Genomic DNA, 54,720 nt, shown 5'->3' with positions numbered 1-54,720 from the left:
AGGCCGGTGAGTCTGCCGCCCGCCGTCGTGGCCGCGTGCCGCGCCCGGGCGGCGAGGTAGGCGGCGATCTCCTTGCGCAGCCGCGCGAGCGGTTCGGCGCCGTCCGGGGCGGCCTGGTCTGTCCTGTTCATGGCCGACTACCTCCGGCGATCCGCGCGCGTGGCCGCTCGCTTGGCGGCCCGCTCCGACGACGTGGACGACTTCGGGGACGCCTGCCCGGCGGGGGACGCCTTCTTCGCGGTCGCCTTCTTGGCGGCGGACTTCTTCGCCGCGGTCTTCTTGGCGGGCGGGGGCGCTTTCCTGCCGGGTGGGGGAGCCGGGCGCGGCGCGTGCCGCTCGCGGGACGCGTCCTCGTCCCGCGCCTCCTCGTAGCCCTCGGCGTCCTCGTACTCCTCGGGATACTCCTCCGCCACCTCGCCCTCCCGGGACTCCCCGTGCCCCGCGCGGCGCCCGGTCCGTCCGGCGGCCGGCGCGCCGCCGGCCGCTTCACGGGCCTTCTCGCCGGCGCCCCCGGCCTTCTCGCCGAGCCCCCGGGTCTTCTCGTCGAGGCCGAGCGTGCGGTCGCTGATGGCGTCGGCGAGCGAGCCCAGTTTCCGGTTCACCACGGCGGTCAGCGCCTGGCGGGCCGCGTCGGTGGTGTCGGCGCGCAACTGCTTCCGCAACTCCGCCACCTGCGGCACCCCGCCCAGCCTGCGCGCCCCGTCCGCGAGCAGCCGGCGCGGCTGGAGACGCAGGCGCCGCCCGGCCAGGAAGGTCGCCAGGGACAGGGCGAGCCGCCCCTTCTTCGTACGGCCCAGCACATAGCCGCCGGCGACCGCGGCGGCCAGGGCGGCCTTGGTTCTCTCATCCATCAGTACGCCACCTTCGATTGCTCGTCCGGATCGGCCGGCGTTCGCGCGGCCGGTCGAGAAGCCCTGCCTCTTCTCGGCGTTCTTCGCCCTGTTTCCTTCGTCCCGTTCCGGCGTTTTCTCTGCCTTCTCTGCCTTCTCCGCCGCCGGTCGGTGTCATGTCGCCGCCGTGTCCCCGGGCCCGGCGGCCACCCGCTCGGGCGGGACGAAGCTGTAGCAGGGCAGCGGCCCCGCCACCCGCAGGTCCACCCGGTCACGGCGGCGTACGGCGAACTCCCGCACCGCGTCGCGGAACCGGTCGACGGTGGCCCTGTCGACCAGGAACGACGTGGTGAGCACGGATCCGGAGACCCGGGGCCCGGGCGTCACCGCCCGGGCCAACGGCGTGAGTTCGAGCACCGCGTGCCGGGCCGCCTCCGCCGCCCGGCGGGCCATCGCCGTCAGCACCGCCTCGCCCAGCCGCGCACGCGCCTCGTACCCGGGGCACCGCCGCGCCTCCTCGCGCAGCCGGCGGATGGCCGGGTCCTCCCGTACGAGGCTCGCCAACGCCTGCGCCGGAGCGTGCGCGGCCACCGCCACCTCGATCCGGCCGGACAGCCGCTCCAGCGTCGCCAGGTGACGTGCCTCCGCTGCGGCCAGTCCCCGCCGGACCGTGGCCTCGTCCGGGAGGACCGTCCCGAACCGCATGGGCAGCACCGGACCGCCCTCACCGAGAGCCAGCAGCAGACCCTGATGGGCCGCCAGGTGCCGCGGGCGTGGCCGCCGCGGGCGCGCCGGGGCGTCGCTGACGACGGCGCCCACGCGCCCCTCGGCCAGGACGCGTAACCTCGCGGGCACCCTGCCCACGCCGTCGACGCCGTCCGGAACCCGCTGACCCGCGCGTACGAAGGCGTGGACCCGCACCCGCGGCGCGCGCCGTGCCCGTCGCGCCGTCACCGACCGGCCCCGGCGGGCCGTTCGCGCGCGCGGCGACGGGTCGTTGCGGACGCGGAAGTGCCCCGGGCCCGACGGTGTTCTGCCATACGACAAGTCTCGTCAGGATCGGGGCCGCCGCATCTTCAGCCGCCCGCGCGAAGGACCGCCGACGGCGTCCCGGCCCATACGCCGGGGGCGTCGGGCCGGCTCCTCGGCCCTCCCGTCAGTCCTCCCGGGCCACGCGCACGCCGCGCGGCGCGGGGTCCGCCGCGTCCGGCACCACCATGCCCGCGGCCACCCCCGTGCGCAGATAATCGATCACATCGGCATTGAGCCGTTCGCCGGGGAGCGCCGCCGGGATCCCGGGCGGGTACGGCGTCGCGCACCCGGTCGGCGATCCGGTACCCCGTGGTCTTCAGGGCCGTGACGTCGATGACGATCTGGAGGAGATCCAGGCCGGCCGCGAGCCCGGGGCCACGGAAGTCCTCCGGCCCGTGCACGGTCATGCCCTCGATGGAGTCGATCCGCTCGCGTACCGCGGCTCAGCCGCCGAATCCCCCGCTGCCGAATCCGCCGCCCGAGTGGTCATCGCCGCGCGGCCGGGCCCGGGGCGGGCTGAAGCGGGTCCCTCGCTTGGCGTGTCGGCCCCGGCCGTGCCGGGCAGGCGTGTCGGTGTGCTCGCCCTCTGGGGCCCGGTCCGCGGGCTCCTGGCCGGACTTCTTGTGCCAGTTCCACCACTTCAATCTGTTCATATGGGTGCAGTACCCGGGAAATGCGCACCTATTGCCCTATTTGTTATGTTTCTGAGGTCTGTTTGTGATCCGCCGAGGAGGCATTCATGGCGTCCTTGCTCGCTTCCCCGTCCCTCACGGGCCTCTCCGCCGTCGTCACGGGCGGCTCCCGCGGTCTGGGGCTCCTGCTGGCCGAGGAACTGGCCGCGCGGCACTGCGACGTCACGATCGTGGCCCGGGACGCGGCGGAGCTCGGCCGGGCGGACACCCTGCTGCGGCGCCCCGGCGGGGTCCGCGTCCGTACCGCCGTGTGCGACGTACGGGACCGGGACGCCGTCCGCGAGATGCTGCGCGACACCGCCGGCGCCTTCGGCGGGATCGACCTCGTCATCGCCAACGCGGGGATCATCCAGGTCGCGCCCGTCGACGACCTCGGCGCGGAGGCCTTCGAGAGCGCGTTGGACAGCATCTTCAAGGGCGCCCTGTACACCTCGCTGGAGGCGCTGCCCTATCTGCGCCGCAGTCCCGCGGGCGGCAGGCTGGCCCTGATCGGATCGGTCGGTGGTCTGCTGGCGGCGCCGCATCTGCTGCCGTACTCCTGCGCCAAGGCCGCGGTCGGCGCGCTGGCGGAGGGGCTGCACGCGGAGGCGGCCCGGGGCGGGGTGAGCGTCACCGCCGTCCACCCCGGGCTGATGCGGACGGGCTCCCATCTGCACGCGCGGTTCGGCGGCGATCAGGAACGCGAATTCGCCTGGTTCTCCGCCCTGGCCGGCATGCCCGTGGTCTCCATGAACGCGCGCCGCGCGGCGGACCGCATTGTCACGGCCGTCCAGCGCCGGCGGACGCGGATCGTCCTCACCCCGGTCGCGCGCGCCGCGGCCGTGGTCCATGGTGTCGCCCCGGGGCTGACCACCCGGATGACCACGCTGGCCACCCGGGCGCTGCCGAACCCGACGGACGGCAGGCGGCGGCTGACGGAAGGAGCGGACCTGGGGCCGCCCGCGCACCCCGTCGCCCGGAGGCTGCGCGCGTGGGGCAGCGCGCTCAACGACAAGGTGGCCGGCGCCTACAACCAGCGGGCGGCATGAGCCCGTCGCCGTCGCGCGCCGAGACGGATGGTCGCGGACGGGCGTGTACGGAGACGGACGTACGGACGCGCGCCCACGACCGCGACCGCGACGGCGGACGCGGCGCGGAGGCAGGCGGGCCGGGAACGGATCCGTGACGGAGGCGGACGGAGATGACGGCGGTGACCCGACAGCGACAGGACCGCGACACCGACACCGACACGGGCAAGGACACGGGCAAGGGCAAGGGCGGCGGCGTCGGCACCGGCCCGGGACAGGCGTACGACGCCGCGCCCTACCTTCCGGACCGTGGCGGGCTGGCCGCGCTCCGGCGTGCCGCGGCCGACTGCCACGGCTGCCCCCTGTACGAGAACGCCACCCGCACCGTCTTCGGCTCGGGCCCCGCCTCGGCGCGGGTCGTCCTGGTCGGGGAGCAGCCCGGGGACCAGGAGGACCGCCAGGGCGAGCCGTTCGTCGGGCCCGCCGGACACATGCTGCGCAAGGCGCTGGAGGAGGCCGGCCTCGACGTCGCGGAGGCGTACCTGACCAACGTGGTCAAACACTTCAAGTTCACCTCCGCCGGGCCCGGCAAGCGCCGTATCCACAAGGCGCCGAGCCTGCGCGAGATGACCGCCTGCCGCCCGTGGCTGACCGCAGAACTGCGCGTGGTCGGCCCGGAGGTGGTCGTGGCCCTCGGCGCGACGGCGGGCAAGGCGCTGTTCGGACCGTCCTTCCGGGTGACGAAGGACAGGGGCGCGCTGATCCCGCTGCCTCCACCGGGTCCCGGCGGTCGCGGCAGCGGAGCCGGGGGCTCGCCCGCCGGAGGCCCCACGGCCGACGGCTCCCCCGCCGGGCGCGAGGACACCGTGTACGGTCTGGCCACCATCCACCCGTCCGCGGTGCTCCGCGCCGACGACCGGGCGGCCGTGTACGCGGGGCTCGTCGGCGACCTGCGCGTGGCGGCGGGCGCCCTGCGGACGGGACCGGGATCGCGCCGTAGCCGGTGACGAGCGACGGAACGAGCCGGAGATGCCCGAACTGCCCGACGTCGAAGCCTTCCGCGCGACCCTGGAGTCCTGCGCGGGCGGCCGGAGGATCCGGCGGGTCCAGGTGTACGACAGCGGCGTCCTGCACGGGATCGGCGCGGGCCGGCTGCGCGAGCGGCTGGAGGGCCGCCGGTTCACCCAGGCCGAACGGCACGGGAAGTGGCTGCTGGCCCGCACCGACGGACCCACCCTGCTGCTGCACTTCGGCATGACCGGGACGCTGGTGTGCTGCCGGCCCGACGACGAGCGGCACGGTCATGACCGCGTCGTGTTCACCGTCGGCCCCGACCGCCAGCTCCGCTACCGCGACCAGCGCAAGCTCAAGGGCCTGTGGCTGGCCGACGAGACGGACGTCGAACGCCTCCTGGCACGCCAGGGCCCCGACGCCGGGGAGATCACGCGGGACGGGTTCGACGCGTACCTGACCGGCCGTCGGGGCGGACTCAAGGCGGCCCTCACCGACCAGTCCCGCCTCGCCGGGCTCGGCAACCTGCTCGCCGACGAGATCCTGTGGCGCGCCGGCCTCGCCCCCGGCCGCCGGGCGGCCACCCTCACCGACGCCGAGCGCAAACGCCTCTACGCCGACATGCGGCGCACCGTGCGCGCGGCGGTACGGGCGGGCCGCGTACCGCCGCGCGCGAGCTGGCTCACCGGCCACCGAGACGGCGCCGACGCGTGCTGCCCGCGCTGCGGTACGCCCCTGCGCCGGGGCCGGATCGCGGGCCGGGGCACCGTGTGGTGCCCCCACTGCCAGCCCGGGTGACGCGACCGACGGCCCGGGTGACGTGCGGAAGGGCGGTCGACGGCGGACGTCAGCCGGCCGGCTGCCCGCGCGCCAGCACTCTGCGCAGCCCCCGCGCGCCCAGGACGGTGCCCGCGAGCGCCGCCGCCACGACGCAGGGGTGACGCGCGAGTGCCGCCTGCGGGCTGTGCCCGGCCGAGCGCGCGTCGAACGCTCCGTGCGCACCGAAATCGTGGCCGTCCGGGCCGTCCAGCGGGTGCCAGAGGTTGTCGGGCCGGTCGGCGGCCACCTTCTCGTCCGTCTGCTGCGAGTCGAAACCGGTACGGGCGAGATAGCGGTCCAGCAGCGCCGGGGCCACCTTGTCGGCCAGGATGGTCGCCACCGTGGAGGCGCCGACGTAGTACTGCTTGCGACGCGGATGGTCCGCCGCGTGGACGACGGCGCGGGCCGCGACCTCCGGCTGGTAGATCGGCGGCACCGGCTGCGGATGGCGGGGCAGCCGGGAGAGCACCCAGGAGAACTGGGGCGTGTTGACCGCCGGCATCTGGACGACAGTGATCCGCACCCGGCTGTGACGGTGCATCAATTCCGTACGGATGCTGGAGGTGAAGCCGTTGACGGCGTGTTTGGCGCCGCAGTACGCCGACTGCAACGGGATCGACCGGACGCCGAGCGCCGATCCGACCTGCACGATCACACCCGTGTCGCGGGGGAGCATCCGCTCCAGCGCGACCCGTGTGCCGTGCACGAAGCCGAGGTAGCACACCTCGGTGACCCGCCGGTACTCCTGGGGAGTGATGTCGGTGAAGGGGGCGAACACCGACGTGAAGGCGGCGTTGACCCAGACGTCGACGGGCCCGAACGCGGCCTCGGCCGCGTCCGCGGCCTCCGCCACCTGAGCGTGGTCGGCCACGTCGGTGGGCAGCGGCAGCGCGCGGCCGCCCAGCTCCACCACCTCGGCCGCCGCGGCGTCGAGCCCGGCCCGGCCCCGGGCGACCAGGGCCACGTCGGCGCCCCGCCGGGCGAACATCCGGGCCGTCGCGCGGCCGATGCCGGCGCTCGCGCCGGTGATGACGACGGTCTGGGCCATACGGCCTCCTCGCTCGTTGCTCGTGCGGCTTGCGCTTTCGGAAGTTCCGGCGCCGGACCGCTCACTCCTCGCGGTGCCGGTGGCCCGGAAGCATCTCCTGCACCTTGGCCTTCAGGCCCTGCCGGATCATCCCGGCCCGGTCGCTGTCACCCTTGACGATCGCCGAGGCGGCGGCCTCGATCTGGTCGAGGGTCGCGTGCGGCGGGATCGGCGGCACGGCCGGGTCCGTGCGGAAGTCGATCACGTAGGGCCGGTCCGCGCCCAGCGCCTTGTGCCAGGCGGACTCGACCTCGCCGGGCTTCTCCACCCGGACCCCGTCCAGCCCGATGGACCGGGCGAAGTCCGCGTACGGCACGTCCGGGATCGCCTGGGACGGCAGGAACTGCGGGGCGCCCGACATGGCGCGCATCTCCCAGGTCACCTGGTTGAGGTCCTGGTTGTTGAGGACGGCGACGATCAGCCGCGGGTCCTCCCAGTCGCGCCAGTACTTGGCGGCGGTGATCAGCTCCGCCATGCCGTTCATCTGCATGGCCCCGTCGCCGACCAGAGCCAGCGCGGGCCGGTCCGGATGCGCGAACTTGGCCCCGATCGCGTACGGCACCCCCGGTCCCATCGTGGCGAGCGTGCCCGACAGGGAGCCGCGCATGGTGCCGCGGATCCGCAGGTGCCGGGCGTACCAGTTGGCCGCGGAGCCCGAGTCGGCCGTCAGGATCACATCGTCGGGCAGCAGCGCGTCGAGCGCGTGCACGACGTACTCCGGGTTGATCGGTTCCGCCTCCACGGCGGCTCGCGCCCGCATCACCTCCCACCAGCGGTCCGTGTCCTTCTCGATCTTCTTGCGCCAGGAGCCGTGCCGCTTCTTCTTGAGCTTCGGCAGCAGACTCCTGAGCGTTTCCCGAGCGTCCCCGACCAGATTGACCTCGAAGGGGTAGCGCATACCGATCATGAAGGGATCGATGTCGATCTGGACCGCACGTGCCTGGTCGAACTCCGGCAGGAACTGGGTGTACGGGAAGCTCGACCCCACCACGAGGAGCGTGTCGCAGTCGCGCATCAGCTCGTACGAGGGCCGCGTGCCGAGCAGACCGATCGCGCCGGTCACGTACGGCAGTGTGTCGGGCAGCGCGTCCTTGCCCAGCAGCGCCTTGGCCACCCCGGCGCCGGTGAGGTCGGCGAGCCGCCGTACCTCCTCCTGCGCCCCGCGCGCGCCCTGCCCGATCAGGACGGCGACCTTCTCGCCCGCGTTCAGGACCTCGGCCGCGCGGTCGAGGTCGGCCTCCGCCGGGACCGGCGCGGACGACGCGACGCCCAGGCTGGACGGCACCATTTTGAAGGCGTGCGTCGGCGGCGAGTAGTCCAGCTCCTGCACGTCGGCGGGGATGATGACGGCGGTCACCGTCCGCTTCGCGTACGCCGTGCGCAGGGCCCGGTCGATGACGTTCGGCAGTTGCTCGGGGACGGTCACCATCTCGCAGAAGTCGGCGGCCACGTCCTTGTACAGGCTCAGCAGGTCGACCTCCTGCTGGTAGGAGCCGCCCATGGCGCTGCGGTTGGTCTGCCCCACGATCGCCACCACGGGCACGTGGTCGAGCTTGGCGTCGTACAACCCGTTGAGCAGATGGATGGCGCCCGGTCCCGAGGTCGCCGCGCACACTCCGGCCCGGCCGGAGAACTTCGCGTACCCGACCGCCTGGAACGCTGCCATCTCCTCGTGCCGGGCCTGCACGAACCGCGGCTTGTTCTCGGCCCGGCCCCAGGCGGCGAGCAGTCCGTTGATGCCGTCGCCCGCGTAGGCGAAGACATGGTCGACCTCCCACTCGCGCAACCGCTGAAGGATGTAGTCGGACACCTTGGTCGTCATGAATGCTCCTCTCGTGCTCTGTGGGACGGACGGACGAATGGGCGCCTGTTCCACGGCCGGCTCCCGGCCCGGTGAGGGCCCGGCGCCCGGGGACTCGGCCACCGCGCAGGGTGTGGGCCGAGCCGTGCGGGCCGGACTACGCCCGCCGGACGGTGCCCCGCGCACGGCGGCCCGCGCCGCGCGCCAGGGCGTACGCTCCGGCCGCGGCGGCTCCGAGGACGGCAGCCGCGGTGCCGGCCGTCAGCAGCCCGGCGTCGCGGCGGGAGGCCACCGGCCGGGCGACGGCCTTCTCCGGCCGGTCGGCCGGCAGCGGCCCGTCCAGCCCGAGGGACAGCGCCTCCGCCAGGTGCAGGGCCCGCCGGCCGGTGCGGCCCTGGTCGATCTGCGTTCGGCAGCTGAACCCGTCCGCGAGGACCAGCGCCCCGGGCGCGGTGTCCCGCACGGCGGGCAGGACCCCCTGTTCGCCGATCGCCAGGGACAGTTCGTGGTGGCCGCGTTCGAAGCCGAAGTTCCCGGCGAGACCGCAGCACCCGGCGTCCAGGACCTCGGCCTCGATCCCGGCCCGCCGCATCAGCTCCCGGTCGGCGTCGTACGCCAGGAATGAGTTGTTGCCGACCATCCCGCCCAGCGAGCAGTGGCTGTGGGTGGACGGCTTGGGACCGAACCGCAGGCCGTGGGGCGCGAGCCGCCGGTTCAGCTCGTCGAGGACGATGCCCGGCTCGACCACGCAGGTCCGGCGCTCGGTGTCGAGCGACACCAGGCCGTGGCAGTACTTGGTGAAGTCGATGACGACGGCGGTGTTGGCGCACTGCCCGCCCAGGCTCGTACCGCCCCCACGGGGCAGGACCGGGGCCCGGAACCGGGCGCACACCTCCACCGCCGTCGCCGCGGCGTCGACGGTGTACGGCACGACCACGCCGATCGGCACCTGCCGGTAGTTCGATCCGTCGGTGGAGTACGCGCCCCGGCTGCCGGCGTCGAACCGGACCTCACCGGCAACGTGGTCGCGCAGGGCCGCCTCCAGCGCCCTGACGTCCAGCGCGGAACCGGACCCGTGCGTCTCCGTGGCCACCGTGCCTCCCTCGTACGCCGCCGAGTCTGCCCGCCTCACTCACGCGTTCCCGGACAAGACGGCGGCTAACGTGCTGAAACGGCAGGTTGCGCCGAATGCCCTCGAGGGGTGGTGCCGGGCGCCACGGGGAGTTTTCGCCGCCCGGCGGCGGCCGGCACGGCGGGCGGGCCCGGGAACGGATGCGGCGGGGCCACGGGCCGCCGTCCGGACGCGGGGCCCGCCTGGACCGCGCCGGAGCGCCGCCCCGGTCAGCGGGGGACTTCCCGCCCCGAGTCCGGGGCGGGACGCCGGGCCACGTGCTCGTCGTCGCCGTCGGTCGCCGTCTCCCGTACCGGTACCGCCGCGGTCGTCCCGGTGGCGTCGGCCGCGATGTTCAGATCGCGGTCCCGGGTCTCCGGCGACAGCCGGACGGCGATCAGGCTGATGGCCGTGATCAGTGACATGTAGACGGCCACCGGCACCCACGAGCCGGCGAACGCGGAGACCAGCGCCGTACAGATCAGTGGCGCGACACCGCCGCCGACGACCGAGGAGAACTCGCGCCCCAGGGTGACGCCCGCGTACCGGTAGCGGTTGCCGAACAGCTCCGGGAAGTAGCTCATCTGCACCCCGACCGCGCCCTGGCACGCCAGGACGAACCCGATGACGATCGCCACTGTGATCGCCGCCTTGGATCCGGTGTTCAGCGCGATGAAGGTGGGGGTGGGCAGCAGCACCAGGGCGGTGAGGATCAGGGAGTACACGGGCCGCCGCCCGAACCGGTCGGAGAGGGTGCCGAAACCGATCGCCGCGAAGCCGCCGCAGATCGCGCCGAGGAGCAGCACCTCCGGAACGAAGTCCTTGGCGACGCCGACGGTGGAGACCAGGTAGGAGGCCATGAACACCTGGTACGTGTACGACTGCGCGCTGATCCCGACGTTCATGAAGAGCACCAGCAGCATGGGCCTGCGGCCGTGGGTCAGCACCTCCTTGACCGGGGAGGCGGGGCGCTCGCGCTGCTCCTTGAGCTCCTGGAAGACCGGGCTCTCGGTGAGCTTGCGGCGGATGACCATGGCGACGACCGTCACCAGGAGGCTGCTGGCGAAGATCAGCCGCCAGCCCCAGCTCATCAGGGCGTCGTCGGGCAGCCGCTGGGCCAGGATCCAGGCCACCGCGCCCAGTGCCGTACCGAGTGCCGCGCCCGCCATGACCAGCGACGAGAGCCGCCCGCGCCGACCCGTGGCGGCCGTCTCGGTGAGCAGGGTGGCACCGCCCGACTGCTCGGCGCCGGCACCGAAACCCTGGCCCATGCGGCAGATCAGCAGCAGGATCGGTGCCAACACGCCCACCTGGCCGTAGGTGGGCAGCAGTCCGATTGCGAGCGTGGATCCGCCCATCAGGAGCAGGGTGGTGACGAGGATCCATTTGCGGCCGAGACGGTCCCCGTAGCGGGAGAAGAAGAGCCCGCCGAGCGGCCGGGCCGCGAAGCCGACCGCGTAGGTGCTGAAGCTGGCGAGCATGCCGACGGTCGCCGACACGTTGGGGAAGAACAGCTCGCTGAAGATCAGGGCCGAGGCGGTGCCGTAGATGACGAAGTCGTACTGTTCGAGCGCCGTGCCGACGAGGCCGGCCCAGGCGGCCCGGCGTACGGCCCGTGGGTCCGCGGGCGGGGCGCCGGGCGCGGTGGTGCGGTGTTTTTCCATGATCCATGCCTCCTTGGACGGACCGGGGGGAGAAGTCCGGGGAAGGGAGAAGCCCCGGGAAAAAGGGAGAAGAGCGGAGGAAGGGAGAAGAGCGGGGAAGCGGGAGAGTGGGGAAGCGGGCGTGAGAGGCGCCGGTGGGGCGTGGGTGCCGTACGGCGGTGCCGGTACGGGATACGGGACATGGGACCGCGCGGTGCCGGTAGGAGGGCATCGCCGGATGTGGGCCTGCCCGCGGTGTGGCGCGGTCGGCCGGGGCCGCGGCCCGACGGGGGTGCGACGCCGGGAGGCGGACGGGAGGCGGGCCCGCTGAGTGGGGACCGGTCCGGACGGACCGGGACGGGCCGTACGGAGGGGCACGCGGGCCGTACGGGCGGGGAGAGACGTGGTCGTGGCCGCGAGGGAGGGGACGAGGAGTCGGGAGGGTTACTGGACCGTGGAGTCAGTCACCGGGCCGGACGACGACCTTGAGGTGCGACGGGTCCTGCTGGGGCGCGCGCAGCGCGTCGGCCGCCCGGTCCAGAGGAAAACGCCCGGTGAGAATACCCGCCAGATCGACGCGGCCGTCGGCGGCCATCGCGAGGGCGGTCGGGAAGGCATGGGCGTAACGGAACGCCGTCACCAGATCGATCTCCCACCGCTGGAGATGGGCCAGGGGCAGTCCGTCGACCGACATCCCGGCCTGGCCGACGACGGTTGCCCGGCCGGCGGGGCGGAGGGTGCGCAGGCCCTGCCACAGCGCGACCGGATGGGCCGAACACTCCACCAGCCGGTCCACACCGTCGAGTCCCAGGTCTTCGCGCCCGGCCGTGTTGAGCACGACGTCGGCGCCGAAGGCGCGGGCCCGGTCCAGCCGGGCGTCGTTGACGTCGGTGACGATCACCTCGGCGGCGCCCGCGGCGCGTGCCACCTGGAGGACCAGGAGGCCGATGGGCCCCGCGCCGGTGATCAGCACCCGGTCGCCGAGGCCGATCTCGGCGCGGCGTACCGCCCACACGGCGACGGCCAGCGGCTCGATCAGCGCGCCCAGCTCGAGGGGCACGGCGTCCGGCAGTGGGTGCACGGCCCGTGCGGGGACGACGACGGACTCGGCGAAGGCCCCGTGTGTCGGGGGCGAGCCGAGGCAGACACCGTTCGGGCAGAGGTTGTAGCGCCCGGAGCGGCAGGTCGGACAGGCGCCGCAGCCCACGGCGGGTTCCACCGCGACCCGGGTACCGGTCACCAGGGCGACGCCGGAACCGGTGGCGGCGACCGTCCCGGCGGCCTCGTGGCCGAGCACGGTCGGCCGGCGCAGTGTGTTCGCGCCGTTGCGGCCGTCGGCGAAGTAGTGCATGTCCGAGCCGCACACACCGACGGCGTCGACCGTGACCAGCACGTCGCCGGGGCCGAGCGGGGGCAGGGGGATGTGTTCTGTACGGAGGTCACCCGGGCCGTGCAGGACGGCGGCGCGGGTCGTGTCGGGGAGGAGCACGTTCTCACGTCCTTGTGAGGGAGTCTCTGAGGGAAAGAGCGAGGTCGGCGGGCGGGGTCAGTCGGGGGGACGGGGAGCGCCGTCCGTGGCGAGGAGGGCGTCGGCCGCCGCGCCGGCCGGGCCGTGCCGGACGATGACATCGGCCAACTCGGCGACCCGGGCGGCGAATTCCGGATGTTCGGTCAGCCCGTCGCCCAGCAGCCCGCTCTCCAGGACCGCGCGGACGGCCGCGGCGCCGCGCACACCGGTGCCGGGAGCGGCGCCGGCGACGATCGCGCGGAGCCGCTCGCGGGCGGGATCGGCCATCGCGGCGGCGTGCGGTCCCGGCTCGAAACCGGGCGGCGGGGTCACGCAGCACAGGTAGGCGGCCACGGTCAGCGCCAGGTGGTGCGGCATCCGGCCCGCCCGCAGATGGAGCAGGGCGGGGTCGGGGACCCGCTGGCGCAGTTTCACCGAGCCGTCGGACCCGACCTGCCGCGTCCGGTGCCCGAGCGCGGTATTGGCCCAGCGGTCGAACAACTGCCCGGCGTAGTGGTCCGGGTCGACATCCGGGGGCACGGTGAGGCTGGGCAGGTACTCGTCGTACAGCACACGGCGCGCCGCCTCGGCGACGAACGGCCGCCCGACGGAGTCCGGGACCGTCTCCCGCCCGTCCAGCGCGCCCAGGTACGCGATGAGCGAGTGCGTGCCGTTGAGCAGCCGGAGCTTGAGCAGTTCGTACGGTTCGACGTCCGCCGTGAACAGCGCTCCGCCGTGCTCCCAGGCCGGCCGTCCCGCGGCGAACCGGTCCTCCATCACCCACATGCTGAACGGTTCGGCCGGCACCGGCACGGCGTCGTACAGGCCCAGGCGCGCGGCGACCGCGTCGCGGTAGGTGTCGGTGGTGGCCGGGACGATCCGGTCGACCATGGAGCCGGGGAACGTCACCGCGCTCTCCAGCCACGGCACCAGCTCCTCGCGTTCCGCGGCGGGCAGCGCCTCGGTGAACTCCCGCACGAGCCGGCCGGTCAGCTCGCCGTTGCCGACGAGATTGTCGCAGCTCAGGACCGTCACCGGCCGGGCGTGCCGGCGCAGGCGGCGCTGCAGACCGCGCACGATCCGCCCGATCGTGGTCCGCGCGGGCGCGTCCCCGCGCAGGTCCGCCCGGACGTCCGGGGAGTCGAGGTCGAGACCGTGGGTGCGCGGCGAGAACGTGTAGCCGTGTTCCGTGACGGTCAGGGTGATGACGGCCGTGGCGGGCGCCGCCAGCGCGTCGAGCACGTCCTCCGGCTGCTCCGCCGCCACCAGCGCGCCGGTGTGCACGGCGGGGACCGTGATCCGGGTGCGCTCGGGGGAGATCTCCAGGACCGAGTAGCGCAGGTCCTGCTCCCGCATCGCCCGGGCCACGTCCGGCGTCCGGCCGGCCACCCCGAGGATGCCCCACGGGCCGTCGGTGTGCGCCAGCGCGGCGGCCGTGTGCACGGCCTGGTGGGCGCGGTGGAAGTTGCCGAGTCCGAGGTGCACGATCCCGGTGCCGGACGGGGCGGCCGGCCGCGACCGGGCCCGCGCGGCGGCCGTCTCCCGGCCCAGGCGCGGCAGGGTTGTCGTTGTCGTCGTGGTCACGGGCGCGGTCACCAGTCCGTCATCGAGCCGTCGCGGCGCCGGGCGACGGGCAGGTAGGCGGGTTCGTAGGGGAACCGGGCGGCCAGCTTCTCGTCGACCTCGATCCCGATTCCGGGCCGGTCGCCCGGGTGCAGATGGCCGTCGGCGTAGCTCCACGCGTGCCGGAACACCTCGTGGACGAGCGGCTCGTACCCCATGTACTCCTGGATGGCGAAGTTCGGTGTCGACAGGCCGACGTGCAGCGACGCGCCCAGCGCGACGGGGGAGACGTCCGAGGGACCGTGCGGGCCGAGCCGTACCTGCCAGATCTCCGCGAGGGCGGCGATCCGGCGCAGATGGCTGATCCCGCCCGCGTGGGTCACACAGGTCCGCACGAAGTCGATGAGCTGCTCGGTGATCAGGCTCTGGCACTCCCAGACGGTGTTGAACACCTCGCCGATCGCCAGCGGGACGGTCGTGTGCCGGCGGACGTGCCGCAGCACCTCCTGGTTCTCGGCGGGAGTGACGTCCTCCAGCCAGAACAGGTTCACCTCTTCGAGCGCGCGGCCCAGGCCGGCCGCCTGCCCGGGGGTGAGACGGTGGTGGGCGTCGTGCAGCAGCCTGACCTCCGGCCCCACGTGTTCCCGTACCTCGGCCAGCACCTTGGGCGCGTGCCGCAGGTAGGACTCCGTGTCCCAGACCTCCTCCGCGGGAGCCGCGCCCCGGCCGGCCGGCTCGTACCCCACGCCGTCCCTGGTCACCCCGTACACCGTGTCGAGGCCCGGGACGCCGCTCTGCGCGCGTATCGCGAGGAAGCCCTCCGCGCGGCGCGCGTCGACCGAGTCGAGCAGTTGGGGGACGTCCCAGCCGGTGGCATGGGTGTACGTGAGGATCCGGTCCCGGACGGCCCCGCCCAGCAGTTGGTAGACCGGCTGACCGGTGGCCTTGCCCTTGATGTCCCACAGCGCGATGTCCACCGCGCCGATCGCCGTCATGGTCACGGGACCGCGCCGCCAGTAGGCCCCGCGGTAGAGGTACTGCCAGGTGTCCTCGATCCGCGCCGGGTCGCGGCCGATCAGGAGCGGGGCGAGATGGTCGCGGAGGTAGGAGGCGACGGCGAGTTCGCGGCCGTTGAGCGTGGCGTCGCCCCAGCCGACCAGGCCCTGCGCGGTGGTTATCTTGAGGGCGACGAAGTTGCGTCCGGGGCTGGTCACCAGCACCTCGGCGGCGACGATGGTGTCGGCGCCCGTTCCCGTGTCAACGCCCTTGTCGCCGCAGGTACTTGTAGCCGTTCCTGTGCCCGCGTTCGCTGCCGCTGCCGTTCCGGCCGTGGTCATCGGGCCACCGCCACGACGTTGTGGAGCTGTTCGCCCGCGGCGAGCCGGCCGATGTTGGCGGCGATGTCCCGCACGCGGTGTTCGAAGGTCTGGCGGGTGACGCCCGAGGTGTGCGGAGTCATCAGTACGTTGTCCAGCGTCTCGAAGGGATGGGTGGCGGGGGCGGCGGTGTGCCCGCCCGCCGGGTAGCGGTACCAGACGTCGATCGCGGCGGCGCCGAGCGTACGGTCGCGGAGCGCGCGGTAGAGCGCGCTCTCGTCCACCACCGGGCCGCGGCCGACATGGATCAGCACGTCGGACGGGCCGAGGCGGGCCAGCTCGGCCGCGCCGATCAGGCCCGTGGTGCCGGGGGTGAGCGGGGCGGAGACGACGACCACGTCCGAGGTCTCCAGCAGCTGCTCGAGTCCGTCCATGGTTTCCGAGCGGGCCAGTCCATGGGCCGCCGCGTCCACCTCCCCGCGTCGGGTCACCGCCATGCCCCGGGCGCCGAACGCCCGGAAGCGCTGCCAGCAGCGGGCCCCGATATGGCCGAAGCCGACGAAGCCGACGGTGGCCGTGGCCAGCGTGTCCACCCACGGGGCGCCCGGATCGTAGGAGGGGGAGTCCCACCGCCCCTCGCGCAGCGCGGCGTGCTGCCTCGGGAAGCCGCGGCGGAGCATGATCGCGGCCGCCACGGCGTACTCGGCGATGGAGTCCTCGTGGTGGAAGGTGTTGGCGACCTGGACACCGGGCGCGAGGGCGTCGATGTCGATGCCGTCCGTACCGGCGCCGGAGGCGTGCGCGAGCCTCAGCCGGGGCGCGGCGGCGGCCATGGCGGGCGTGCAGCGGCCCGAGACGAGGACGTCCGCGTCCGCGAGGGCGGCCTCGACGGCGGCGGGGTCGCCGGGGTCGGGCCAGCGGACGCGGCTGCCCTCGGGCAGGGCCCGCTCGAACTCGGTGCGCAGGAAGGCGAAGTTCGGCTCGACGACGACCACGGTGGGGCCGCCGGGCGGCTCCGGTGCGGTGGCGACGGCGGGCGTGGCCGTGGCTGCGGGTCCGGGGGCGGACTCGGGTGCGTCCGGGAGTGCGGAAGCCGTCGGACGGCTTCCCTCGGGCGCGGGGGCGTCGGCGCTCACGCCAGGTCCTCCTTCGGTGTGGTGCGGGGGGTGGCGGGTCCGGCCGGTCCGGTGGACGCGCGCACGATGAGCTGGGTCGGCAGTCGCAGTGTGCGGGGCGTCTGCCGCTCGCCGGCCATCACCTGGCCCAGCATCTCCAGGCTGACCGCGCCCGCCCGGGCCATGGGCACGGAGATGCTCGTCAGGGACGGCTGGGACACCTCGGCGAACGGGATGTCGTCGACGCCGATCACACTGAGGTCCTCCGGGACGCTCAGGCCGAGGGCCCGCGCGCCGGAGATCACACCGAACGCCACCAGGTCGTTGTGTGTGATCACCGCCGACGCGCGCGAGGCCATCACGCTCGCCGCCGCGGCCGTGCCGCCGTCCGCCGTCTCCGCCTGCCAGCCCAGCAACTCCAGTTCCAGACCAGCCCGTTCGGCCTCGGCGCGGATCAGCTCCACCCGGTGCGCGTTGGACCAGGAACGCTGCATGCCCTGGACGTAGGCGATCCGCCGGTGCCCGAGCGCGGCCAGGTACTCGGCGGCCTGGCGCAGCCCGTGGGCGGCGTCGGCGATCACACAGTCCGCGCCGGAGGTCTCCCGGTTGACGAGCACCGCCGGGGTACGGCCGCACAGGTCCAGGACCTGGTCCGCCTCCAGTCGCGGGGAGCAGACGATCAGCCCGTCGGCCCGCTCCCGCAGATGGGCGATGACTTCGCGCTCGCGGTCCGGACTGAGATCGGTGTCGGCGAGGACGACCGTCCGCCGGCGGTGCCAGCCCTCGCCCTGCGCGGCCTTCACGAAGGCCCCGAACACGGGGTTGGCGATGTCCGGCACGATCACGGCGACGGTGGCCGTACCGCTGTCGTCCGAGCCGGCCGCGGGAGCCTCGGCCGGCTGGGTCGGACCACGGACCACGGGAGGCTCGTATCCCAGCTCTTGCGCGGCGGTCAGCACCTTGCGCAAGGTCTGCGGTCCGAGCCGGCCCGGGTCGCTGAAGGCGCGGGAGGCGGTGGAGAGTGCGACGTTGGCGCTCTTGGCCACGTCGGTCAGGGTGGGGGCCATGGCAGCTCCGTCACGGACGGAGGAGCGAGGGGCGGGTGAACGACATATTTCATGGTCGTCACCGTTGCGCAAACTTGTCAACGCTTGCCGAATTATTGGCAAGGCCCTCGGCTTGCCGTGAGGTGCCTCACATCGAGGGTGGGGCGTGCGGCTCCGGGTACGCGCCCCAAGATCACCGCCGCGAAATCGGTGTGGAACGGTGTGAACCGGTATAAAAGACCGGGACAAGGCCCCTGAAGAAAGGAGACGGCATGTCGTCGAAGCGTCGCCGTAAGAAGAAGGCGCGCCGCAAGAACGGCGCGAACCACGGGAGCCGTCCTCAGTCCTGAGCGGGGCGGACCACCGGCCGGCGGGCTTCCTCCCGCCTCGCCTCGCGTGCCGCGTCGCAGCGCGCGCGTACGGAGCGGGCGGGAAGCCCGCCGGCCGTCTCTCACCTCGCTTTCCGGCCTTCCGTCAGAAGTCCTCCGGCCTCGCCGAGTCACCCCTCGGCCCGGCCGGAAATTTTTTAGCGATCCGACCAATCCAGCCGCCCACCCGCCCCGAATGGCCCGTGTAGGACACGCCGCGCGGCGGCCCGCCACAGGCACCACACGCACGAACGCACCACGCGCACGAAACGCGTCACGGACGGACGTGGCAACTCGTGCCGAGGAGATCGAACACGGCGGGCCCCGCGCACGTAATGGACGAACAGCGGGCCGGAACAGGCGCGATGACGGATGAAGGACGGACTGCGATGACCGCACACACCACAAGCCGGCGCACGGGGCGGAAACGCGGCGGTGTCGCACTGCTCGTCAGTGGCGCGCTGGCCGCCGGGGGGCTCGCGGCGGCCGGCGTGGCCGTGCTGACGCCGGGCACGGCGAACGCCTCCAGCCACCGTGAGGCACCTCTGATCTCGGGTGAACCGCAGTACGACAACACGGATGTGTACGCGTTCGTCAGCCCCGATCACCCGGACACGACCACGGTGGTGGCCAACTGGCTGCCGTTCCAGGAACCGGCGGGCGGGCCGAACTTCTACACCTTCGCCACGGACGCGCGCTACGACATCCACATCGACAGCGACGGCGACGCCCAGGACGACCTGCTGTACCGGTTCACCTTCAAGGACCACCGCAAGAACGAGGACACCTTCCTCTACAACACGGGCCCGGTGGAGAGCCTGGACGACGCGGACCTCAACTTCACCCAGACCTACGACATCGAACTGCTGCGGCTGAAGCACGGAAAGGTCGCCTCGAAGCACAAGGTCGCCGAGGGCCTGCCGGTCGCCCCGTCGAACGTGGGCAAGGCGTCGATGCCCGACTACAAGAAGCTGCGCGACCAGGCCGTCAAGGAACTCCCGGGCGGGATGAAGAGCTTCGCGGGCCAGGCCGACGATCCGTTCTTCCTCGACCTGCGCGTCTTCGACCTGCTGTACGGCGGGGATCTTTCCGAGGTCGGCAACGACACACTGAACGGCTACAACGTCAACACCATCGCCCTCCAGGTGCCCAACTCCTACATCCGGGAGTCGGAGGAACAGCCGGTCGTCGGCATCTACTCGACCACTTCGCGCAAGAACGCGTACGGAGAGTTCACCCAGGTCTCGCGACTCGGCATGCCGCTGGTCAACGAGGTCGTCAACCCGGTCAAGGACAAGGACAAGTTCAACGCCTCCTCGCCGGAGAACGACGGGGACTTCCTGAAGAACGTCACCGAACCCGAACTGCCGAAGCTCGTCGAGGCGATCTTCGACATCAAGGCACCGGCGGAACCCCGTGAGGACCTGGTCGAGGTGTTCCTCACCGGCGTCAAGGACCTCAACCAGCCCCCGAAGGTCACACCGTCGGAGATGCTGCGCCTGAACACCTCCATCAAGCCGGTCGCCGAGCCCAAGCGGCTGGGCGTGCTCGACGGTGACAACGCGGGCTTCCCCAACGGGCGCCGGCTGACCGACGACGTGCTGGACATCGCCCTCCAGGTGGTCGAGGGCGAACTGGTAGGCGCGGAGAACGACCTGAGCGACTCGGTCGACGCCAACGACAAGGACTTCGAGAAGGCCTTCCCGTATGTGGCGCTGCCCACCGCGGGTTCCGACACCCGCGCGGAGGCCGCCTCAGCGAAGAGCGGCGCGACGGGTCTGACCGGCGGGATCTCCTCGCTCACCGCGTCTTGGGGCAGCAACACGGTGATGTTCGCCTCCGCCGCGACGGGGGCCGCCGCCGCGGTGCTGGTGATCGGTCTCGGCCTGATCTGGATGCGCTCGCGCCGCCGCTCCGCGCGCGGTACCTGGCTGGGCTGACACAACGTCAGGTACGGGCGGCCGTGTGCCCACCGGGCGTACGGCCGTCCGGCCGCCCCGAGATCATCCAGAGGACCGAGGAAGGCGAGAGACATGCCCGTAGGGAAGCCGCGGTTCGCGCGGTGGCGCGAGCGCGAGGGGGAGCGCGAGTGCCGGCGGGAGCAGGACCATGAGCAGAACCACGGGCAGGACCCGCACCGGGGCCCGGAGCAGGACCGGAGCCCGGAGCAGGGCCAGGACCGGGCGCGGCAGCAGGCGCCCGACCAGGACCAGGAGCGGCACCAGGGGCAGCGCCAGGGCCGCGGGGCGCGCCGGGGGTGGCGGATCGCCGCGGTCATGGCGGTCGCAACCGGTCTCACCGCCACGTCGGTGGCCCTCGGAACCAGCGGTGACACCGGCCCCTCCCCCGCGGGCGCCCCCGTCCTCGCGGCGGCGGTGCCCGTCGAGAGACTGGCGGCCGGGGACCTCACCCAGGGCATCGAGGGCCTGCAGAAACACCTCAGGGCACGGCCCGAGGACGCCACCGGATGGGCGACGCTGGGCGCCGCGTACGTCGAGCAGGCGCGGACCAGCGGCGACCCGATGCGCTACCCCCAGGCGGAGCGGGCCTTCGCGCGCTCGCTCGCGCTGCGCCCCGCCGCCGACAACGACGCGGCGCTCGCCGGCCGGGCGGCGCTGGCCGCCGCCCGGCACGACTTCCGCACCGCGTTGACCGAGGCCGACCGGGCGCTGCGGGTGAACCCGTACAGCGAGACGGCACTGTCCAGCCGCGTCGACGCGCTGGTCGAACTGGGCCGCTACGACGACGCGTGGAGCGCGGTCCGCCTCGCCGACCGGCGCCGCCCCGGCATTCCGGTCTTCACGCGCTTCGCGTACGTACTGGAGTTGCGCGGCGATGTGACGAAGGCGCGCCAGGTCCTGCTGCGGGCGCTGGACTCGGCCGCGACTCCGGCCGACACCGCGTACGTCGCCACCGCGCTCGGCCAACTCGCCTGGAGCCAGGGCCAGTACCCGCGCGCCCTGGAGCACTACGCCACCGCGCTGCGCGCCGACCCCCGCTACGTACCGGCGCTGGAGGGACGGGGACGCACCTACGCGGCCCGGGGAGAGACGAAGCGCGCACTGGACGATCTCGAGGAGGTCGTACGGCGCTACCCCCTGCCGGGCCAGCTCGCCGCGCTCGGAGAGCTGCGAGAGGCGGCCGGCCGGCCGGAGCGGGCGGCGGAACAGTACGCGCTCGTCGGCGCCTGGACGAAGCTGGCGGACGCGAGCGGTGTCGCCACCGACCTGGAGTCCGCGCTCATCGAGGCCGACCACGGCGATACCGGAGACGCCCTGACGGCGGCGCGCGCGGAGTTCGCGCGCCGCGAGAGCGTCCACACGGCGGACGCGCTCGCCTGGGCGCTGCACGCGAACGGCAAGGACGAGGAAGCGCTGACGTACGCGAAGAAGGCGACGGCCGCCTCACCGGGCTACCGGAACGCCTCGTTCCTCTTTCATCGCGGCATGATCGAGCGCGCCCTGGGCGACGACGACGCGGCGCGCCGCGATCTGCGTGCCGCGCTGGAGCTGAACCCCGGCTTCTCCCCGACGGGGGCGCGCGAGGCCAGGTCCGCGCTGGTGGAGCTGGAGGAGAAGCAGTGAACCACCGCCGTACCGCGGCCGTCCTCGCCACATTGGTGGCGGGCGCGGCCTCGGCCCTGATCATGGCCCCGGCGGCGCAGGCGCACCCGCTGGGGAACTTCACCGTCAACCAGTACGACGGTCTGGTCGTCGCGCCGGGAACGTTGCGCGTGGACCATGTCGAGGACCTGGCGGAGATCCCGGCCGCGCAGGAACGCCGCCGTATCGACACCGACGGCGACGACCGGCTCTCCGAGGCCGAACTGTCGGCGTGGGCCCGGGCCCGCTGTGACACGGCGGCGGCCGGGGCCGGGCTGACCGTCGGGGGTGACGGGGCGGCAGGGACCGCGGGGACCGCCGAAGCGGTCTCGGCGGAGCGCGCCTCGGCGCGGGAACGGCCGGGGCAAGCGGGACTTCGGACGCTACGGGTGACCTGCGCGCTGACGGCTCCGCTCCCGGACGAGGGGGACGTACGCGTCGAGTTCCGCCCGGCGGACGCCACGACCGGTACGGGGTGGCGGGAGATCACGGCGCGCGGCGACCGGATGACGCTGGAGGGTGCGGACGTACCGCGGGACTCGCTGTCCCGGCGGCTGACCGCGTACCCCGAGGACCTGCTCTCCTCGCCGGCCGACGACCGCTCGGCGGCCTTCTCGGCGGAACCCGGCGGCCCCGCGCTGGCCGGGTCGTCCGGCACCTCGGACACCTCGGCCTCCGCCGGTGACGGCTCCGGCTCGCCGGTGGCGGGCGTCCTGCCGCGGGGAGCGGACCGCTGGGCGCAGGCGCTGACGGCACTGGTGGCCCGGCACGAACTGTCCCTCGGGTTCGCGCTGCTCGCCCTGGGCGCCTCCCTGGTGCTCGGCGCGGGGCACGCGCTGGCCCCGGGCCACGGCAAGACCATGATGGCGGCCGCCGCCACGGCCGGTGGCCGCAGCTCGCTGCGGGACGTTCTGGCGCTCGGGGCCTCGGTGACCCTGACGCACACCCTGGGGGTCTTCGCCCTGGGCGGCCTGATCGCGGCGGGCTCGGCGGCGGCACCGACCGTGGTGTCCTGGCTGGGCATCGCGAGTGGCGCGCTGGTGGCGGCGGCCGGTGTGCTGCTGGTGCGCAAGGCATGGCGCGGACGCCACCACGCGCACGGTCACGGTCACACTCACGGCCACGCGCACGACCACGGGCACACACACGAGCACGGCCATGGCCACTCGCACACCCACACGCACGCGAACACGGAGGAGCGCGTGCCGGTGTCGGCCGCCGTGTCCGGGCCGGGGTCCTCGGGACCGGGGGCATCGGGTGGCCTCGCCGACGCCAAGGCCCACGACCACCCGCACCCGCATCCACCCACGCACCCGCACGACCACGCGCACCCGCACACGCACAGCCACACCCCGCCCGCACCGGGCCTGCGCGGCGTCATCCTGATGGGCCTCGCCGGCGGCCTGGTGCCGAGTCCGTCGGCCGTCGTCGTCCTGGTCGGAGCGGCGGCCCTGGGCCAGGCGTGGTTCGGCTTCCTGCTGGTCCTGGCCTACGGCGCGGGTCTGGCCCTCACCCTGACGGCGGCCGGGTTCGCGGTGGTACGCCTGCGGGAGACGACCACGCGCCGCCTCGCCCGCCGCCCCGGCGGCCGCCTCGCCGGCCTCGTCCACCGAGCCGCCCCCCTGGCCTCGGCCACGGTGGTCCTCGTCCTCGGCTGCGGCCTGCTCCTGCGGGGCGTGGCGACGGCGCTGGGCTGAAAACACGCGAGGGCCCACCGCAGGGTGCGGTGGGCCCAGTACGCGAGTGGTCGGGGAGACGAGCGTGTTTTCGTTACGCTGTCTGTTGATGCGGAAAGATGCCGACGGGATGCTCTCCCTGGGCGAATTGGGAAACTCCGGGGCGCACTGTTTCTGTTGCAGGATTCAAGTCAATGTGCTGCACACAAGGAATGCATGCGAAAAGTGCACAAATAAGGACTGTCGGCAGGTTCTGGAACAAGGTGCGAATCTCACTCAACTAGAGAAGCTTCCATGATCATTCTGCTGGAGTGAGTTAAGCACGAAACTTCCGTGCGAGCAAAACGACGAGTCCTGATAAGGGACTCCCTTGTGGGGCGGCTCGCCTTTTAATCGACGGCGTGGTCGATGTCAACCCTGAGGAGTGGGCGCCTCACGAGCCTGCGGCGGGAGTGTATTCCCGACCGGCCCGCGCCAGCTCCGCGACAGCCTCTGCCTCCTCGACCGGCAACTGGGCGCGCCGGGCGAGCCGAATGGCCGTCTCCAGGTGATCAACCGAAGAACGAGCGGATCCTATCAGGTGCTCTGCCGCCCCGAGATACAGCAGTGACTGCACCTCTTCCATGACGGCGCCGATGCCTCGGGCGAGGTCCAACGCCCCCAGGTGCTGCCTCACCGCATCCTCGGCGCGACCCGCCCGACGAAGCGCCTTTCCCGCTTCGTTGAGGCAGATCACCTGATTCCGCACGTCACCCAGCTCCCGCGAGGATTCAAGTGCGACGCGGAACAGGTGTAATGCTTCGTCCAGCTGTTCCGGGATGTCCATTGCGCTACCGAGCGTGATTTGCATGGTGGCCAGGTCGGATTTGTTTATATTGGCCGGATCAATATCCAGCGCCTGGTGCAGAAGGTTCTGCGCGGCCGCTGTCTCTCCGATTCGAACATGGAGATCCCCGAGATTGTTCAATGCGCGCCTCTGGAAGATCCGGTCGCCTATGGCCCGGAATTCCCGCAAGGCTTCGCCGAGGAGGATCCGTGCGATTCCGTACCTGCCCATGTACAGAGTGAAGATTCCCAGATTGTTCATGCAGCGGGCGGTCTGTCGCCGGTCACCCGCCTGCTCACGCAAGCCCAGCACCTTGCGTTGCACCGAGAGCGCCGCGTCAAGGTGGCCCCGGTGCCAGGCCAGGGTGCCCGACTGGTGCAGGGCCTCCAACTCGGCGGCCGTGTCACCGGTCTCGGCGGCCACGGTCACCGCGCTCCCGAGCGCCGCCGTGGCCTGTTCGTAGCGACCGGAGTGGGCGTGGACCGTGCCCAGGTCGATACGGGCCCGGACTTCGGCGGCCGGCTCGCCCGCCTCCATCCAGTAGTGGACGGCGTGCCGGTGGATGTGCTCAGCCTCGTTCCAGAAGCCGTTGGCTTCGAGGAAACCGGCCATGACGTGCCCGAGGAGCGCCGCCTGACGGGGCAGGCCGTGCGTGCGGGCGTAATGAGCTGCGTTGATCAGCCCGAGGTGCTCGGCCATCAGCCAGTCCTTGGCCTCGGAGGCATCCTGCCATCGTGGCAAGTGGTCGGGGCGGGCCGGCTCGATGCCGATGTCGAGCCGGGGCCGCTCGGGGTGGATCAGGCGGTCCGCCGCGTCCACGGCGGCGATGTAGAAGTCGATCAGCCGTCGTACGGCGCTGTCGCGTTCCTCGGGCGACTCCTCGGCGGACACCAGATCGAGGGCGTACGCGCGCAGGAGATCGTGATAGCGGTACCGCTCCGGCGCTGGGGCCTCAAGCAGATGCGTGTCGGTGAGGGCATCGATCAACCGTTCCATGCGCGGCAGGGAAAGGCCCATGACGGCGGCTGAACTGTGGGGCCCGAAATCTGGCATCAGGTGAAGGCTCAGCAGCCGGAACGCGGAGCGCTCCGCCACGGTGAGCGTGGCATACGAGACCTGGAAGACGACCGACAACTCCCGCTCGGTGTCGTGTAGTTCCTCGATACGAGCGTGTTCTCGGGACAGGCGTTTGATCAGATACGCCAGACTCCAGCCGGGCCGCGAGTTCAGACGGCTTGCCGCTATTTCCACGGCGAGCGGCAGAGACGCGCAGAGACGAACGATTGTCGAGACCTCTTCCGGGTCGCCGACACGGTTGTCGGAGATCAATCCCCGGAACAGTGCGGCGGCATCCTCTGCCGGAAGCACGTCCAGGGTGAGCGGACGGTTACCCGGCAGGCCGGAGAGGTGCCGGCGGCTGGTGATGAGCACCAGGGAACGCGACGCTCCCGGCAGCAAGGGACGTACCTGTGCGGCATTGGTCGCATCGTCGAGTACGACCACCATCCGCCGTTGGCTCATCGTGGTCTGCCACAACACGGTGAGCTCGGCCAGGGAGTCCGGGGGGCTCTTGGGCAGCGCTCCGAGGATGCGCAGCAGTTGCGTCAGCGCCTCGAACGGCGTCATCGACGTCTGGGCCGGGGCATGGCCCCTCAGGTTGACGTGTACCAGGCCGTCAGGGAATTGGTGGGCCAGGTGCTCCGCAGTGGTCCAGGCCAACAGCGATTTGCCGACCCCCGCCATACCGGAGATGGACTGCACTGAGACAGTGGGATCGGAATCCCGGGCAGTGGACAGACGGCTCAGCAACGTGTGCGTTTCGCGCTGTCGCCCGATCAGTGGCGCGTGCTGGGGGAGGGTGTGCGGTGCTGGGGTGCCCGGCGAGTGCCGTCGTCGGCGGGCTGTGCTGATCAGCGCACTGACCGGGGCATGCGAGAGGATCATTTCGTGGGTGCGCGCCAGTTCGGGGCCTGGGTCCGAGCCGAGTTCCTCGCGAAGGCGGCGGCGAAGATCCGCGTAGAGGCGTAGTGCGTCGGCGTGCAGGCCGCGGCCATGACTGGCGATCATGAGCTGGCCGACGAGTACCTCGTCGGTGGGGCGGCGTCTCACCAGGTCCGACAACTCTTCGATGACTTCGGCGTAGTTGCCCCGGCGCAGTTCGACGGCTGTTCTCGCCACGACCGCGTCGGCTCGCTTCTCGTACAGAGTGTTGCGTACGGTCTCCGCCCACAGGCCGCCCAGACCGGCCAGGGGCTCCCCACGCCACAGCGACTCGGCCCGGTGGAAGAGGTCCAGTGCCTGTTCGTCGTTCGTGTGCTCCGGTCGCTGGGCCAGCGATCCGGCCTGAGTCACCAGGCGCTGATAGCGGTACCAGTCCACGGCCTCGGGCACCGATTCCAATGTGTAGCTCCGTGACCGGCGGCTGATGAAGGGAGTGTTCCCGTGGCCGGCCTGTATCTCCGCCATGTGCCGACGTAATCGGGCGGTGTTGGCGTAGATGCTGCTCAGCGGGTTCCCTGGTGGCTCGTCGTCCCACACGCGGCGGATGAGGGTCTCCACCCCGACCGGCCGTCCGACATCGTAGGCAAGTGCCGCGAGGAGGTGCGCTTCTTTGGTGGCACCGAGTGCCAGGACGCGGTGATCGTGTCCGATTTCGATCGGTCCGAGAATTCTGCACTCCACCAGCGCTTCTCCCCTCGCCGCGGCGCTTGGGTGGAAGTTCTCTCCAATGAGCATGACATATCGTCAAGTTTAGGCAATAGGTGGGCTGGGTCGAATGACGCAAAGCTTCTTCTCGCCGCGTCGACGTATGAGTGAGCCGGGATCAGGGGTATGTCACAGGGGCACACGTGAGCACAAACCATGACACATGTCCGGCAGACCGATTTCGGGGGTTCGGATGGCTGGGATGGCGGTCGCCCGTCTGACCGAAGCGCTGCTCAGTGGTGCTGTCGATCCTCAGGCCGCCATCGCGGCCGTGGGCTCGACGCTCGAACCGGACGACGCCGTGGGGCGAGCGTTGACGAGGATGGAAGCCGCCCCGGGTGACGTCCGGCGCGCAACGGAGTTGGCGGTCGCCCTGCTGGACGCAGCCGACAACCGGCCGGAACTGGCCGCTCTGCTCCGTGGCTGGACCGTCGGCCTCGCGCCGTCGGCCGACGACGCGGGCTCTCGCGGCGCCGGTTCCACGGGCCGGGGCGGTGTGGGGGAGCACTCCAACACCATCGAGGGCGATGCCCGTCTCGCGGGACACAGCGTGCAGGCCCGGGACATCGCCGGTGGAGTTCATTTCCACGGCCCGGTGCCGGCCCGGGCGCTCCCTGTTCCTCGACAGCTTCCCCCGGTTCCGGCACCTTTCGTCGACCGTGTCGCGGACGCTGCCGCGCTGGACGGTATGCGGCCCTCCGGAGTGATCGTCGTCAGCGGCCCGGCCGGCGTCGGCAAGACCGTCTTCGTCTCACACTGGTTGCACCGGATCCGCGAGGAATTTCCCGACGGACAGCTTTACGCGGACCTCAGGGGCCATTCCCAGGACACCCCCGCCGACGCGCAGGAGGTGCTGGGCCAGTTCCTGCGAGCCCACGGCTTCACCGATCTGCCTCCCGATCCCACCGAACAGGCGGCGTTGTGGCGGTCTCTCACCGTGGATCTGCGGATCGTGGTGGTGCTGGACAACGCTGTCAGCGCCGCTCAGGTGCGACCGCTGCTGCCCGCCGCCCCGGGCAGCCTGGCCGTCGTCGTCAGCCGTCGGCGGTTGAGCGGCCTCCTGGCAGAGGGGGCGGCGTTCCACGAACTCGGCCTGCTGGAGCCCGTTGCCGCGAGGGAACTGCTGACGAGCCGTATTGGTGAGCGCCGCGCCGGGCGAGAGAGCGAGGCAGTGCGTGAAATCGTCTCGCTTTGTGCCGGACTGCCGCTGGCACTGTCGGTGGCGGGCGCCCGGATGGCCGCCCGCCCGCGGCGGAGCATCAGTTCCCTGGCGGATGCCCTCACCAGGGAGGACGGACGCCTAGACGTCCTGCGTGCAGAGGGCCACGGGGCCGTACGGGCGGCTCTCGACGCGTCCTGCGCCGCGCTTTCCCCGCCCGCCGCGCGTGGCTACCGCCGATTGGGGGCGATGCCGTTCACCGTGTTCGGCACAGAGATCGTCGAAGCCGTCTGCAACCTGACTGCGGCGCGGGCGGAAAACGTCGTCGAGGAACTGATCGAGGTGAGCCTCATCGAGGAGTTCGGCTCGGGCCTCTTCCGCTTCCACGACCTGGTCCGCCTGCACGCGGCTCAGTACGCGGCCGCCGAGGACCCGCCCGACGCCTTGCGCGACGGTGTCGGACGAGCGATCGGTTGGTATCTGGCGACCGCCACGTCCGCTGAAGCCCTTCTGGCCCCCAGCCACCGAGATCTGCCCCGCACCTATCCTCCGGGGACACCGCCGGCACGCACTTTCGACGGGCCGGGCACCGCGCTGTCATGGCTCGCCCGTGAACAGCTCCAACTGGTCACGGCGTTGCGCACCGCCGACCGGAACGGATGGGATGCCATCGTCTGGCAACTCGCCGATGCTCTGTGGCCACTGTGGCACCGGCTGCGCCCGTACGACGTGTGGATCGAGGCTCATGAGCGGGGGCTGGCGGCGGCCCGGCGCGACGGTTCTCCCAGAGGCGTGGGCCGCATGCTCACCAGTGGAGGCGGTGCCCTGCTGAACGCCGGCCGCCCGGAGGAATCCCTGGGCTGGTACACCCTGGCGCTCGACGGGGCCCGCCGTGACGCCGACCGGAAGGTGGAAGCCCAGGCCCTGCACGGCATCGGCCGCTCCCATCAAATGGCGGGACGCCTGGCCCGCGCCGTGGACTTCTTCGAGCGTGCGCTGGTACTGCGGCAGGCAATCGGCTACCGGCGGGGTGCGGCGCTGAGCCGAGTGTGCCTCGGTGACATCGCGACGACCGAGGGACGTACCGATGAGGCCATCAGCCAACTGAGCCTGGCCTACGCCGATTTGTCGGCTGTCCGGGACCGTCATGACGCGGCGCGTGCCCGGGCCTTCCTCGGCCGGGCGCACGCCGCGCGCCAGGATTTCGATTGCGCGGAACTCCACTTGGCGGGCGCTCTGGAGGAGTTCCGGTCGATCGGGTCCGTGCACTGGCAGGGCCGGACGATGGAGATGCTGGGTCTGTCGGAGCTGGACCGTGGCGAGGCGACGTCCGCCCGGCAGTGGTTCGAGCGATCGCTCGCCGTCTATCGTTCGATCAGCCCAAGGGACACCGGTCGGCTGCGCGAGCGGATCAGCAGGCTGGAGGGGCCCCCGGCAGGCAGCTGAACTCCTGACGCGACCCAGCCGTGCAGCAGCGAGGCCACCAGGGCATGCTGCCGTGTCCTGAGCATCGATCCCCTTACGAGTATCTCCCGCCCGCTCCGGCACAGCGCGAGACATCCGCCATCCGCGAGACGTACCTCGGCCAGCAGACAGCCGGGGTACTCGTCCAGCGTCCGTCGGAGCAGTCGCAGCGCGGCGGGGGCATCCAGAACCGCGTCGGCGCAGAGGACATCGGCGCAGCGCAGCCACGCCGGGTTCGCACCGTTGCCCAGCCGGGCCCGTAGATGCTCGTCCGACGTCCGCAACTGGCCCTGGCAGCGCGGCGGCGCGAGGGTGCTCGATTGATGCGTCAAGGCAACGTAAGGTCCGGCGGTCAGCGCCGTCGGGCGGCATCCACAGCGCTCGGCCGGCTCGCTTGGGGGACCAGTCGGGCCCCATTCCACCATCACGGCCGTCACATCGGCCGCCATCATCCGCGTACCACCCGGGTGAGCTTCGGCGGCATCGCGAGCGGGAGCGTTTCCGGCCGGCGCGCAGGCTGCCCCAGCCCGAGTATCCCGTAGAGCAACTGCCGGAAGCGGCGGTTGAACGCTCCGGGTTCGGAGCAGATGCCGGATGCGAGCGCCTTGTAGTCCTCCGACCGGTACTCTTCGGCCGCGTAGGCCAACTGGTCGGCCAGCGGGTGGTGCGCGGACAGAGCCGGCACCGTCCGGGCCAGAGCCGCGCCCGGGGAGTCGGGGTTGACGCTCTCCCGAGGGTAGCGCGACAGCAGGATGGGGGCACCGGTCATGGTGCCGTACAGCGTCACGGAACTGTAGTCGCCCACGATCCAGTCGGCCGCGATCAAAGGCTGACGCCACTCCTGCTCGGGGGGCAGGAGAGTGACCCCCGCTTGACGGCAGCCGGCCAGCCAGGACTGCACCTGCCAGTTCCCGTGCCAGGCCCAGACATTGGGATGGACGAGCACGGCCACCCGGTATTCGCGACGGGGAAGTTCCGTCACCAGGCGGCGCAGTAGTCCGTCCAGGCCACCGAATACCGACTGCCGTCCCCACGCCGAGGTCACCAGAACCAGCTTCTCCCCGTCGCGCAGCCCCAGAGCCTTTCGGTAGCGGTTCCTGAGCGGCAGACTCGCGGCGATCCGGTCATGACATGGGTCCCCGACCACCTCTGCCCGAGGCACGGCCTGGGGACACGCGTACGCCAGTTCCCGCCGTTCCTCGTCGTGTGCCAAGGCGACCGCTGCCGGTATCACCTCACCGTTACGCATGAGATAGCGCTCACCAAGGCCTCCGATCGAGCGCGCCCCCGGCGGCACTCCGTCCACCGCTCGTTCCAGTTTCAGATGCCGAGCACCGTGGGACAGCAGAATCACCGGAGCCCGGACCTGATCGATGCCCTGTGCCCCTGCGGCCAGCGCCACGTCGAACTCCTCACGCACCGCTCGGGACCAGGGCAGCACCTGTCCACCCAGGCGGCGCACCAACCGCCCGGCCCCGTCGTTGAAGGCGTGCGGCGCCACCGTGAAACTGACCTGCACGCGCAGATCCGACTCCAGCAGTGGCAGCACATCCCGCAACCGATTCCCGTATACCTCGGTGTGCACGATGAACAGCACTTTCTTGCACCCGGGCAACGTCACCCATTGCGCCGGGTCCCTGTGTGCTTCTGACATTTCTCCCCCTTGCCGATCGTGTGTCGGCGTCGCGTGAAGCGACCTGAAGCGAGAGTGCACGTGAGGGCCAACGGACCGCTTGCCCCCGCCTTGCAGAAACCTTGATGCCCAGGTCGGACCTGTCGGGCGGACGCTTGCGTCGCGTCGGCCCGTGGACCCCGTGCCGCTTCCCGCGACGTTCTGTGCAGCAGACGGATGGGCGGCTACGGTGGGATACCGGGGACGCACAGAGCGGAGGGGGCTGCGTGGAAGCCGAGCTGGCGGCGCTGAGCGCGTCGGGTGCCACTACCGTGGTGAGCCTGATGGCCACCGACGGATGGAACATCGTGAGATCACGGGTCGCTGCGTTGCTGCGGCGGGACGGCCGAACTCGTGAAGACAGAGTCGAGGACGAGCTGGAGGCGGAGTGCCGCGAAGTGGCTGCGGCGCGGGCCGGCGCGGACACGGCGGCAGTCGCAGACCTCGAAGCCGTCTGGCGAGCCCGGTTCCGTCGTCTTCTGAGCGAGGATCCGGCGGCGGTGACGGTGCTGCGTGACTTGATCGAGCAGAGCCCGCCCGCCCCGCGGTTGCTCCGCAACACCATTCACGGGGGCGAGTTCCATCAGAAAGTCGTCCAGACCGGCGACATCGGGGGAGACCTGAATCTGAGCTGACGGCGAGGTACGGGCCGCCCGGCGGGTCGGGGCGAGAGCGTCAGGCGGCCTCGTCCATGCCGTCGTGGAGGGCCGCGGCCCATTCCAGCAGCAGGACCTCGTACGCCTCCGCGGGCCACGTTCCGTCGGCCGCGTCGACGAGCGCGCGGATCCGGTCATTGGCCGCCGCGGCGCTGAGGGCCGACGGGGCGGATGCGGATGCGGATGTGGAGGACATGTGACAACCGTAGGGGCAGCGGCGGTGGCGGGAAGCCGATCGGGACGCGTCCTTCCTCACACTCGCCGCCGCGTCCCGTCCCGCCGGGCGTCGTCCGCCGGTCGGCCCGCCCGTGCGGGGACCCCGTGCGCCGTCGTGACCAGCGTGAACAACACGATGCCGAGGAGCATCCGGTAGATCACGAACGGCATGAAGCTTTCCGCCGTGATGAATTTCATCCGGCAGGTCGACGGCGACCGGGGTCCGTCTACTCGCAGCCGACCCCGTCTCCGTCGCGGTCGAGGTGCCGGCCGTAGCCCGGGTCGCCGGCGCGCAGGGGTGCGGCTCCGGCGGCCCGGGCCGCGTCGCAGTTCTCGTAGTACGCCGCCCCGCCCCCACTGCCAGGGTGGTGGCTGCGCTCTGTGCCGTAGGAGCCCGATTGCATACTGTCGGCCGCCTCGTACCCAAGGCCGCCGGAAGCTGCCTTGAGCATGCCCGGCGGTCAGCTCGGTGATCCGGAGGGTGCCGGTGGTCGCGGTCGCGCGCGGTCACCGGGGGGCAGTTCGTTGATCAGGTTCTGGACGAGGGTACGGATGTCGTCGCGGATCGGTCGCACCGCCGCTGTTCCTTGTCCGGCCGGGTCGTCGAGCTTCCAGTCGAGGTAGGTCTTGCCCGGGAAGACGGGGCAGGTGTCGCCGCAGCCCATCGTGATGACGACGTCGGATGTTCGCACGGCCTCGGTGGTGAGGACCTTGGGGATCTCGGCGGCGATGTCGATGCCGACCTCGGCCATGGCCTCGACCACGGCGGGGTTGACGGTGTCGGCGGGGGTGGATCCGGCGGAGCGGACCTCGACGCGGTCGCCGGCGAGGTGGGTGAGGAAGGCGGCGGCCATCTGGGAGCGACCCGCGTTATGGACGCAGACGAACAGCACCGAGAGTTTTCGGGGGTCAGGCACGAGCGGAACCTTCCGGAGCGGCGGTCGGATCAAGGGTGTTGTCGGTGGGGGAGGGGAAGAAGCGCCGTGTGGCCAGGGCGACGTGGACCAGGCCGATCAGGACGGGGACTTCGATGAGCGGGCCGACGACTCCGGCCAGTGCCTGCCCGGAGGAGGCGCCGAAGGCCGCGATGGCGACGGCGATGGCGAGTTCGAAGTTGTTGCCCGCCGCGGTGAAGGCCAGTGCGGTCGTCCGCGGGTAGTCCAGACCGACCGCGCGTCCCAGGGCCATGGATCCGGCCCACATCACGGCGAAGTACACCAAGAGCGGCAGCGCGATGCGCGCCGCATCGACGGGGCGGGAGGTGATCGCCTCTCCCTGCAGGGCGAACAGCACGAGGATCGTGAACAGCAGCCCGTAGAGGGCGAACGGACCGATGCGCGGAATCAGCTTGGTCTCGTACCAGGTGCGTCCCCGGGCCTTCTCGCCCAGGCGGCGAGTGAGGAACCCGGCCAGCAGCGGGATGCCCAGGAAGATCAGGACACTGCGGGCGATCTCCCACGGACCGACATCGAGGCCGGCCTGTTCCAGGCCGAGCAGGCCGGGCAGGACGCTGAGGTAGAACCAGCCGAGCGCGGAGAAGGCGATCACCTGGAACACGCTGTTGAGGGCCACCAGGACGGCGGCGGCCTCACGGTGGCCGCGGGCGAGGTCGTTCCAGATGATGACCATGGCGATGCAACGGGCCAGACCGACGATGATCAGGCCCGTCCGGTACTCCGGCAGGTCCGGCAGGAAGAGCCAGGCCAGGGCGAACATCACCGCAGGCCCGACGATCCAGTTCACGACCAGGGACGGGATGAGGAGGCGGCGGTCGCGGGTCACGGTGTCCAGGCGGTCGTAGCGGACCTTGGCCAGAACCGGGTACATCATCACCAGCAGACCGAGCGCGATCGGCAGGGAGACACCGGTGACGGTCACCTTCGCCAGCGCGTCCCCCAGACCGGGGAGGAGGCGGCCCAGTCCGAGTCCGGCGGCCATCGCGACCAGGATCCACACCGCCAGGAACCGGTCCAGGAACGACAGCCGGGCCGCCACCGGCCCGGTCCGCGGATCTGCGGCGGTCACGACACGGCCCCGGTGATGGTCTTCCCGGCCCGCTCGGGAAGCGGTGTTCCCGCGGAGCGGGTCAGGATGCCGGCGAGCCTGTCCGTCATTTCCGGCAGCAGCCAGTAGTAGACCCACGTCCCTCGGCGCTCGCAGTCGATCAGTCCGGCCTGCCGCAGCAGCTTCAGGTGGTGCGAGATTGTCGGCTGGGACAGGTCGAAGGCGGGGGTCAGGTCGCACACGCACACCTCACCACCGGCCCGGGAGGCGATCATCGAAAGCAGCCGTAGCCGGATCGGATCGCCCAGGGCCTTGAACACCTTCGCCAGTTCCACCGCCTGGTCCGCGTCCAGCGGGGCGGTCAGCAGACCGGGGCAGCAGCCCTCGGCTCCGTCCCGGCCGAGCACGTCAAGCTCTTGTTTCGACATTCTTCTATGTTGACGTTCTTCGATTCAGGTTGCAACCTTGTATCGATAGGCATCGATACAAGGAAGCCGAAAGGGGATCTTCATGTCCCGCGTTCAGCTTGCCCTCAACGTCGCCGACCTTGAGGTATCCGTCGCGTTCTACTCTCGACTGTTCGGGGTCGAGCCGGCCAAGCGCCGCCCGGGGTACGCCAACTTCGCCATCAGCGAGCCACCGCTCAAGCTCGTCCTGATCGAGGGTGAACCCGGCCAGGACACCCGCCTGGACCACCTCGGCGTCGAGGTCGCCTCCACCGACCAGGTCCTCGCGGCCGCCGACCGTCTGAAAGACGCGGGGCTCGCCACCTTCGAGGAGAACGACACCTCCTGCTGCTACGCGCTCCAGGACAAGGTCTGGGTCCACGGCCCCGGCCTCGAGCCGTGGGAGGTCTACACCGTCAAGGCCGACGCCGAGCAGATGGGCAAGAGCCCTGCCGCCGATCATGGCCCCGGCGGCTGTCGCGGCGGGCAGGAGGGCGGCGACGGGTCCGGCGCGGTCGGCGTCGGCTGTGGGGCCTGAGAAGCGGTCCTCGGCCGGTCGCCACCCTGCCCGCCGGCCAAGGTGCTCGGACCCGCCGGCTACGGCACTCGGTCACACCTCGGCAGGCAGGGGCTCGTGGCAAACAGTGCTGTCAGTCGTCGGTGAGGGAGTCCTTCGCGCCCTTGGCGCGTTCCTTCGCGCCCCGCATGGTGTCCTTCGTCTTTCCCTTGGCCTGGTCGGTCCTGCCTTCGGCTTCCGTTCGCCGGTCGCCGGTCAGCTTCCCGGCTGCTTCCTTGGCCTTGCCCTTCGCCTTGTCCATGGCGCTGTCGTCTTCACGCATCACGACTCCTCGCTGGTCGGACACTTACCCACCCAAGCTATGCCAGACAGTGGTGAAACGCCCGGCAGGCGGCATTCGGTATCGGATCCCCCGCGTCTCCGCGGCGCTGGGCCGTGGCCCGCCGTGCGTCCCCCGTCGCGGCGGGCCGTCGCCAGGGATGTCGGTCCCGACCAGCACGAACAGCGCGATGCCGAGGAGGATCCGGTAGATCACGAACGGCATGAAGCTCTTCGTCGTGATGAATTTCATGAACCACGTCATCCTTCGGACTCCCTGGCCCCTGTGACCTGCCGCTTCCACCACCCGGCAAGATCATCTGGGAGAAAGGTGGGAGATACCCCCGCCATCTCTTCCCCCGCCTCCCGCACGAAGCGCACGAAGCGCTCCTGCAGCGCATCCATGATGCGCCGCTCCATCACCGTTGTCACGTTCGCGTACAGTCCCTCCACGCCCGCGACCTCATGCCCCATGCGGGACTCCACCGCGATCCGCGAGTGCATCCCGCCCGCCTCGTCGATCCACTCCTTGTGGCCGTGCCGCAGCAGATACAGCCGCTTCCCGGCGTAAGCCGTCGCCGGGACCTCCGGAAGCGGACGGCGCGAGGCCACTTTCTGCCGCTGACCCAGCCGTGTCCGCTCGAACTCCTCGGAGGCTTTCCGGCCGTCGGCGATCGGCCGCCAGTAGTGATAGGTGAAGTTGGCGTTGGCCAGCAGCCCGCCATTGATCGACCGGAACACGAACTCGCCTTCGTGACTGGCCAGCAGCAGCTCCAGCAACTCCGCCAGGAACGGCGGCACGACGAGGGTTCGCCTGCTCTCGTACTTCGGCGAGAACAGCTTCAACTCGCCCTTCTCCCGCTGATGCTGCCACTGCACCCGGACAGCGGGCATCAGATCACGGCCGTAGCGCACCAGATCTTCCGCGTGCCGCTCCTCGCGGTCCTCTTCCTCTGAGTCGTCCAGCGGGTCGGAGGCCGGCCATGCCGGATGGCAGTATGCCCGTCGCAGCGCGTAAAGCTCGGCGGGCCGCATTCCAGTGGTGGCCATCGTCCACACGAAGACAAACCCGTCGAGGCCCCAGAATGTGAGCGCGTTGCAGGCCAGCTGGTGGACCTCTTCGATGCGCATCTCCCGCTTGCGTTCACGGGGCTTCTTCTTGTACCGGCCGCGGCGGGCTTTCTTGCCCTTGGGGACGGGTGAAGAGGGGCGCAGTTCGTCGTCGACGGCGTCGTCCATGAGCATCGAGAAGACGGTGAGGATCTCTTCGCCGTATTTCTTGCCCACGTTCGGCATGGCCGCGAGTTGCTTCTTCCAGGCGCGGTATGCGGAGGGTTTGACGTCACCGATCGCAGTGCTGCCCCAGCGCGGGATGATGTACAGCCGCAGCATGGAGCGGATCGCCTTGTCTCGCAGGTGACCGACGTCAAGGGTGCTAACCCAGGTCTTGCAGTATTCCTCGATGGAGACGGAGCCGTCCCGGCGGCTGATGTACCGGTCGTTGCGTACATCGGATTCGCGGTCGAGCCCGTACTCGTAGGCTTCCTGGTCAGTTTCGAACCCGGAGGCGCCGTCGTAGATCTTCTTTCCGGTCTCGGGGTTCACTTTCCCGGAGTCCCAGCGGACTCGCCATGTGGTGCCGCGCTTCTCGGTATAGGGCATACGTGTATCCCCTTGATGCCTGGTGGGTCTGAGCAGTGGTGGAGCTAGCAGGCACCCCTGTCTGCCAGCCTCCGATGTGATCTCCTACTCTGCCGTGCCGACGGGGCAGCCGCGGCAGCTGCGGCAGTCTGTGCCGAGCCCCTTCAGCAGTCGCCGGACCTGCGCTTGCACGCGGGGCTCGATCGCTGCTGCTGGGGTGAGGACGCACACCCTCTCTCCACGGATCAGGAACGTTGCAGCGATGTGGCCCGGCTTGTCCAGATCGATCGCTCTGCTCATAGGTCCCCCTTGACCTGACGGAGAACCCCTCCAGGTGTTACAAAGCGTGCCACGTTAGTCACTGGCGTGACAACGATTGCCTGAACTTCCTTCAAAACCCCATGTCACGATGTGGTTACACGTAAAAGGTTGTATGGCACGCCACTTGATTCTCTACTTCTTCGGCTGGCCTGGAAGAAGGCCCGCCGCCCGCAACCTGTCGATGGCGGCCTCGGCCAATGCCGTGGCCTGTGCGAGCGTCAGCTCAGGCGTTGTGAGTGACGCGGCTTCACGGATTGCGGTCTGTACCTCCGCGTCCACGGTGGAGAGGTCTGGCCGGCTGATCCGTCCGTCGTGGATGAGTTCACTGCCGTCGGTGAGGTGGATGGAGTCGGCGCCGTCGAGGACGGCGCGGCAGGAGCCGGAGAGGAACCCGAAGGTCTTTTCGATCTTCGCGTAGGTGGTCTTGCTGACGCTGGTTCCGTTTTCGGCGTTCCTGTATGTCATGTGGGAGAGGCCGCAGGCGTCGGCGGCTTTCTCCTTGCTGGAGTAGCCGAGGGCGAGGCGCTGCTGCTTGATGAGGTCGCCTAGCAGCCTGAGCTGGGAGGCGGCGCTGTCTGTGGGGGCGGCCATGGCGGTCATCATCCCAGCTACCTATAGCTACCGCTAGCGGAACTTGAGGGCATGACCTGAACGTGACCTTGGGGTAGAGCTTCGCTTAGCGCCATCTAGCGTTAACTAGAGATTTTTAGAGGTTACTTGCTAGTAGCCGCTAGATTCATCTGTAGGTAGCCGCTACATTCGGTCCATGGAACCCCCAGCCACCACGTACCAGGTGGACGGGGCGGAAATCCGCGCCCGCCGCATGGAGCTGGGCCTCAGCCAGGCCGAGTGCGCCGCCCGAGCCCGGATAGCACGCCCGTACCTCTCGCAGATCGAAACCGGGGCAAGGCAGCACCTGAGGCCCCCCACGTACAAGGCGCTACGCGCCGCCCTCGCACTCACCCCCGACGACCGTCGGCTCCTCGATCCAGACGAGGACCCGGCCAGGAAGGAGAGTAATGGCATCCCCCACCAAGCCGAAGCCGGTCCTTGAGAAGCACTACAAGCTCAAGGAGGCAACCGACAAGCTCGGCTTGTCCGATCCCGAGAATCCCGACGACAAGACCGGCCAGAGGTGGCTGCGCGACGGGGTCAACCTGCACGGCTTCCCATGCCGTCGGATGGCCGGCCAGCTGCGCTTCAGCGAATCAGATCTGGCCGAGATTTCGGAGCTGAGCCGGGAACGGCGGCACGGCAACAGCGGCCCGCGCAGGAAGCGCCGGCCTCGCAAGACGGTGACCGTCGCCACGCTCAACGCCGCCGCCTAGTACGGCTGTCGGCCCCGACCGCCGGGCTCTGACACACCGGCAGCAGGGGCCTCGGAGCACCACCCACACCACAGAAGACGAAAGGCGGGCCCCGTGCCTGACATCATCCCATCCGCCACGCCGGATGACACCAACCCCACAACTGCCCGTGACGCGCTGTACCGCGCCCTCCGGGGCGCTGGCTACTCGCCCGATGAGGCGAAGGCGCTGACCCTGGCCTACGCCGCCGAGGTGCTGCATGCCGGTGCTGACTGGCTTGAGGGCATCGGGCAGGACCATGCCGCGAGCATGCTCCGCTACTCCACGGAGATCCACGAGGGAATGGTCGAGGCTCCCGGCATGTGGCCTGCCGAGCCGCTGCTGAACGCGCCCGTCGCCGAGGCGGTCACCGAGTACGCGGTGGGTGTGCGGTACGACTCGGGCGAGGCGATCACCGGGGTGACCACAAGCCGCAGCGAGGCCGAGAGGCGCTTGGCCGACGTTGGGATCTTCGCGTCCGGCACCCCGTCCACCCGGCTGCTGTCGCGGACTGCGACGTACACCGCCTGGACAGAGGCGACGTCGTGAGCAACACCATCCCGGCTTTCCTGGCCGCCCTGTCCGGCGGGGACCTTCCGGTCATCGCGGTGCGCGAGGAGCGCTGCCTGCGGGAGCCGATCGGCTGCGGCCAGCCGCTCATCAAGGCGGACGGTACGGCCCGCGTCTTCTGGGACGAGACCGAGGCCCGGCAGTACGAGGCGGAGTGGCGGATCACCGGGCTTTGCCCGGACTGCCAGGACCGCCTGACCGAGGGCGGTGCGTCGTGACGAAGAAGCGCCCGTCTGAGAAGACACTCGTGGCCCGTCAGCTGCGCCGTGCTGGTGCGACTGACGAGCAGATCACTGCCCACGAGCTGGCGGTTCTGCGGGAGGTCATGGACCACGCGGGCGTCGGCGGTAACGCCTCGGACTACGTCCTCGATCGCATCGAGAACCTGACAGGCGGTGCGTCGTGACCACGAATGCATCCAAGAGCGCGCGCGAGTTCAAGGCCCTGAAGGCGGCCTGCCGTCTCGCTGGCTTGACCGCCGAGGACCGGCACCTCATCGACCCCGCCGACGACGCGTTCGCCGCCATGGCGTCCGAGCACCCCGACACCTGCTCCACCGACACCGACTACCCCGACTGGACCCCCGGAGGCCAGCGATGACCGAGTACACCGAGATTGCCCGGCACTTCGAAAGCGACTTCGCCACGGCGGCCATGAAGGTGCAGCGCGAGGACGGCCTGTACCGCCACGTCGAATGGTCGGCCCCGAAGTCGATGAGCCGACTCATCGTCGTGACGTGGCCCTACAACCTGCTGGTGGCCGGCTCGCACGGCTCCTACCACTTCGAGCGGTTCGGTTCGGACACCGAGGACATGTTCGCCTGGGTGCGAGGCAGCCGCTTCGACCCGGACCGGTGGGCGAGCAAGCTGGTCAACGGCGCCGACTCGGTTCGCGAGTACGACCAGTCCCGTCTGGTCCAGCAGGTCAAGGACGAGGTGGCGGAGGCCGTCCGTGAGGGTGCGCCGCGAGGCCTGCGTGCGGCTGTCCGTGAGCAGATCCTCGAAAGCGACTTGCTGGGCTCCAAGGACGTGGCCATGCAGCTGGTCTACGACTTCGAGCACGGCGTGACGTACCGCGCTGAGTGCTCGTGCGGAGCGTCCAAGGACCACGACGATCGGAGCGCAGCCTACACCTGGGAGTTCTACAAGCACCCCGTCAGTCGCTTGGACGGTGAGCACAAGGTTCGGGTACGGGCGATGGGCGGCTTCGCCTTCTCCGACGTCGGCGACTGGGCGATCCACAAGCCGAACTACCACTTCGTCTATCAGTGCTACGCGGCCGTGTGGGCGATCGGCCAGTACGACGCGGCCCGTCAGGCGGTGGCGGCATGAGCACCGCCGTATCCCCTCACCTGCTGGACGACACCTTGGCCGCCGCGCGGTCGGTACTAGCCACGGCACAGGCCACGAACCTCAACGACGACCTGGCTCTCGCCTCGTCGCACGCCTCACTGAAGGCGATGCTGGAGCGGGTCCTGTGGACGCTGGACGCCGACGAGGACGAGCCGGACGTGGCCGCTCAGGTCGACGCCGAGGACGGCGTCACCCGGCCCGTGTACGTCCGGTACATGCGCGCCGAGGACGCCGAAGAGGCCGAGCTGGTCCGCATCGACGGCGAGTTCCGCCGGGACTACGGGCCCGAGGCCGGCTGGCAGCCCTGGCAGTGGGAGCAGTACCAGGCTGCCCGCGCCAGCGTGACCCGCCAGTGCTCGCCGGGGCAGGTGGCGGCATGAACGCGAGCTACACCATCGACGGCGTCACTCTCGATCTGACCCGCACCTATGTCGACGTCACCGGCGTCGAATGGTCGTGGACCGGCCGCTGGACGAAGGCCGGCGAGCCGTTGATGCAGACGACGTCCGGGTACATGTCGCTGCTTGACGTGTACCAGCTGCACGGTCCGCTGATTCCGCTGCCGCAGCGCATCACCAGCGTTCAGGTTCGGGCCGCGTTCATCGGCCGCATCCCGCTGGGGGTGGCGGCGTGACGACCTCAATGGAGATCGCTGAAGCCCGCGCCCGTCAGTCCGAGGATCCGCAGCTGTTCATGGTCGCCTTCACGGCTGGCTGGCAGGCGGCGGCCGAGGGCGGGGATATCGACGCGAAGGCCCGGCAGCTCGGGCCGGACATGGCCGCTGGCTTCGTGGAGGGCGTCACCGCCTGGCGGGCCCGGACCGCCACCAGCCGCGACTACGTGCCGGGCAGCCCGGCCCACGTCAACCACACCAGCAGGACCCGCAATGCCTGAGCCGACGCCTTCCGACTGCTACTGGATCCAGTCGGCCCCGTGTGGCTGCCTCGTCTCCCTCACGGTGACAACCACGGCGAAGGGCGAACTCCGCACTGCCGAGGAGGCCCACAAGCGTCTCGTCCCGTCGAAGCGCGAACGCGACGAGGACATCCGTAACGGCCTCACCTGGGCCCTCGTCCCCAAGGCGTCGTACCACGAGTCGATGGCCGCCCAGTGGGAGTGCGTCAAGCACAAGCGGCCCGCCGCGTGACCTATCTGATCACTGCTGCCGCCATCGGGTTCGTGTTTTGCCTGATGGCGGTGGCCCCCAGCCTCTGGCCCAACCGCAACCGCAAGGACCCGCCGTGAGTCTCATACCCATCCGCAGCCGCCACGGAAGACACCGCGCGACCGACAAGGTGACCGCCCTGGAGGACGACAACAGGCGCCTCCTGCGGCAGCTCTTCGGCGCCATCGGAGCCATTGCAGCTCTGAAAGCGAAGCTGGCGGACTCCCGGACCAAGCAGGCCGACGCGGAGATGAAGGTCGTCGCGCTCGACGCGGACGTGTACGAGCTCACTGCCGAGCGCGATCACCTCGCCGAGACGGTCGCCGTCCTCCGGCGCCGTTTCGCCGCTGAACTCGCCGCGGACGCCAACGCGACCGCGGTCACCGTCCCCGCTTCGGTCCGTGACACCACCGCCGTCGACGACCAGGCCACCCACCCGATTGACGTCCGCCCCCTGTGGGACGCCCTCGGCATCCGCGCCACACCCGGCAACACCAGCCCGGCACACATACCGCCGGCCGCCTGAACCGCCGCCGGGGCCCGGTGACCACACCCCCGAGCCCCGGCGGACCAAGCGAACACCCCGGCAGTCGAAGTGCCGGGGCGTCCACAACCAGCATCCCAGAGAAGGACGCAATGGACATCAGCACCCTCGACCAGGCCACAGAAACCGTCCCGGGCCTCGTCGTCTTCCGGCTCGCCCCGGACCACAAGCCGCACAACCCGCAGCGGTGGCGCATCGGCCACAAGGCCAGCGGTCTCGCCATCGCCGACGCCATGCAGCGCGAGAACGCACTCAAGGGCGCGGAACTCCTCGCCACGATCACCGACTGGACGCAGGACGCGGACACAATCAAGGCCGTCGTCGACCCGGCCGACATGTTCGCGAAGCTCAGCATCGTGTGGTGCATCCAGCCGGGCACCGAACCGCTCGCCCCAGGTGCTGACGCCAGCAGGAACGGGACCTACACCACCGCGGACATTGAGGCAGAGGCCGCTGAGTTCAAGGCCGAGGGCTACAACGCGCTCGAAATCCTGATCGCCATGTCGCACCGGGTGCCGTGGATGGGCCTCGACACCGAGGACTTCAACGAGGCCCACAACGAGATCGTCCGTCTCGCCGAGGCCGCCTGATGACCCCAATTCGCGCTGGCCGCTGGCAGGCCGAATACCACCAGCGGGCCATCCACCTCACCCGCGAACCCAAGGCCAACCCGAACTGTCCCGACTGCCACGGCCGCGGCTACATCACCGCATATGGCGGCGGTAACTGGGAGAACTGCCACTGCCTCGCTTGGCTCCGCACATGGCGCCTTCGCCTCTGGCCCCGCCGCAATCCCGAGAAGGAGTACCCGTTCTGATGGCCACCGATCAGGAACTCATCCGCTGCCGCCGCTGCGGCGACGAGGACGGCCCGTTCACTGATGAGCATCTGTGTGAGGGCTGCGCCCGCCCCATGCCCCTGGAAGGCGCCGCATGACCGACGCGGTCGAGGTGGAACCAGGCCTGTACGACATCCCCGCCGAGCTGTATCACTCCGACCCGATCCCCGGCGGGAGCCTGTCGTCCACCGGCGCCCGCCGCATCTCCGACTGCCCCGCCCGCTTCAAGTACTTCCTCGATAACCCCGAGCCCTACAAGCCCGAATTCGAGTTCGGAACCGCTGCACACACAGTCATCCTCGGTAACGGCCCGGAGCTTGTCGTCGTCGACGAGAAGCGCTGGAACACCAACGAGACCAGGGCCCGCGTCGCCGCCATAAGGGCCGCCGGCAACGTGCCCCTCAAGCCCGAAGCCCGACAGCGCATCGACGACATGGCCGAAGCGCTCGCCAGCCACCCCGAGGCGTCCGACCTGCTCACCCCTGGCAGCGGCCTCGCCGAACAGTCGATGTTCTGGAAGGAGGGCGACGTCTGGCGGCGCAGCCGCATCGACTGGCTCCGACCCGACGAGATCGTCGACTACAAGTCGGCCCGGTCGGTGCACCCGGACTATCTGCAGAAGGCCGTGCAGGACTACGGCTACCACCAGCAAGACGACTTCTACAGGCGCGGCGCCATCCACCTCGGACTCATCCCGCAGAGTGGCTCGTTCAAGTTCATCTTCCAGGAGAAGCAGCCGCCATACCTGGTGACCGTCGTCGAACTTGACTTCCCCGCCCGCGTCATCGGCGGCGAGCTCAATGACTGCGCCATCCACACCTACGCCGTGTGCCGAGCCAACGACTACTGGCCCGCCTACAGCGAAGGCACCACCTACCTCTCGCTCCCCCCGTGGGTGGAGCGCAAGTACGCCGAGGAGACCTCGTGAGCCAGCTCCCCCCGCCCGTCCGTACCGCCCGCCCGCGGCCGCAGACCGACGAGTACGACGACGGTCCGTTCACCTTCCGGCCTGCGACCAAGGACGGTTTCAACGCCACCATCGCCATCCAGGGCCCGTCCGGGTCCGGCAAGACGTGGACCGGCCTCTCCACTGCCAGCGGCCTCGCCGAAGGGCAGCGCTTCGCCGTCATCGACACCGAACGCGGCGCCGCCGCCCTGTACGTCAACGATCTCGACGTCACCTTCGACACGCTGCCCATGCACCGCTACGACCCGCGAGACCTGCAGAAGGCACTCGCCGCTGCCGCCAAGGCCGGATACCCGGTCGTCATGGTCGACTCCCTCAGCCATTTCTGGAAGGGCACCGACGGCACCCTTGATCAAGTCGAGAAGGCCAAGTCGAAGTACGGAGGCAACAAGTTCGCCGGCTGGAAAGACGGCACCCCGCTCCAGAACGAAATGATCGAAGCGCTCATCGCCTACCCGGGCCACGTCGTGGTCACGATGCGCTCCTACATCCACTGGGCCCTGGAGAACGGGGCGCCGGTCAACAAGGGAATGCGGGCCGAGCAGCGCAAAGGCATCGAGTTCGAGTTCGGTGTCGCTGCCGAGATGGATGAAGGCAACCGACTCCGCTTCATCAAGTCCCGATGCCCAGCTTTCAACGGGCGCGTCCTGAATCAGCCCAACGGGGCTCGTGACATCGCCAAGCCCTACCTGGACTGGCTGCGCGACGGCGCCAAGGAAGTCGACGCTACCGCCTGGATCGACGCCGCCACGTCACCGGAAGCCACCGCGGCCAGTCTGCTTGCCCTGTACCGCACGGTCGAGGCGGCCAGCGCGCTTGCCACCCCCCTGCTGCACCCCCAGACCGGCAAGCCGGTCAGTCTCGGCGACTTCATCAAGGAGCGCGGCACTGCCCTGAAGTCCGCAGCCGCCGCGTAATCATCCACCCGGCGGGGCCGCCGTGGCCCGAACCTACGGCGGCCCCGTCACCCAAGGAGACCACAGTCATGCGCGCCTTCTATCGCGGCTACAACGCAGCGACCGGCAGACGAGCCCAGCAGGTCCGCAACCTTCACGTCATGCGCGAGGACGGCAACTTCGCCGGCAAGCAGGGGCTGTGCGGGGCGCCCGGCTGGGGCGTCACCCACTCCCCGCCGGTGGTCATCGACCCGTTGCCGTCCGCCCCGCCCGACGGGCTGGTCTGGTGCCGGTCCTGCGTCGGCCACGCAGCCGCTCTCGTCGGCCAGCTCAACGAGTTCGCCCGCATCATCGCCGCCCTCAACGACCACGGAGATCAGGAGTGCGCGTCATGACCGTCCAGCCCGCCCTCGACGGCAGCATCCCGAACGCTGCGGTGTCGAAGGTCCGCCGCCGGGTCGACGACTACGAGACGTGGATCACGGAAGTCTGGCCCGAGTTCATAGCCGTCGCGGCGACTGGCCGGACCTTCACCTGCTACGAGGTCGTCGACCTCCACAAGCTCCCCGACCCGCCGAACCCACAAGCGCACTGGGGTCGGTTGATGACCCTTCTGCGTGACGAGGGGTACATCCGCACCGCCGGCTGGGCGTGCTCCGACCGGCCCACCACTCATCACTCCGGGGTCCGGACGTGGCGCGGCACCGCAGCAGCCCGGCGGGAGGCGGCAGCATGAACGGCCCCTACCTTGCGCTCGCGTTAGTCACCGGATCCCGGTCCTGGGATGACGTCCCCATCATCGAGGACGCGCTGCTGGAGACGTGGCATGACGCCCGCCAGGACGGCTACAGCGGCATCACCGTCATGCACGGCGGAGCTACGGGCGCCGATCAGATCGCCTGCGTGTGGGCTCGCGCCAGGTGGGAGGACGGTGTCGGCCACGAGCAGGTCAACGCCGACTGGGCCACCTGTGTGGACACCTGCCCGGCAGGTCACCGCCGGACTCGCGGCGACTACTCGTGGTGCCCCACCGCAGGACACCGCCGCAACCAGCAGATGGTTGACCAGCAGCCCACTGTCGTCTTGGCGTTTCAGCGCAAAGGCTCCACGGGCACCGCGGACTGTATCCGGCGCGCGGAGGAAGCCGGATTGCACATCAGGCGGTGGGCCGCATGAGCCTTGCCCAACAGGTCATCGGCTTCTCCATGCTCTTCGGCCCGGGACTCCTGCTCGCCGCCGTCACTCAAGTCGGCTACCGCATCTGCGCCCGCACGGCCGGCGCCATCTGGGACCGGCGCCGACGACGAGCCCGCGCCCGTACCGCGCTCGCCGAAGGGCGCTCCTGGCGCCAGCTCGACCGCGACCTCGACCAGCACTGGCAGCACCTCACCCGAAAGGAACAGCTGTGACCACCCGAACCCCACCCCAGCACGGCGAACGACGCTGCTACCTCCGAGGCTGCCGACAGCCCGAATGCGCAGCCGCCAACTACCGGTACATGTCTCGTCTCCGCATCGAACACCACCGCGGGCAGCGCCGTCGAGCCGACTCAGTGAACATCACCCGGCACGTTCAAGCGCTTGTGGCAGCCGGCTGGACCCAAGCCCAGATCGAGCGGGCCACCGGCGTCAGTCACCGCACCATCGGACCCGTCCTCCGAGGCGAAAACCCCAGCGTCGGCATCAAGACTGCCCAGCGACTCCTGGCGCTCCAAGTCAGCCCACCCCCGAGTGACGCACAGGACGTCGATGCCACCGGCACCATCCGACGCATCCGGGCACTCATCGCCATTGGACACACCTATCCCGTCCTCGCAGATCACATCGGAATCCATCGAGACGCTCTTGGCCGCATCGCACGAGGGGAGCGCAGCCAAGTCCGCGCAGTCACTGCTCGGACCACAACCGCCGTGTACCGGCAGCTCAGCCGAGTCCCCGGACTCTCGAAGCGCTCCCGGCTCCTTGCCGCACGGCAAGGCTGGCACGGGCCGCTCGCTTGGGACGACGCAACCATCGATGACCCGGAAGCTCAGCCTGAAACTCACGGCGAGACCGAACTGAACCGCACGGAACTCGCCGCGCTCCGCCGTGCGGAGATTGAGCACCTCGACTCCTTCGGCCTTCCCGAAGACGACATCGCTCGTCGGCTCGACATGGCGGCGTCCACGGTCCACGCAATCGTGCGGGAGCTGCGGACCGGACAGCGGCGCCAGCGGACAGGTGTAGCCGCATGAGTCGAAGCGCGGGCTGGCACCGTGCGCCCACTCCGACCAGCGAGACGAGACATCACGTTTGCGCACGCAGCCGACGTACACAAAACCGCAGCTCACTGCCCGGATTGACCTTGGATAGTGGGGCCGAAGAGCCTGCCGGAATCAACCACCCGTACACGACGAAGCCCCACGGTGATGCGGGACAGGAAGGGAGGGGACGTGTCAGTCCGACTCGGCGGCCGGCTTAGGGCCACGCTTGACAATCTTGCGCTTCTTCGGTCGGCCCGAGTCGTCGGCTCGCCGCTCGGCAACGTCCAGTGCCTCGCCAATGACACGCGTCTGCGACTTGTCGGAAGGCTTGTCGCTGTTCCTGAGCTCTGCAAGGTACTTGCGGAGTTCCCGGAGCACGGTCGCGTCATGCCTAGCGGTCTCGTAGAACTCGGGTGTCACAACATAGGCCTGCCGGGAACCACGCTCGGTGAACGCACCGACCTCACCACCGTAGCGCACCTCGCGAATGAGGCTTGTCAGCAGTGCGCGCGCTTCAGTCATGCCGACCGTGGCGACGCCGTCCTCGGCGATCTCGATGCCCTTCCCAGTAGCCATGGCCAGAGTGTAAGCCATCACCATTCTCGCCATCCTTACAAACCTGGCCAATCTTTAAAGGTGTATGGCAGAGTGGACCCCAGGAACGCCGCACCTGGCCGACGCCGCATCGCGAAACATCCGGCCCAAAAGGGCCTGGTTCCGTGCGCCCGAATCCGCCAGATAAGCCACACGGAAGGGCTCCGATGAGTTACCGAAACGACAACGACGCACTGACCGTCATGGACTGGTTCTGTGGCGCTGGGGGCTCCAGTCAGGGCGCGCACGCGATCCCGGGCGTCCGGGTGGAGCGGGCCGCGAACCACTGGGAGCGGGCGATCGAGTCGCACGCCGCGAACTTCCCCGATGTCGACCACTACCGCGGCGACATCCGCGAGGCCCCCGTCGACCGGTGGCCCGTGACCGACATTTTCTGGGCATCGCCGGAATGCCCGCAGTGGTCCAACGCCCGGGGCAAGAAGCGGGACTTCGCCGCCTCTCTGCAGGGCGACCTCTTTGACGGCTTCGGCCCCTCCGAGGAGGTCGAACGGTCCCGCGCGCTCATGGAAGAGGTCCCCACGTACCTGCGCGGGGTCATGGCCCGAGGCGGATTGGTCAAGGCCGGCGTCGTCGAGAACGTCATCGACGTGCGGGCATGGGACCAGTTCGACCGGTGGCGCAACGAGTTCCACAAGCTCGACTACTCGACCCGGATCATCGCCCTGAACTCGATGCATGCGGACCCGCGCTCCGTGCAGAAGGCGCCGCAGTCCCGAGACAGGTTCTACATGGGGTACATCCACAACTCGATCGGCCGCATGCCGAACTGGGACAAGTGGCTGCGCCCGCAGGCGTGGTGCACCGGGTGCGGTGAGTACGTCCAGGCCATGCAGGTCTTCAAGAAGCAGGGCGCGGACATGGGCCGCTACCGGCAGCAGTACGTCTACCGGTGCCCGCAGACGAAGTGCCGGAACCAGATCGTCGAGCCCGAAGTGCTGCCCGCCGCAGTCGCGATCGACTGGACCCTGCCCGGCCAGCGCATCGGCGACCGGGCCAAGCCCCTCGCCGACAAGACCCTCGCCCGTATCCAGGCCGGCCTCGATAAGTTCGCCCGGCCCATCACCCTCGAAGCCGCAGGCAACACCTTCGAGCGGCGTCCCGGCGTCCGCACCTGGCCCGTCGATGCGCCGCTCACCACGCAGACCACCACGTCGACCAAGGCCATGGCCTACGAGCCGTTCATGGTCCCGGCCGGCGGCACCTGGCGGGAGGCACCCACCCCGGTCTCCGAAGCGATGCCGTGCCGCACCACCCGGGAGAACGACGGCCTCGCCATCCCGCCTCTGCTGATCCCCGTCGAGGGACGCGACGGCAAGGACCCCGCCTCCGCGAACAACCCGCTCCGCACCCAGACCGCGCGCAACGAGACCGGCCTCGCCTGGCTGCCGTTCATGGTCACCATGCGCGGCGGCGGAGACCAGCTTCGTGGTCGCGCTATCCACGAGGCGCTCGGCACCGTGTCCGCGAACGGCAACCATCACGGACTCGTCACTCCGGAGAGCATCGACTGGCAGAACCTGCTCGTCCCCTACTACGGCAACGGCGCCGCCAAGCCGATCTCCGAGCCCGTGGGCACTCTCTCCACCCGTGACCGGTACGCACTCGTGTCCGGCGACGTCGACATCAACGACGTGCTCTTCAGGATGCTCGAACCGCACGAGATCGGCCGTGCGATGTCCTTCGCCGACCAGTACATCGTCCTCGGCTCCAAGCGCGAGCGCGTGAGGCAATACGGCAACGCCGTCACGCCGAACGCCGCCGAGGTCATCCTCTGCGCCCTGGTCGAAGCCATCACCGGCGACGAATTGGATCGGTACACGGCCCCCGCGCTGACAGTCGCCGCGTGATCTGCCGCGTCCGTCGGCCGCGCGCCGCACCCACCTGACCCGGCCGCAGGGCCCTATGCCGCCGCCAGCCGACCTGTCCGTTTCGCCAGGAAGAAGATCGCGTGAGTACCGAGGCCACGAACTGGGCTATGGACGACGCACCCATGCCTCGCACCGAGAAGGGCAAGCCCGATACCACCGGGCGCCACGTCCTTCAGGTGCTCGGGGAGCATGCTCGCGCCGACGGCTCGAACGCGCACCCCTCGGTGCTCCGTATCCAGTACCGGACCGGATACGACCGGACCACGGTGCAGCGTGCTCTGCGTCGGCTGGAGAAGGCGGGGCTGATTTGGCGGGACGGCACGGTTGATGGCCGGACGCGGTGGCATCTGGCGATGCATCTGGTGCGGCCGGAGTCGGATTGGGCGGAGCTGGAGCGTGAGGAGAGCGAGTTTCGGGCGGCGGCTGCGGAGCGGAAGCGCCGGTCCCGAGCGAAGGGTGTCACGGGCGCAGAGTCCGTGACGGTCACAGACTCAAAGTGCGTGACTGTCACGGACGCAGAGTCTGTGACAGGCGATGTCACGGACTTTACGCCTAGCCGTCACGCACTTAACGCCTGGCCGTCACGCACTCAACGCCGCCCTAACCACCAACAACCGTCAGTCAACCAACTACATAAAGACTCTTCCTCGCCCCCGGCTCAGACTGACGCCGCTCCCGCCCGCGCAAGTGAGCCCTCGAAACCGGACACCGAGTCGGTCAAGGACGAGCAGCAACAGCAGCCGGACCCCCGCCTCGAAGCCTTCGGAGCCTTCTGGCTCGTCTACCCGAAGAAGAAAGCCCGAGAGGAAGCCAAGAAGGCGTTCCTCGCCGCCCTCAACCGCGGCGCAGACCCGCAGCACATCGTCGACGCCGCCACCGGCTACGCGCGCGAGCGGGCCGGCGAAGAGCCCAAGTACACGAAGTACCCGGCCACCTGGCTCAACAAGGGCTGCTACGACGACGAACCCGACCCCGTCGGACGCCCCAACCTTCGCGCCGTCGGAGGCCGCCACACGCCGCATCGGGACCACGAAGACCAATCGATCTACCTCGAAGGATGGGGAAATTGAACGACCAGAGCAAGATCTACATCGACTACGCCGCCTACGGCATCCCCGCCGGCCAGTACTCCCTGCCCGGCCTCGCCGACGCACAGCACATCGCCGACGGCACCAAGGCAGACGAACTCCGTATCGCCGACAGGTTCACCCGCCACTTCACCGGCGACCTCCCCGCCGCCGACCTCACCGCCGAAGAGTTCAACCTCATCCGCGACAACTTCCACCAGCAGGTCGCAGACCGCCGCAAGGAAGCCGGCGACCGGTACGAACGCATGGTGCCCCGCCGCTTCACCCACGCCACACCCGGCGAGCGCGCCACCGCCTGGGCCACACAGGTCGCCGCTGACCCGCACGCCGCCCGCTCACTGCTGCTGTGCGGACCCGTCGGCACCGGCAAGACCTACAGCGCCTGGTCCGCACTCCGGGCCGTCGCCGACACCGGCGCGAGCATCAGGTTTCTCGCCACCACAGAAGCGGACCTTTTCGCCCGCCTCCGTCCCGGCGGCTCCGGCAGCCCCGAAGCGGAACTCGAAGCCTTCGCCACCGTCGACCTGCTCTTCGTTGACGACCTCGGTGCCGCGAAGAACACCGAGTGGACCGAAGAGATCACCTACCGGCTCGTCAACCGCCGGTACGAAGACTGCCGCCCCAGCATCTTCACCACCAACGCGGCGGCCAAGGAACTCGCCAACGTGGTCGGCGACCGCATCGCATCCCGCCTCCGGCAGATGAGCGACCTCATCCCCATGACCGGCGCGGACCGCCGCAAGGGAGGCAACCAGTGAGCGCCACATTCGACGAAGCGCAGGAGACGTTCAGCCGGACGCCGCCGCACGACCTCGACGCAGAGCAATGCGTCCTCGGCTGCTTGCTCGCGGCCCGCGACGTCATCGGCGACATCCAGGACATCCTCACTGCCGAACACTTCTACCGGCCCGCACACGGCCTGATCTTCGAAACGATCCTCGCCCTGTTCGAGAAGGGCGATCCGTGCAACCCGGTCAGCGTCAACGCCGAACTGGTGCGCCGCGGAGACATCGGCCGCGCCGGAGGGCCCGCAACCACACACCAGCTCTTCCACGGCGCCCCCGCCTCGGCAAGCGCCACCTACTACGCCGACATCGTCCTGGAGCAAGCCCGTCTGCGGAGCCTCGTCGAAGCCGGCTCGCGAATCATGCAGATGGGCTACGCCGCCGAAGGCGACATCGACGAAATCGAGAACGCCGCCCACGCCCTGCTGTCCGACGCCATCCGGACGGAAGACGTCGACGAGGAAGTCGGCGCGCTCGGCGACGGGCTCGACGACATCTTCGACGAACTGGAGCGCGGCAGAGACGGCATGGCCGGTGTGCCGACCGGCTTCATCGACTTCGACGCCCTCACCGACGGACTCCACCCCGGCCAGCTGATCGTCATCGCCGCCCGGCCCGCCATGGGCAAGTCGACATTCGCCGTCGACATCGCCCGGCACGCGGCCATCCGCGAGGGCAAGCACGTGGCGATCTTCTCGCTGGAGATGGGTAAGAAGGAACTCACCAAGCGGATCATCTCCGCCGAGGCCCGCGTCGGGCTCCACCACATCGTCCACCGGCAAGTGACCGACGACGACTGGACTCGCATCGCTTGCGTCACCGAACGTCTCGCCACAGCGCCCCTCCACATCAACGCCCGGCCCGGCCAGACACCCGCATCGATCAAAGCCCGCTGCCGGAAAATGCAGCAGGGCGACGGCCTGGACCTCGTTATCGTCGACTACCTCCAGCTCATGGAATCCGCGGCCGGCCGCAAGTCCGACAACCGACAGCAGGAAGTCGCCTCCATGTCGCGGGCGTTCAAAGTCCTCGCGAAGGAACTCGGCATCCCTGTGATCGTGCTGTCGCAGCTCAACCGCGGGCCCGAGCAGCGCGCCGACAAGAAGCCCGCGATGTCTGACCTTCGGGAGTCCGGGGCGATCGAGCAGGACGCCGACGTGGTGATCCTCCTCCACCGGGAGGACGCCTACGACAAGGAATCTCCGCGGGCTGGCGAAGCCGACCTGATCGTCGAGAAGAACCGCAACGGGCCCAACGCGATCATCACCGTCGCCTTCCAGGGCCACTTTTCTCGCTTCGTTGACATGGCGAGTGGGTGAGCGGCATGTCGGCCAACGAAGCACTGCGATGCGTTGAGTGCTCTTCTGCGAAGCGCTACGCGAGGGACCGCTGCCAAAGGTGCTACGGGCGATACCGCCGGAAGCTGAGGCGTGAGGGGGCCTTCATGCACATACTCGTTCACGGCATGCCCCTGGAGAGGCTTCAGGACAGGACCGAGGCCGGGCCGGGCGGGTGCCTGCTCTACACGGGGCACCCTCAACAACCGCGGCTACGGCGTCCTCAGCGTCGACGGGAAGCGGAAGCTTGCGCACCGTGCCATCTACGAATTGACCGTCGGGCCCATCGGGCCAGGGCTACTCCTAGACCACACCTGCCACAACCGAGACTCCTCCTGCATGGGCGGCTACGAATGTCTCCATCGTCGGTGTCTCAACGTAGATCACCTTGAACCAGTGTCCGGTGCCGAGAACACCCGACGCGGCAAAAGCTGGGCGATCAACGGACTCAAAACCCACTGTCCGCAGGGGCACGCCTACGACGCCGAGAACACGCACGTCTATGACGGCCGCAGGTATTGCAAGCAGTGCAACCGGCAGCAGAAAGCCGCGGCATGACGCGAGACCGCTTGCCCACGGCGCCGTCGCCCGATCGACCACGAGAACGGAGAACCCATGACCGACTCCTGCCCGAACTGTGTCCGTCGTGGCGTCGAGCCGTCGAGCGAGCGGCGCGAGGTCGACCAGATAGTGCACCGCTACCGGTGCCAGGCGTGCGGCCACCGGTGGTTCACGAGCCGCTACCTGCCCGCCTACTCCGAACTCCATGGTCGTCGCGGGGAGTCCGTGGATGCGGCCGGGGAGGCGGCGTGATGCGGGGGCCGGTTGAAGCCAGCAGGCCGCTTGCGCCTGTAATCGCCATTTCGCGGCCCCTGGTGGCCTTGTGTGGCGCCTTTCAGGCTCCGTGTGACTCCGGGTTCATCTATCGCCTCACACGCCCTCAGGTCGGCGCCTATGCCCTCGGGGGTTCGGATGCCTGATGTCCGCTGCGGTGGCTGTCGCCGGCTTCTGCTCGACCCTGTCTCGCGCCGCCGCGGCCTCGGTCCCGTCTGTGCCCGAGCCCTCGCTGCTCCGGACCCGGCCCGAGTCCCCGCTCCGACCATCACGGTCGACGTGATTCCGGGGCAGACCGTACTGCCGCTCGTGGACCATCAGCCCACCCTGTGGTCGCTGTGAGCGTAGGGCCGTGAAATCTACTGCCTGACCTGCCGTTTCCTCGCCCTTGAGTGCCCAATTACCGCCCCATCGTGGGCGGTTGGGTGGGAGAATGAACTACCGCAAACCACCTGAAAACCGGCCGTCGATGAGGTGGCCGGACAATCCGAAGGAGACCCCTGTGTCGTACCCGAACCTGCTCACCCCGGAAGAGCAGCTCGCCGATGCCAAGGACCGGCTGCGCATCCCGAGGATCGTTGTCATCTGCGGCAGCACCCGTTTCATGCAGGAGATGGCCGACGCCGACTGTGAGCTGACCTGGGCCGGCCACATCGTGGTCAAGCCGGGCTGCGACATGAAGACCCCGCACCCGCTGTGGGCCTCCGAGGCGGACGCCGAGGCGGGTGGTCGCTGGGCAAGCCGGTCCGGTTCACGCATCCCGAAGTCGACCCCGACAACGCCCCCGCGACCTGACCCCGTCCACCCCGACCCCAACCCAACTAACACGACAACGAAAGGCCCGACATGAGCTACCCGACCACCTTCACCACCCCCGGCGTCCGCCAGTTCGCCGAGCCGCCCCACCGCCTGACCGTGGCTCATCCGGTTCCACCGGGCCCGCGCACCCACAAACCAACCCACCACACCCAGGAGATGACCATGCAGTCCACCGACCAGCCCCTCGACCTCGACGCCATCGAAGCCCGCGCTCAGGCGGCCACGCCCGGACCGTGGGGCCAGTACCACGACGGCTCGGAGTTGGACTACATCGACATCGCC

At 70.2% G+C, this 54,720-nt stretch carries 63 protein-coding genes and 5 pseudogenes (1 of these 68 only partly in view); 39 read left to right on the top strand and 29 right to left on the bottom strand.

Annotated features, from left to right (window positions below; all coding sequences use genetic code 11):
* The 5 genes and pseudogenes from IG02_RS0131465 to IG02_RS41845 all read right to left on the bottom strand — a co-directional run.
* Positions 1–131, bottom strand: the 5' end (the start) of a protein-coding gene (locus tag IG02_RS0131465; protein WP_051765965.1) for an SRPBCC family protein. It extends 865 nt beyond the left edge of the window; the window shows 131 of its 996 coding nt (coding positions 1–131); its start codon is at positions 129–131; its stop codon lies off the left edge, out of view.
* 6 nt (positions 132–137) lie between these two features.
* Positions 138–851, bottom strand: coding sequence for a hypothetical protein (locus IG02_RS41850; RefSeq protein WP_030755612.1), 714 nt, complete (start codon positions 849–851; stop codon positions 138–140).
* A gap of 153 nt (positions 852–1,004) precedes the next feature.
* Positions 1,005–1,685: a GvpL/GvpF family gas vesicle protein gene (locus IG02_RS0131455; RefSeq protein WP_324604760.1), complete on the bottom strand. Its 681-nt coding sequence runs from the start codon at positions 1,683–1,685 to the stop codon at positions 1,005–1,007.
* 301 nt (positions 1,686–1,986) lie between these two features.
* Positions 1,987–2,305: pseudogene (locus IG02_RS43210) on the bottom strand (hypothetical protein); the annotation flags it as partial.
* The gene (locus tag IG02_RS41845; RefSeq protein WP_158712412.1) at positions 2,306–2,515 is read right to left on the bottom strand and encodes a hypothetical protein; all 210 of its coding nucleotides are present in this window, start codon (positions 2,513–2,515) and stop codon (positions 2,306–2,308) included. It abuts the pseudogene before it with no gap.
* Between the two features lie 86 nt (positions 2,516–2,601).
* Here IG02_RS41845 and IG02_RS0131445 point away from each other — a divergent pair, with 86 nt between their 5' ends.
* The 3 genes from IG02_RS0131445 (at position 2,602) to IG02_RS0131435 (ending at position 5,370) form a co-directional block, all read left to right on the top strand.
* Complete coding sequence (locus tag IG02_RS0131445; RefSeq protein ID WP_030755606.1) at positions 2,602–3,582, top strand: SDR family NAD(P)-dependent oxidoreductase; 981 nt, start codon at positions 2,602–2,604, stop codon at positions 3,580–3,582.
* Positions 3,583–3,743: 161 nt separating this feature from the next.
* Positions 3,744–4,568: a UdgX family uracil-DNA binding protein gene (locus tag IG02_RS0131440; RefSeq protein ID WP_234314980.1), complete on the top strand. Its 825-nt coding sequence runs from the start codon at positions 3,744–3,746 to the stop codon at positions 4,566–4,568.
* Between the two features lie 22 nt (positions 4,569–4,590).
* A complete protein-coding gene (locus IG02_RS0131435; RefSeq protein WP_030755600.1) occupies positions 4,591–5,370 on the top strand; it encodes an Fpg/Nei family DNA glycosylase in 780 nt (259 codons plus the stop codon).
* Positions 5,371–5,419: 49 nt separating this feature from the next.
* Here IG02_RS0131435 and IG02_RS0131430 read toward each other — a convergent pair whose 3' ends face one another.
* From IG02_RS0131430 to IG02_RS0131390, 9 genes and pseudogenes are all read right to left on the bottom strand, one after another.
* Positions 5,420–6,439, bottom strand: a complete 1,020-nt coding sequence (locus tag IG02_RS0131430; protein WP_030755597.1) for an SDR family oxidoreductase — start codon at positions 6,437–6,439, stop codon at positions 5,420–5,422.
* Positions 6,440–6,500: 61 nt separating this feature from the next.
* Entirely contained in the window at positions 6,501–8,300 is a 1,800-nt protein-coding gene (locus tag IG02_RS0131425) for a thiamine pyrophosphate-requiring protein (protein WP_030755595.1), read from the bottom strand.
* 601 nt (positions 8,301–8,901) lie between these two features.
* Positions 8,902–9,372 (bottom strand): annotated as a pseudogene (locus IG02_RS42335) (FAD-binding oxidoreductase); the annotation flags it as partial.
* 248 nt (positions 9,373–9,620) lie between these two features.
* Complete coding sequence (locus tag IG02_RS0131415) at positions 9,621–11,054, bottom strand: MFS transporter (RefSeq protein ID WP_078854977.1); 1,434 nt, start codon at positions 11,052–11,054, stop codon at positions 9,621–9,623.
* A gap of 439 nt (positions 11,055–11,493) precedes the next feature.
* Positions 11,494–12,522: an NAD(P)-dependent alcohol dehydrogenase gene (locus IG02_RS0131410; protein WP_030755586.1), complete on the bottom strand. Its 1,029-nt coding sequence runs from the start codon at positions 12,520–12,522 to the stop codon at positions 11,494–11,496.
* Positions 12,523–12,579: 57 nt separating this feature from the next.
* Positions 12,580–14,124, bottom strand: coding sequence for a mannitol dehydrogenase family protein (locus tag IG02_RS0131405; protein ID WP_037804843.1), 1,545 nt, complete (start codon positions 14,122–14,124; stop codon positions 12,580–12,582).
* Between the two features lie 8 nt (positions 14,125–14,132).
* Positions 14,133–15,440, bottom strand: coding sequence for a D-mannonate dehydratase ManD (manD, locus tag IG02_RS0131400; RefSeq protein ID WP_078854976.1), 1,308 nt, complete (start codon positions 15,438–15,440; stop codon positions 14,133–14,135).
* Positions 15,437–16,555, bottom strand: coding sequence for a 2-hydroxyacid dehydrogenase (locus IG02_RS0131395; RefSeq protein ID WP_234314979.1), 1,119 nt, complete (start codon positions 16,553–16,555; stop codon positions 15,437–15,439). Before IG02_RS0131395 ends, manD begins: the two co-directional genes overlap by 4 nt.
* Positions 16,552–17,601, bottom strand: a complete 1,050-nt coding sequence (locus IG02_RS0131390; protein ID WP_037804808.1) for a LacI family DNA-binding transcriptional regulator — start codon at positions 17,599–17,601, stop codon at positions 16,552–16,554. Before IG02_RS0131390 ends, IG02_RS0131395 begins: the two co-directional genes overlap by 4 nt.
* Positions 17,602–17,852: 251 nt before the next feature.
* Here IG02_RS0131390 and IG02_RS44015 point away from each other — a divergent pair, with 251 nt between their 5' ends.
* The 4 genes from IG02_RS44015 to IG02_RS0131375 all read left to right on the top strand — a co-directional run bounded on the left by IG02_RS44015 (position 17,853) and on the right by IG02_RS0131375 (position 23,247).
* Positions 17,853–17,930, top strand: coding sequence for a 50S ribosomal protein bL37 (locus tag IG02_RS44015; RefSeq protein WP_370443954.1), 78 nt, complete (start codon positions 17,853–17,855; stop codon positions 17,928–17,930).
* Positions 17,931–18,337: 407 nt separating this feature from the next.
* Positions 18,338–19,888 (top strand): DUF4331 domain-containing protein, encoded by a 1,551-nt coding sequence (locus IG02_RS0131385; RefSeq protein ID WP_030755572.1) that lies wholly within the window; start codon positions 18,338–18,340, stop codon positions 19,886–19,888.
* 93 nt (positions 19,889–19,981) lie between these two features.
* Positions 19,982–21,532: a tetratricopeptide repeat protein gene (locus IG02_RS0131380; protein ID WP_078854975.1), complete on the top strand. Its 1,551-nt coding sequence runs from the start codon at positions 19,982–19,984 to the stop codon at positions 21,530–21,532.
* The gene (locus IG02_RS0131375; RefSeq protein WP_030755564.1) at positions 21,529–23,247 is read left to right on the top strand and encodes a sulfite exporter TauE/SafE family protein; all 1,719 of its coding nucleotides are present in this window, start codon (positions 21,529–21,531) and stop codon (positions 23,245–23,247) included. Before IG02_RS0131380 ends, IG02_RS0131375 begins: the two co-directional genes overlap by 4 nt.
* Before the next feature lie 412 nt (positions 23,248–23,659).
* Here IG02_RS0131375 and IG02_RS0131370 read toward each other — a convergent pair whose 3' ends face one another.
* The gene (locus IG02_RS0131370) at positions 23,660–26,788 is read right to left on the bottom strand and encodes an AfsR/SARP family transcriptional regulator (protein ID WP_051765962.1); all 3,129 of its coding nucleotides are present in this window, start codon (positions 26,786–26,788) and stop codon (positions 23,660–23,662) included.
* 172 nt (positions 26,789–26,960) lie between these two features.
* Between IG02_RS0131370 and IG02_RS0131365 the strand changes: the two genes are divergently transcribed.
* A complete protein-coding gene (locus IG02_RS0131365; RefSeq protein ID WP_051765961.1) occupies positions 26,961–29,363 on the top strand; it encodes an ATP-binding protein in 2,403 nt (800 codons plus the stop codon).
* Here the strand turns inward: IG02_RS0131365 and IG02_RS41840 are convergent.
* Positions 29,282–29,713, bottom strand: coding sequence for a hypothetical protein (locus IG02_RS41840; protein ID WP_158712411.1), 432 nt, complete (start codon positions 29,711–29,713; stop codon positions 29,282–29,284). The two genes, IG02_RS0131365 and IG02_RS41840, sit on opposite strands and share 82 nt — an antisense overlap.
* Before the next feature lie 116 nt (positions 29,714–29,829).
* Positions 29,830–31,035 carry a hypothetical protein gene (locus IG02_RS0131360; RefSeq protein ID WP_030755555.1) on the bottom strand — a complete coding sequence of 402 codons (1,206 nt, stop codon included), beginning with the start codon at positions 31,033–31,035 and terminating at the stop codon, positions 29,830–29,832.
* 245 nt (positions 31,036–31,280) lie between these two features.
* Here IG02_RS0131360 and IG02_RS0131355 point away from each other — a divergent pair, with 245 nt between their 5' ends.
* Complete coding sequence (locus tag IG02_RS0131355; protein ID WP_030755552.1) at positions 31,281–31,688, top strand: hypothetical protein; 408 nt, start codon at positions 31,281–31,283, stop codon at positions 31,686–31,688.
* A 40-nt stretch (positions 31,689–31,728) separates the two neighbouring features.
* Here IG02_RS0131355 and IG02_RS42330 read toward each other — a convergent pair whose 3' ends face one another.
* The 6 genes and pseudogenes from IG02_RS42330 to IG02_RS0131325 form a co-directional block, all read right to left on the bottom strand.
* Positions 31,729–31,905, bottom strand: coding sequence for a hypothetical protein (locus IG02_RS42330; RefSeq protein WP_199814122.1), 177 nt, complete (start codon positions 31,903–31,905; stop codon positions 31,729–31,731).
* Positions 31,906–31,961: 56 nt separating this feature from the next.
* Positions 31,962–32,123: pseudogene (locus IG02_RS43205) on the bottom strand (hypothetical protein); the annotation flags it as partial.
* 29 nt (positions 32,124–32,152) lie between these two features.
* Positions 32,153–32,290, bottom strand: a pseudogene (locus IG02_RS43200) (excalibur calcium-binding domain-containing protein); the annotation flags it as partial.
* Between the two features lie 96 nt (positions 32,291–32,386).
* Positions 32,387–32,842 (bottom strand): arsenate reductase ArsC, encoded by a 456-nt coding sequence (locus tag IG02_RS0131335; protein WP_037804807.1) that lies wholly within the window; start codon positions 32,840–32,842, stop codon positions 32,387–32,389.
* On the bottom strand, positions 32,835–33,950 hold the full coding sequence (arsB, locus tag IG02_RS0131330; protein WP_030755543.1) for an ACR3 family arsenite efflux transporter: 1,116 nt from the start codon (positions 33,948–33,950) through the stop codon (positions 32,835–32,837). Before arsB ends, IG02_RS0131335 begins: the two co-directional genes overlap by 8 nt.
* Positions 33,947–34,357, bottom strand: coding sequence for an ArsR/SmtB family transcription factor (locus IG02_RS0131325; protein ID WP_030755540.1), 411 nt, complete (start codon positions 34,355–34,357; stop codon positions 33,947–33,949). The genes arsB and IG02_RS0131325 overlap by 4 nt, the downstream gene beginning before the upstream one ends.
* 82 nt (positions 34,358–34,439) lie before the next feature.
* Here IG02_RS0131325 and IG02_RS0131320 point away from each other — a divergent pair, with 82 nt between their 5' ends.
* Positions 34,440–34,913, top strand: a complete 474-nt coding sequence (locus tag IG02_RS0131320; protein WP_030755537.1) for an ArsI/CadI family heavy metal resistance metalloenzyme — start codon at positions 34,440–34,442, stop codon at positions 34,911–34,913.
* A 112-nt stretch (positions 34,914–35,025) separates the two neighbouring features.
* On the opposite strand, the gene IG02_RS0131315 is transcribed toward IG02_RS0131320, so the two are convergent.
* The 4 genes and pseudogenes from IG02_RS0131315 to IG02_RS0131300 all read right to left on the bottom strand — a co-directional run bounded on the left by IG02_RS0131315 (position 35,026) and on the right by IG02_RS0131300 (position 37,763).
* The gene (locus IG02_RS0131315; protein WP_030755534.1) at positions 35,026–35,214 is read right to left on the bottom strand and encodes a CsbD family protein; all 189 of its coding nucleotides are present in this window, start codon (positions 35,212–35,214) and stop codon (positions 35,026–35,028) included.
* A 156-nt stretch (positions 35,215–35,370) separates the two neighbouring features.
* Positions 35,371–35,487 (bottom strand): annotated as a pseudogene (locus IG02_RS39990) (undecaprenyl-diphosphatase); the annotation flags it as partial.
* Positions 35,472–36,872, bottom strand: a complete 1,401-nt coding sequence (locus IG02_RS0131305; protein WP_030755528.1) for an integrase — start codon at positions 36,870–36,872, stop codon at positions 35,472–35,474. The gene IG02_RS0131305 and the pseudogene IG02_RS39990, both read right to left, overlap by 16 nt.
* Positions 36,873–37,304: 432 nt before the next feature.
* Positions 37,305–37,763: a helix-turn-helix domain-containing protein gene (locus tag IG02_RS0131300; protein ID WP_158712410.1), complete on the bottom strand. Its 459-nt coding sequence runs from the start codon at positions 37,761–37,763 to the stop codon at positions 37,305–37,307.
* A 175-nt stretch (positions 37,764–37,938) separates the two neighbouring features.
* Between IG02_RS0131300 and IG02_RS39985 the strand changes: the two genes are divergently transcribed.
* From IG02_RS39985 to IG02_RS0131195, 20 genes are all read left to right on the top strand, one after another.
* Positions 37,939–38,226 (top strand): helix-turn-helix domain-containing protein, encoded by a 288-nt coding sequence (locus IG02_RS39985; protein ID WP_078854973.1) that lies wholly within the window; start codon positions 37,939–37,941, stop codon positions 38,224–38,226.
* Complete coding sequence (locus IG02_RS0131290; RefSeq protein ID WP_030755523.1) at positions 38,192–38,500, top strand: hypothetical protein; 309 nt, start codon at positions 38,192–38,194, stop codon at positions 38,498–38,500. The genes IG02_RS39985 and IG02_RS0131290 overlap by 35 nt, the downstream gene beginning before the upstream one ends.
* Before the next feature lie 93 nt (positions 38,501–38,593).
* Positions 38,594–39,067, top strand: coding sequence for a hypothetical protein (locus tag IG02_RS41835; protein ID WP_030755521.1), 474 nt, complete (start codon positions 38,594–38,596; stop codon positions 39,065–39,067).
* Positions 39,064–39,306, top strand: coding sequence for a hypothetical protein (locus IG02_RS0131280; RefSeq protein ID WP_030755517.1), 243 nt, complete (start codon positions 39,064–39,066; stop codon positions 39,304–39,306). The genes IG02_RS41835 and IG02_RS0131280 overlap by 4 nt, the downstream gene beginning before the upstream one ends.
* Positions 39,303–39,494 (top strand): hypothetical protein, encoded by a 192-nt coding sequence (locus IG02_RS0131275; RefSeq protein WP_030755514.1) that lies wholly within the window; start codon positions 39,303–39,305, stop codon positions 39,492–39,494. The genes IG02_RS0131280 and IG02_RS0131275 overlap by 4 nt, the downstream gene beginning before the upstream one ends.
* Positions 39,491–39,688, top strand: coding sequence for a hypothetical protein (locus IG02_RS0131270; RefSeq protein ID WP_030755513.1), 198 nt, complete (start codon positions 39,491–39,493; stop codon positions 39,686–39,688). The genes IG02_RS0131275 and IG02_RS0131270 overlap by 4 nt, the downstream gene beginning before the upstream one ends.
* A complete protein-coding gene (locus tag IG02_RS0131260; protein WP_030755509.1) occupies positions 39,685–40,419 on the top strand; it encodes a hypothetical protein in 735 nt (244 codons plus the stop codon). The genes IG02_RS0131270 and IG02_RS0131260 overlap by 4 nt, the downstream gene beginning before the upstream one ends.
* Complete coding sequence (locus IG02_RS0131255; protein WP_030755506.1) at positions 40,416–40,820, top strand: hypothetical protein; 405 nt, start codon at positions 40,416–40,418, stop codon at positions 40,818–40,820. Before IG02_RS0131260 ends, IG02_RS0131255 begins: the two co-directional genes overlap by 4 nt.
* Positions 40,817–41,074 (top strand): phiSA1p31-related protein, encoded by a 258-nt coding sequence (locus tag IG02_RS0131250; RefSeq protein ID WP_030755503.1) that lies wholly within the window; start codon positions 40,817–40,819, stop codon positions 41,072–41,074. The genes IG02_RS0131255 and IG02_RS0131250 overlap by 4 nt, the downstream gene beginning before the upstream one ends.
* On the top strand, positions 41,071–41,334 hold the full coding sequence (locus IG02_RS0131245; protein WP_158712409.1) for a hypothetical protein: 264 nt from the start codon (positions 41,071–41,073) through the stop codon (positions 41,332–41,334). The genes IG02_RS0131250 and IG02_RS0131245 overlap by 4 nt, the downstream gene beginning before the upstream one ends.
* Positions 41,327–41,587, top strand: coding sequence for a hypothetical protein (locus tag IG02_RS0131240; RefSeq protein WP_030755497.1), 261 nt, complete (start codon positions 41,327–41,329; stop codon positions 41,585–41,587). The genes IG02_RS0131245 and IG02_RS0131240 overlap by 8 nt, the downstream gene beginning before the upstream one ends.
* 94 nt (positions 41,588–41,681) lie before the next feature.
* A complete protein-coding gene (locus tag IG02_RS0131235) occupies positions 41,682–42,131 on the top strand; it encodes a hypothetical protein (RefSeq protein WP_030755494.1) in 450 nt (149 codons plus the stop codon).
* Between the two features lie 110 nt (positions 42,132–42,241).
* Positions 42,242–42,739, top strand: a complete 498-nt coding sequence (locus IG02_RS0131230; RefSeq protein ID WP_030755491.1) for a hypothetical protein — start codon at positions 42,242–42,244, stop codon at positions 42,737–42,739.
* Positions 42,739–42,966, top strand: coding sequence for a hypothetical protein (locus IG02_RS41830; RefSeq protein ID WP_158712408.1), 228 nt, complete (start codon positions 42,739–42,741; stop codon positions 42,964–42,966). The genes IG02_RS0131230 and IG02_RS41830 overlap by 1 nt, the downstream gene beginning before the upstream one ends.
* A 115-nt stretch (positions 42,967–43,081) precedes the next feature.
* Positions 43,082–43,915, top strand: a complete 834-nt coding sequence (locus IG02_RS0131220; RefSeq protein WP_030755487.1) for a PD-(D/E)XK nuclease-like domain-containing protein — start codon at positions 43,082–43,084, stop codon at positions 43,913–43,915.
* On the top strand, positions 43,912–44,871 hold the full coding sequence (locus IG02_RS0131215) for an AAA family ATPase (RefSeq protein WP_030755485.1): 960 nt from the start codon (positions 43,912–43,914) through the stop codon (positions 44,869–44,871). Before IG02_RS0131220 ends, IG02_RS0131215 begins: the two co-directional genes overlap by 4 nt.
* A gap of 68 nt (positions 44,872–44,939) precedes the next feature.
* Positions 44,940–45,245: a hypothetical protein gene (locus tag IG02_RS0131210; RefSeq protein ID WP_030755482.1), complete on the top strand. Its 306-nt coding sequence runs from the start codon at positions 44,940–44,942 to the stop codon at positions 45,243–45,245.
* The gene (locus IG02_RS0131205; RefSeq protein WP_030755479.1) at positions 45,242–45,586 is read left to right on the top strand and encodes a hypothetical protein; all 345 of its coding nucleotides are present in this window, start codon (positions 45,242–45,244) and stop codon (positions 45,584–45,586) included. The genes IG02_RS0131210 and IG02_RS0131205 overlap by 4 nt, the downstream gene beginning before the upstream one ends.
* On the top strand, positions 45,583–46,026 hold the full coding sequence (locus IG02_RS0131200; protein WP_030755476.1) for an SLOG family protein: 444 nt from the start codon (positions 45,583–45,585) through the stop codon (positions 46,024–46,026). Before IG02_RS0131205 ends, IG02_RS0131200 begins: the two co-directional genes overlap by 4 nt.
* A complete protein-coding gene (locus IG02_RS0131195) occupies positions 46,023–46,259 on the top strand; it encodes a hypothetical protein (protein ID WP_158712407.1) in 237 nt (78 codons plus the stop codon). Before IG02_RS0131200 ends, IG02_RS0131195 begins: the two co-directional genes overlap by 4 nt.
* A gap of 140 nt (positions 46,260–46,399) precedes the next feature.
* On the opposite strand, the gene IG02_RS0131190 is transcribed toward IG02_RS0131195, so the two are convergent.
* Entirely contained in the window at positions 46,400–47,149 is a 750-nt protein-coding gene (locus IG02_RS0131190; protein ID WP_158712406.1) for a hypothetical protein, read from the bottom strand.
* A 135-nt stretch (positions 47,150–47,284) separates the two neighbouring features.
* Positions 47,285–47,668 (bottom strand): hypothetical protein, encoded by a 384-nt coding sequence (locus IG02_RS0131185; protein ID WP_158712405.1) that lies wholly within the window; start codon positions 47,666–47,668, stop codon positions 47,285–47,287.
* 185 nt (positions 47,669–47,853) lie between these two features.
* On the opposite strand from IG02_RS0131185, the gene IG02_RS0131180 reads away from it, so the two are divergent.
* The 9 genes from IG02_RS0131180 to IG02_RS37120 all read left to right on the top strand — a co-directional run.
* Complete coding sequence (locus IG02_RS0131180) at positions 47,854–49,554, top strand: DNA cytosine methyltransferase (protein WP_030755464.1); 1,701 nt, start codon at positions 47,854–47,856, stop codon at positions 49,552–49,554.
* A 128-nt stretch (positions 49,555–49,682) separates the two neighbouring features.
* The gene (locus IG02_RS0131175; RefSeq protein WP_158712404.1) at positions 49,683–50,645 is read left to right on the top strand and encodes a helix-turn-helix domain-containing protein; all 963 of its coding nucleotides are present in this window, start codon (positions 49,683–49,685) and stop codon (positions 50,643–50,645) included.
* Positions 50,642–51,421, top strand: coding sequence for an ATP-binding protein (locus IG02_RS39980; protein WP_030755459.1), 780 nt, complete (start codon positions 50,642–50,644; stop codon positions 51,419–51,421). The genes IG02_RS0131175 and IG02_RS39980 overlap by 4 nt, the downstream gene beginning before the upstream one ends.
* Positions 51,349–52,767 (top strand): replicative DNA helicase, encoded by a 1,419-nt coding sequence (dnaB, locus tag IG02_RS0131165; protein ID WP_078854989.1) that lies wholly within the window; start codon positions 51,349–51,351, stop codon positions 52,765–52,767. The genes IG02_RS39980 and dnaB overlap by 73 nt, the downstream gene beginning before the upstream one ends.
* A 414-nt stretch (positions 52,768–53,181) precedes the next feature.
* The gene (locus IG02_RS42325) at positions 53,182–53,343 is read left to right on the top strand and encodes a hypothetical protein (protein WP_199814121.1); all 162 of its coding nucleotides are present in this window, start codon (positions 53,182–53,184) and stop codon (positions 53,341–53,343) included.
* A 57-nt stretch (positions 53,344–53,400) separates the two neighbouring features.
* Positions 53,401–53,598: a hypothetical protein gene (locus tag IG02_RS0131155; RefSeq protein ID WP_030755450.1), complete on the top strand. Its 198-nt coding sequence runs from the start codon at positions 53,401–53,403 to the stop codon at positions 53,596–53,598.
* Positions 53,599–53,739: 141 nt separating this feature from the next.
* Positions 53,740–53,961, top strand: a complete 222-nt coding sequence (locus tag IG02_RS44010; protein WP_420707811.1) for a DUF6011 domain-containing protein — start codon at positions 53,740–53,742, stop codon at positions 53,959–53,961.
* Positions 53,962–54,121: 160 nt separating this feature from the next.
* A complete protein-coding gene (locus IG02_RS39975) occupies positions 54,122–54,469 on the top strand; it encodes a hypothetical protein (RefSeq protein ID WP_420707810.1) in 348 nt (115 codons plus the stop codon).
* The coding region (locus IG02_RS37120; RefSeq protein WP_037804805.1) for a hypothetical protein at positions 54,466–54,720 on the top strand (255 nt) is incomplete at its 3' end. The genes IG02_RS39975 and IG02_RS37120, both read left to right, overlap by 4 nt.

This window comes from Streptomyces sp. NRRL F-5135, assembly GCF_000719775.1.
Lineage (GTDB): Bacteria > Actinomycetota > Actinomycetes > Streptomycetales > Streptomycetaceae > Streptomyces > Streptomyces hebeiensis.
This window is presented reverse-complemented; position numbering and strand designations above follow the sequence as displayed.

Excerpts from the sequence above, each read along its gene's own strand:
- IG02_RS41850 (WP_030755612.1), bottom strand. The coding sequence starts at position 851 with ATGGATGAGAGAACCAAGGCCGCCCTGGCCGCCGCGGTCGCCGGCGGC.
- IG02_RS41845 (WP_158712412.1), bottom strand. The coding sequence starts at position 2,515 with ATGAACAGATTGAAGTGGTGGAACTGGCACAAGAAGTCCGGCCAGGAG.
- IG02_RS0131445 (WP_030755606.1), top strand. The coding sequence starts at position 2,602 with ATGGCGTCCTTGCTCGCTTCCCCGTCCCTCACGGGCCTCTCCGCCGTC.
- IG02_RS0131435 (WP_030755600.1), top strand. The coding sequence starts at position 4,591 with ATGCCCGAACTGCCCGACGTCGAAGCCTTCCGCGCGACCCTGGAGTCC.
- IG02_RS0131430 (WP_030755597.1), bottom strand. The coding sequence starts at position 6,439 with ATGGCCCAGACCGTCGTCATCACCGGCGCGAGCGCCGGCATCGGCCGC.
- IG02_RS0131425 (WP_030755595.1), bottom strand. The coding sequence starts at position 8,300 with ATGACGACCAAGGTGTCCGACTACATCCTTCAGCGGTTGCGCGAGTGG.
- IG02_RS0131415 (WP_078854977.1), bottom strand. The coding sequence starts at position 11,054 with ATGGAAAAACACCGCACCACCGCGCCCGGCGCCCCGCCCGCGGACCCA.
- manD (WP_078854976.1), bottom strand. The coding sequence starts at position 15,440 with ATGACCACGGCCGGAACGGCAGCGGCAGCGAACGCGGGCACAGGAACG.
- IG02_RS0131390 (WP_037804808.1), bottom strand. The coding sequence starts at position 17,601 with ATGGCCCCCACCCTGACCGACGTGGCCAAGAGCGCCAACGTCGCACTC.
- IG02_RS44015 (WP_370443954.1), top strand. The coding sequence starts at position 17,853 with ATGTCGTCGAAGCGTCGCCGTAAGAAGAAGGCGCGCCGCAAGAACGGC.
- IG02_RS0131385 (WP_030755572.1), top strand. The coding sequence starts at position 18,338 with ATGACCGCACACACCACAAGCCGGCGCACGGGGCGGAAACGCGGCGGT.
- IG02_RS0131380 (WP_078854975.1), top strand. The coding sequence starts at position 19,982 with ATGCCCGTAGGGAAGCCGCGGTTCGCGCGGTGGCGCGAGCGCGAGGGG.
- IG02_RS0131370 (WP_051765962.1), bottom strand. The coding sequence starts at position 26,788 with ATGCTCATTGGAGAGAACTTCCACCCAAGCGCCGCGGCGAGGGGAGAA.
- IG02_RS0131365 (WP_051765961.1), top strand. The coding sequence starts at position 26,961 with ATGGCGGTCGCCCGTCTGACCGAAGCGCTGCTCAGTGGTGCTGTCGAT.
- IG02_RS0131360 (WP_030755555.1), bottom strand. The coding sequence starts at position 31,035 with ATGTCAGAAGCACACAGGGACCCGGCGCAATGGGTGACGTTGCCCGGG.
- IG02_RS42330 (WP_199814122.1), bottom strand. The coding sequence starts at position 31,905 with ATGTCCTCCACATCCGCATCCGCATCCGCCCCGTCGGCCCTCAGCGCC.
- IG02_RS0131325 (WP_030755540.1), bottom strand. The coding sequence starts at position 34,357 with ATGTCGAAACAAGAGCTTGACGTGCTCGGCCGGGACGGAGCCGAGGGC.
- IG02_RS0131320 (WP_030755537.1), top strand. The coding sequence starts at position 34,440 with ATGTCCCGCGTTCAGCTTGCCCTCAACGTCGCCGACCTTGAGGTATCC.
- IG02_RS0131315 (WP_030755534.1), bottom strand. The coding sequence starts at position 35,214 with ATGCGTGAAGACGACAGCGCCATGGACAAGGCGAAGGGCAAGGCCAAG.
- IG02_RS0131305 (WP_030755528.1), bottom strand. The coding sequence starts at position 36,872 with ATGCCCTATACCGAGAAGCGCGGCACCACATGGCGAGTCCGCTGGGAC.
- IG02_RS0131300 (WP_158712410.1), bottom strand. The coding sequence starts at position 37,763 with ATGGCCGCCCCCACAGACAGCGCCGCCTCCCAGCTCAGGCTGCTAGGC.
- IG02_RS39985 (WP_078854973.1), top strand. The coding sequence starts at position 37,939 with ATGGAACCCCCAGCCACCACGTACCAGGTGGACGGGGCGGAAATCCGC.
- IG02_RS0131290 (WP_030755523.1), top strand. The coding sequence starts at position 38,192 with ATGGCATCCCCCACCAAGCCGAAGCCGGTCCTTGAGAAGCACTACAAG.
- IG02_RS0131260 (WP_030755509.1), top strand. The coding sequence starts at position 39,685 with ATGACCGAGTACACCGAGATTGCCCGGCACTTCGAAAGCGACTTCGCC.
- IG02_RS0131255 (WP_030755506.1), top strand. The coding sequence starts at position 40,416 with ATGAGCACCGCCGTATCCCCTCACCTGCTGGACGACACCTTGGCCGCC.
- IG02_RS0131250 (WP_030755503.1), top strand. The coding sequence starts at position 40,817 with ATGAACGCGAGCTACACCATCGACGGCGTCACTCTCGATCTGACCCGC.
- IG02_RS0131240 (WP_030755497.1), top strand. The coding sequence starts at position 41,327 with ATGCCTGAGCCGACGCCTTCCGACTGCTACTGGATCCAGTCGGCCCCG.
- IG02_RS0131230 (WP_030755491.1), top strand. The coding sequence starts at position 42,242 with ATGGACATCAGCACCCTCGACCAGGCCACAGAAACCGTCCCGGGCCTC.
- IG02_RS41830 (WP_158712408.1), top strand. The coding sequence starts at position 42,739 with ATGACCCCAATTCGCGCTGGCCGCTGGCAGGCCGAATACCACCAGCGG.
- IG02_RS0131220 (WP_030755487.1), top strand. The coding sequence starts at position 43,082 with ATGACCGACGCGGTCGAGGTGGAACCAGGCCTGTACGACATCCCCGCC.
- IG02_RS0131210 (WP_030755482.1), top strand. The coding sequence starts at position 44,940 with ATGCGCGCCTTCTATCGCGGCTACAACGCAGCGACCGGCAGACGAGCC.
- IG02_RS0131205 (WP_030755479.1), top strand. The coding sequence starts at position 45,242 with ATGACCGTCCAGCCCGCCCTCGACGGCAGCATCCCGAACGCTGCGGTG.
- IG02_RS0131200 (WP_030755476.1), top strand. The coding sequence starts at position 45,583 with ATGAACGGCCCCTACCTTGCGCTCGCGTTAGTCACCGGATCCCGGTCC.
- IG02_RS0131195 (WP_158712407.1), top strand. The coding sequence starts at position 46,023 with ATGAGCCTTGCCCAACAGGTCATCGGCTTCTCCATGCTCTTCGGCCCG.
- IG02_RS0131185 (WP_158712405.1), bottom strand. The coding sequence starts at position 47,668 with ATGGCTACTGGGAAGGGCATCGAGATCGCCGAGGACGGCGTCGCCACG.
- IG02_RS0131180 (WP_030755464.1), top strand. The coding sequence starts at position 47,854 with ATGAGTTACCGAAACGACAACGACGCACTGACCGTCATGGACTGGTTC.
- IG02_RS0131175 (WP_158712404.1), top strand. The coding sequence starts at position 49,683 with ATGGACGACGCACCCATGCCTCGCACCGAGAAGGGCAAGCCCGATACC.
- IG02_RS0131155 (WP_030755450.1), top strand. The coding sequence starts at position 53,401 with ATGACCGACTCCTGCCCGAACTGTGTCCGTCGTGGCGTCGAGCCGTCG.
- IG02_RS44010 (WP_420707811.1), top strand. The coding sequence starts at position 53,740 with ATGCCCTCGGGGGTTCGGATGCCTGATGTCCGCTGCGGTGGCTGTCGC.